Below are 57,671 nucleotides of genomic sequence, written 5' to 3'. Positions count from 1 at the left end.
CCAGCACGGTCTTGCCTGCCCGCTTCAATTCACTCAATAACGCAATAATGGCCTTCTCCGTCGCGGCATCGACGCCTGCGAACGGCTCGTCCATGAAATACAGATCCGCTTCCTGCACCAACGCGCGAGCCAGAAAGACCCGTTGCTGCTGGCCGCCGGACAATTGGCTAATCTGCCGTCTGGCGAAGTCGGCCATGCCTACCTTGTCGAGCGTGCTCATCGCCAACTCTTTTTCTTTGCGTCCGGGACGCTTGATCCAGCCCAGATGACCGTAACGGCCCATCATGACCACGTCGAGCGCATCCGTCGGGAAATCCCAATCCACCGATTCGCGCTGCGGAACGTAACCGACGCGGCTGCGCATCTTTTTATACGTGTCTCCGTAGATCGCTACCGCCCCCGAGATCGAAGGCACCAGACCCAGTACGGCTTTGAGCAGCGTTGATTTTCCTGCACCGTTCGGTCCGATCAACGCGACCAGTTTGCCCTCGGGAAGCGTAAAGCTCACGTCTTCGACCACCGCTTTGCGCTGATAAGCTACGGTAATGCCCGATACGGTGAGAGGTGCAGCCGCTGTAGTTTCCTTTTTCATCGTCGTTCCTCCTTGTCTCGATCCGCTGAAGTTTTATTTCAATGCTTCCGCAATCGTATCCGTATTATGTCGAATCATGCCGATATACGTGCCCTCGTCCGTACCCGGCTCGCCCATCGCGTCCGAGAATAGCTCGCCGCCGATCGTCACGTCGTGTCCCTGCTGTGCTGCTCCAGCCACGATCGCCTGCATGGAGCGTGCGGGGAGACTCGATTCGACGAACACGGCTTTGATATTGCGTTCAACCAGATAGTCGCGCAGCGCGCTAACGTCTCGGGCTCCGAACTCGGCTGCCGTACTGATGCCTTGCAACCCTACGACTTCGACTTCATAAGCCTTGCCAAAGTAACCGAAAGCATCATGAGCCGTTACCAGCACCCGCCCTTCCGCCGGAATCTCCAACATGCGCTCACGCACGTAAGCATCCAGTTCTTTTAGCTCGTTCAAATAACGTTCGCCCTGCTTCCGATAAGCCTCGGCGTTGGCCGGATCTTTCTCGATCAGGGTATCGCGAACCGTTTCCGCCGCAATGGTCCACAGATCGACGTTGAACCAGACATGCGGATCGAACTCGCCTGTCTCCTCCGAGCCGATCAGTCGATCTCTCGGCATGTCGTCGGTTACGGCAACAACAGTCTTCTGCGCAGCCATTTTGACAAGAACCCGCTCCATATTGCCTTCCAGATGCAGTCCTCCGTAAAAGACGACCGCCGCTCGGTCCAGCTTGCGGATATCGCCTTGCGATGCTTTGAACAAATGCGGGTCTACGCCGGGTCCCATCAGCGTCGTGACTTCAACATGCTCGCCGCCGATCTCTCTGGCCGCATCTCCGATCATGCCCGTTGTGGCCGTGACCAGCAGCTTGCCGTCCTCGCTGACGCCCTGGGCGCTTCCGTTACCCGAGCAGCCGGCCAATACAAGCACCAGCATCACGCAAAGCAGTCCCCACAAGCTACCTGTTTTGTTTGCACGTGCGTTCATGCGATCCTCCTCCCTGATCAATCACCAATTTTTCTCTGTAAATTTTTCCATACGCTAAATTGTTTTATTCATGACTTTTTATTTGTCTTTACTAACAATGTTTCCTTAGGGCAAATTTTAAAATAAAAAAAGGGAAAACGCAAGTCTGCTCCGACATGAATGCTAAAAACATAAAAAAGCCCGCTTTCCCAAAGGAAGCAGGCTGCATATCAAGCTTTTACTCGCCGTCCGTCGTCGCTTCGCCTTCCGCCGCGTTTTCTTCCGCTTTCGGCGTGCCGTCCAGACCGTAAACTTTGTCATACGAGTCAAAAATGGCTCTGGCGATCGGCGCCGCGCTTTCGGAACCGAAACCGCCTTCCGGCACCATGACGGCGACAGCCAGTTTCGGATTTTCGCGAGGCGCGTAAGCGATAAAGACGCCATTGTCGAAAAAGTTCGGCGCGGTGCCTTGCGTGGACGTACCGGTTTTACGGGCGAAATCGTAAGCGAAATCGCCAAAGGAATCGTCGACTTTCGTATTCATGCCTCTTTTGATCGCGTTCCAATATTCTTCGGGCAGGTCGACTTTGTTGATAACGGTCCTAGTCGTCTCTTCAACGGTTTCCCCTGTTGCAGGATCGGTAATTTTGCTGACGAGGCGCGGCTGAACGCGCGAACCATGATTCGCTAGCATGGCCGTATACTGAGCCAACTGAATAGCGGTGTATTTTCCTTTTTGACCAAACGATGCATAAACCATTCGGGAAAGCGTGCTGCTACCGTCGGCATCATTGAAGTAATCTCCCGCTCCAACCCATTCTCCCGGCAAATCTACTCCAGTTCTGACACCTAATCCAAATTCTTTCATATGCTTGTCCCATACGTTCAAAGATTCTATTCCGTCACGGTTATATAACGGTTCGCCGATTTTCTTGACCATAAATGTATTCGAAGAACGCTCAATCGCGGTAACGGGATTTAAAAAACCGTACGGATGGCTGCCCGCGTTACGAATTTTATCGTCGCCTTTCCCATATTCGGCGATTCCCGTATCTTCGTATCCGGTGTTAAGCGTGATCAATCCCTCTTGAAGTCCGACCAATACGCTCAGCGGTTTTATGGTAGAACCAAGATATACAACGGATTCCGCATTTTTGCCTGTATTGCTTGTCGGTTTAGAGCGGATCGCCCCGTTGAGATAATAGTATTCGACCGCTTTGGAGTCAGTTTCGCTGATCGAGCCTGTTCGATATACATTAGCGTCGAAATCCGGCATGTTGGCCATCGCGACGACTTTGCCGGTATCGATCTCCATCGCAACCGCCGAAGCCGAAATGGCCTTCGGAAGCTTCGCTAACTGTTTGCTCATTGCGTCTTCCGTATCCATTTGCACCGTTTTGTTGATCGTGCTCCAAATATCGTTGCCTTTGACCGGAGGAACTACTTCTTCCACGCCTTGCGCCGTATTCTGCGCGGAAACGCCTATCTTTCGATACCCGTTTTTGCCGCGAAGTTGCTCTTGGTATTGCTGTTCCAACCCGTAGTAACCTACATTCTCGCTTTCGGTATACATCAACCCCTGATCTTTCTGTGTGCTCAAACCGGCTTTGATATCTTTGTAAAAATCGATGCCGAAGTCCGGGTCCAGCACGGAGCCGAAACGCTTAACGTAACCGACGGTTTGTACCGCAACGGTATCGGAATCGTAACGCCGGGAAGTTTCTTCTACGACATCGAAAGTCAGAATCCCTTTATATTTATTTTTGTTTTCTTTGAAATACGCAATTTCATCTTCACTGAGATCGGTTTTGGCAAGCCTCTGTGAATACCCGAAATTTTTCTCGTTTTTCACATCAAGTTGCTTAACCTTGATCCATTCTTCAAATGTCGGATTTTGTACGGTTGACTTACCTTTTTCATCAAAAGTGACCAAAATCTCTTTCAATACTTCATCGAGCTTTGGCCTATTTTTCAAACCTTCGCCCTTGCTGAAATCTTGTTCGAGCGTGATATACAGAGATTGAGTCGGTTCCGAATAAGCAAGCTTTGCTCCGTCCGCCGAGAAAATGGTCCCCCGCACCGGCTTCATCGGGATATCCTGAGTCGCACGCTCTTCGGCTTCCGCCTGGATCTTCGGTGCTTCCACGAACTGCAAAGCCGCAGTCCGTATAATGATAACCGCAAACACAACAAACACCACGAAAAAGAACAGGCTCATTCGCACGCCGAAGCTTCTGCGCTTGCGGTGATCGTCCCGTTCTTCTTTGGATAAAATCTTCATCTTTGCCTCCTCGATTAACCTTGAACGGAAAAAACGCCCTTAGAAAGAGCGTTTTTCCGCCGGTTCCGAATTTGATTCCTTCGTATCGGTTTTGGGTTGTCGTTACTTTTTAAACGCGCTGTTCGGAAACTCCGTTACGCACTACGATTAAGGATTTTGCCCGGCTTCCGCTTCGGTGCCTTCGATCGGCGTTCCGTCTTCGTTCAACTGCTGCTGCGTCTTTTTAGGCACGCCATCCAAGCCGTATTCGTAATCGTACGCGTCGAAGATTTTGCGCGCGATCGGCGCCGCGCTTTGCGAACCGAATCCGCCTTCCGGCACGACGACCGCGACGGCGAGTTTCGGGTTTTCGCGCGGAGCGAAAGCAATAAATACGCCGTTATCAATATCCGTTCCACGAATATGTTGAGTGGAAGTACCTGTTTTACGGGCAAAATCATAAGGGAAATCATCGAAAGTACCTTCTAACGTAGTATCCATGCCTTTTTGAATCAAATCCCAATACTCGTCCGAATACTCCGCCGTATTCAATACTTCGCGTTTCGCTTTATAAACCTCTTCGCCTTTGGAATTCGTGATTTTATCAACTATATGCGGTTGGAGTCGATCTCCGCGATTAGCTAACATCGCTGTATATTGGGCTAATTGCAACGTTGTATATTTGCCTTGCTGGCCGAAAGAAGAGTAAGCCATGCGCGTTAGCAAACTTTCTTTGGTGTTTGTATAGTCCATCGTCCCTGCTTGTTCGCCTGGCAGATCGACTTTAGTGAGAACGCCGAGTCCGAACTCTTTCATGTGTTCATCCCAAATATTAATAACGCCGGAACCGTATTTATTTAACAAAAGCTTTCCGACCTTATCAATCATGAATGTATTGGAAGATTCTTTAATGGCCGTTCGTGGATTAATTTCGCCCAAATAATGACCGCCTGCATTTTTGATGCCTTTTTTATCCCATTCGTTGAGATACGTTATTCCCCTATCAAAATAATAAGTAGATGGACTAAACAAGCCTTCTTTCAAACCGATCAGAACGGAAAGGGGCTTGATCGTCGATCCCATGTAAACAACGGATTCCGCTTTATTTCGTTGATCGTCAGGAGCTTTAGCCCGAATCGTACCGTTAATATACAGATTCTCGATCTGATTATAATTATCCGCCGAGATACTGCCCGTATTGTAGTAATTGGCATCGAAATCCGGCATGCTTGCCATAGCTACTACATTACCCGTATCGACTTCCATAGCTACCGCAAATCCGGTCGACACGTAAGGATGTGTAGAACGAAGCGTCTGGATTTGATTCGAGATCGCTTTTTCCGTTTCGGTTTGAACATATTTGTTAATGCTCATCCAAACGTCGTTGCCTTTTTCCGGCGGTACGATTTCTTCGGTTCCGCCTTCTTTGGCCATACTTTGCGGAGTGATTTCGATCCGTTTGTATCCGTTTTTGCCTCGAAGCTCTTCTTGATACTCCTGTTCCAGACCATAATAACCAACGATTTCATCTTCCAAATATTGAACAGTCGGATCGGGAGAAGTCGTTTGATTTTTATAGATCGTTTGATAGAAAGGGAAATTTTTATTTTCTCGAACCGATTTGAACTTGGATAAATATCCTACCGTTTGGACGGCTACAGAATCGGTGTCGTACTCCCGATTCGTTTCCTCCACAACCTCAAGCGTCAGGATGCCTTTGAATTCATTTTTATGCTCTTTGAAATAAGCGACTTCCGCTTCGTTCAAATCCATTTTGATCTTGCGCGGCATATAGCCGTAATGCTTGATATTTTCCAAATCCAGCCGATCGCGGCCCAGCATCTCTTCCAGCGTCGGCTGTTCTCCGCCCGGATTCAGCTCCTGGAATTTGGCGAGCAGCTCGTTAACGACTTTTTTGAGCTCGGGACGGTTTTGCAAACCTTTTTCGTCGCTGTTCGAGTAATTTTTCAGCGGCGTCGCGTACAGCGTCTGCGTGGACGTCGAATACGCGATCGGCACTTTATCCGCCGAATAAATCGTTCCCCGCACCGGCTGCATCGGAATATCCCGCGTCACGCGGCTGACCGCTTCTTCCTTCAGTTCCGGTCCTTCGACGAACTGAAGCATCGCGGTCCGTACAATGATGACGGAGAAAATAGCAAATACACTGAAGAAAAATAAATTAAGCCGGATTCCGAAGCTTCGCTGACGGCGCATTTCGTTTTCTTTTTCTTTGTCCTGGACTTTCATGGGCGCCTCCTCTTGATGTTCCTAAAGCCTGATGAGAGCATGCCTATAACACGCTCTGCTTGATATGGGTATCGGCAAAATCCTCGCGGTCGAACCAGTCTCCTCCGGACGCCCACGTCGGATCGAGTTCGATCCAGCGGTCTTCTCCGGCGTTGTATACCTCGTTCCATGCGTGAGGCCCGTAACCTCCTTGTCCGTCTGCGCCCAATCCGGTCACGACACGGACTTGCAGCCCGACGGATCGAGCCATTACTGCGTACAGACGCGCATAGTCAATGCACACACCCAGCCCCGTATCATAGGTGTCACGCGGCGTTTGTTCTTTCCAGATACCTTTATTCTCATAATTATCGACTTTGTCGTAATCGTATTGAATCCGGCTTCCGACCCAATCGTACAGCTTCTTGGCTTGGTCCATATCGCTGCCCGATCCTGCGACCTTAACCGCTGTCTGAGCGATGTCGGCTGGAATATTCCGGTCGATCGCATCGTACTTTTGCCGAAGAATGCCGTCCAATTCCGCCGTTGCGGATGCCGTGAGCACCGGAAGCTTCTGCGTTATCCATTCGCCAGCCGCCGGCTGAAATACCTTTTGCGCCGTATATCGATAAGCCGGTGACGTCTCTGCATACCGGCTGAGCGGACTTCCCGGCCATACGGAGGAAACGGTAAACAGCAGCGCCAGCAGCAGCAAGCTTCTCCATGCTCCGGCGATCAGACCCAGTCCGGCTCCGCCCAGTCGGTCCGCGAATGCCCCGCTTTTCCGGCGTTTGCCTTTTTTCTTGGGAGCCGCTTTCGTCGGTATGCGCCATCTGCCCAACAACGATAACGCCAACAAGCAAATCGGATAAATAAGCAGGAACAACAGCGCGATGCGTAGCAATGCGAAGTCCGTAATAAATCCCAGCAACGCATATCCGGCTGATTTCCATTGCGGAAGTTCGCCGGAAGGCATGGCGAGCAGTGTGCGATCCGCCCAATCCCGCGCATAGGGCGAGAGCCAACCGGCCAACAGCAATGCGGCCAAAATGCCCAATACGCGAAGCAATAGGCGGCTGAACATCGAACCTAGTCCGGCTGCCGTCCGGCGCGTTCCCAGAAAGGCTCCCCGAAGCACGGACAATAGCAGCACCGCCAGTAACACCAGAGTTATCACGTCCACGCTCGGCATTTTTCCACCTCCCGAATATTGGACGTCCCTGCTGCCAAAATTCCCTGCTGTTCAGGCATCTTTTTCTCCATCTTACTTACTTCGGGCCTGCGCGGCGCGAATGAGCGCGTTCACTTGCTCCCCGCGCTCCCATTCGCCAAGCGATACGCCGCGATACGTCACTTCGACGCTCGTGGCATTCGGCTTGCCTTCAAGCTTCAGACTTGTCGTCTGAACCACGAAAGAACCGTCTTCGCCTCGTTTGAATGTGGCCTCGGCAGATTCTTCTTTCAACATTTTCAGTGCTTCGCCTTGAAGCTTTGCCACCGCTTCGTCTTTCACACTGGTTACCGTATTCTGAATTTGATCAAGCGATACGCCACTGTACACGATCAGCGCTACAACAATGACGATCGCGATCGCCCATTTTATCATCGTTTTGACTACGTTGATAACCAGTAGCACCGCTACCAGCGCAATCAGAAGAATCAGCCAGTTTTGCCTGACGAATTCGATCCACACTTCCGTATTCAACAGGACAGTTCCTCCGTTCTCCACGTTCGTTTGCATGCAGGCTGCGCCCCTCTTTTTCGGCAAGCTGCACGCTTTTCAATTATACAGGATAAAAAGGCCCTCTGTCAGCTTTCGCCGTTTTGTCACGACCTCTTTTGCAATCTCTTCCCGACATCGCTACACTTAGTTAAAAACCCCGTTACGGATCTCAGGAGGCGAACTGCGTATGTCGATCACCGTGATCGTGGAAGGCAAGAATGATCGGAGCAAGCTGCGTCGGCTTTTGGACGATGAGGTTCAAATCCTTTGTACGTTCGGCACGCCGAATTCCGCAAGGCTGGAGTCTTTATATAAGGAAGCGAAAGACGACGAGGTTTATCTTTTTTTGGATAACGACTCATCGGGGCGGAAAATCCGTGCGTTGCTGTCCGACCTTTTCCCGGATGCGGATCATCTCTATACAAGACGCGGTTACGCGGGTGTCGAAGGTACGCCGGACGAATACGCCGTGCAGCAGCTTGAAAAGACGGATTTGCAAGAGTTCATTCTGTATCCCGAGGAAATGCTGCGCTCCCAGCCCGAAGAAGAAAAAGAACGTCGGCGCGCCGCTCTGGACGGACGCGGGAAGCGCTCGTAATAAATCGGTGTCCGCACTTTCGGTTCATCGCCCGGCGTTGCCGCATCCACACGAATAAAGCCGTCGCCCGTCCCCAAAAAGAGACGAACAACGGCTCACTCGATACCTTGACTCAATGTGCGGTATCGATAATCATCAACAAGAACGTAACCATCATATAATAGATCGAATACATGAACACTTTTTTGCCCCAGGCATCCGGATCTTGACCTTTCGCCAGTCCTTTGACCGCGAAGAACAACCACAGTACCGTGATCGCGATCGAAGCTACGGTGAAGATCATGCCGACGTAGCCGTAAGCGTACATCAGAATCGGCACGGGCAGCAGCAACACGATGTAAGGCAGCATCTGCCATTGCGTGCGGCGAATGCCTTTGACGACCGGGAGGATCGGGAAGCCTGCTGCGCGATATTCTTCGACGCGGCGAATACCGAGTGCCCAGAAGTGCGGCGGCTGCCACAGGAACATCCAGAGGAACAGCAGAACGGCGCCCATATCGATCGTATTCGTCACGGCCACGTAACCGATCACCGGCGGCATCGCACCGGAAATTCCGCCGAGCGACGTGCTCCAAGTTGAGGTACGTTTCAGCCACATCGTGTAAAGCACGACGTAAGCGAACATACCGATGGCTCCGCAAATTCCGGTCAGGACTCCACAAAATGCAAACAGAATAGCCAGGCCAAGCACACCCAGCACAATCCCGTACGTCAGAACGACATTCGGGGCAATCTTGCCTGTCGGCAGCGCCCGGTTCTTCGTACGCTCCATCTTGGTATCCATCTCGCGGTCGAGATAGTTGTTAAATACGCCCGATGCGCCGACAATCAGCATCGTTCCTGCCAGTGTGAAGAGAAGATTCAACCAGTCGATGTTCCATTGCGAAGCCAACCAGAAGCCGGCCAGCGTCACAAACAGATTCGAGCGTAGAATGCCCGGCTTTGCAAGCGTCAAAAAGTCTCTCCAGGTCACCCGCGTCTCTACGGATTCCGATACGGGAGAGGCTTCCGAGGCTACATAGTTCAGTGGTTTGCTCACGTGCTTACTGCCTCCTTTTGCGTTCCGATCCGCACTTTTCTATTCATGCGGCATATTGGGGTAGTTACGATAAAAACTAAAATCGACTTCAAATAAGCCGAGAAAAGGTATCGCTATGAAATTTATCATATCAAAGGCCTTTCCGATTGCCAACGATTCCATAAACAAGTTCGATAATTTGACAATTTCATGAGTTTTTCATGGCTTTCACAAAAAAAGATGTGGAATTTTTTCGGAAAACGGGTACAGCTCAAAGGAAGAAATTTTGGATTTTTGTTAACCAAATAAGGTATACTAAAAAGAAAAACGGAGGTTATCCGATGAATAAAGGTCTTGCCCTATGGTTTGCGGTATCTTCGATGGCCCTGGTTACGCTGAGCGCGATCCTGATTAATGAAAGCGCCTGGCTGGCATTGGGTGTCGGTCTTGTTGCCGTGCTGAATATCGGTTGGGGCTTTGTCACCAAAGTGCGTATCCAGCGCAAAACAGGCAATGTGCCGCCGAATTCCGCCCATTGATTTGAAAGCGATCCCAACCGCATAACCTGTGAGTATGAAAAAAGCAGCTTCGCCCTTACTATCGGCAAAGCTGCTTTTTATCGTGATTACGACCTAGGCAAAAACCCCATCCGATCGCGCACGCCTTTCATGGTTTCTTCCGCGACCGCTTCCGCACGTTCTGCGCCTTTAGCCAGAATGCGTGCGATTTCGCCGGATTCGCGGATTTGGTGGTAACGCTGCTGCAAAGGTTCCAACACGGAAACCACCGCTTCTCCCAATTCCTTTTTGAACGCACCGTACATTTTGCCTTCAAAATGAGCTTGGACTTGATCCAGCGTCATTCCCGTGCATTCCGCGTAGATGCCCATCAGATTGCTGACTTCCGGTTTTTCGGCCGGATCGTAACGAACCTCGCCGCCCGAATCGGTCGTTGCGCGGTTCAGCTTTTTACGAATCACGTCCGGCGGATCGAGCAAAGCGATGTAGCTGCCTGCATTCGCATTGCTCTTGCTCATTTTTTTCGAAGCGTCATCCAATCCCATGACCCGAGCGCCGACTTTAGGGATATACGGCTCCGGCACGGTAAAGAAGTCGCCGTAACGAGCGTTGAAGCGTCCGGCCAGATCGCGAGTCAGCTCCAAATGCTGCTTCTGGTCTTCGCCGACCGGTACAAGATCCGCCTGATACAGCAGAATATCGGCCGCCATCAGCGAAGGATATACGAACAAGCCGGCTCCAACCGAACTTTTGCCATCCGACTTGTCCTTGAACTGAGTCATACGTTCCAATTCGCCCATCCCGGTCAGCGTCGTCATCAACCAGCCCAATTCGGCATGCTGACGCACATGGGACTGCATGAAGATATTCGACTTTTCCGGATCGATGCCTGCCGCCGCATACAGCGTCGCTACCGATTCCGATTGCTCGCGCAGTGCCGCAGGATCTTGGGGAACCGTAATGGCATGCAGATCAACCACCGAGAAAAAACACTCATAATCATGCTGAAGCGCAACGAAGTTTTTAATCGCGCCGATATAGTTACCGATTGTCAATTGACCGCTTGGCTGAATGCCTGATAGTACTTTTTTCATAACGTTACATGCCTCCAATTGTTGTTTACTCCTGGTCATAAAAGCCGAAAAACGCAAAAAGGCCCCGTCCGCAAGGGACGTGAGCCGTGGTGCCACCCTTATTTATCGGTAGAATTCATGCCTGCAACCGATCTTCACTGCTCCGATAACGGGAAGCGAGCCCGGCCAGCCTATTTTGGAGGTTCGATCCCCATTTCAGCATGGCACTCCGAGGTCCATTCGACAGATGCGTCTTCACTGGCTTGCATCGACCGCCAGCTTTCTGTAGAACACTGCACCCGTTTACTTGTCCTCATCATAGCGTTTCGCCGGGCGTACGCCCGATGCTATTTGTTCCCCATCATACAAGTCGCGTAAAGTTTTTGTCAATCTATCCGACGTGTACAGGCTTGCTGCCGATGCGCATCCAGCTCCCTTTCCGGATACGCATCTTTCTCCATAAACGCTTGTTAAGAAAGCTCAGAACGAACTTCCTTGTAAGCAGGCTTTGGATAGCGAATCATGCTGCTGGCCATATTGTAGTTCGACTCGAACTGGGCATCCACCATAATTGCGGCTTTGCGGATAGCAAAATCATAATTGATCTCGCCGTGCGTCCAGCTTTTCTTGTAATTGAGCGACTCGATCGCCATATTGCGGAAGGTACGAATCTGTTGTTCATTCAATCCATGCTCCGGACCTTCGACATGACCGTCACGTCCCGCAAGCGGCGTATGACGAATGCCAAATTTACCTACGACATTATTACGGATCTGGATGAACAACGTACCTGCTTCAAGCCCGGACAACTCTTCGCTCAATTCCTTGAATACGATATCAAGCTGTCTGGGAAGCGAATATTCATTAACGACAAACATGCTAGTCCCCCTCATAAGTAACACCTGAATACGTGCAGTGTTTAGCCTTTTATACCGGTATGTAGCGCTTAAGTCTCATTATAAATGGATGAATTGCCACCTTCAATACAGTCCTAAAGAATTGGTCAAATATGACTATTTAAATGCAAATAACCACCAATTTTAAGTCATAAACAAACAAAAGACGAGCAGATTCGACTTCTGCTCGCCTTTTTTCGAGTTTTAATTTTTAACTGTCCAAAAGATATGCCAAGATTTTCAAATTAATTTCTTTCACTTTTCAGTATTCTATTTTTTGATTATCCAACTTTCGATGCGGTCATATCCAGGAAAGATCGGACGTCGGCCACGCTCATATCTACCGCAGCCTGCCAAAAGTCCGGTTTTGTCAGATCAACGCCCAAGTGCTTCGACGCCAATTCCTCGACAGTCATACGGCCGGTATCGAGCAGCAGCGCATCGTACTTGTCGGCAAAGCTTTGTCCTTCGCGTTGCGCTTGCGCATAGATCCCTGCACTGAACAGATAACCGAATGTATAAGGGAAATTGTAGAACGGAACTCCCGTATTGTAAAAATGAAGCTTGGATGCCCAGAAGTGCGGATGATAATCGTCCAGCGCGCCGCAGAATGCTTCTTCTTGCGCTTCGACCATCAGCTCGCTCAAATCTTGAGGCGTCAGCAGACCGGAACGGCGTTTCTCATAGAAACGGGTCTCGAACAGGAAGCGTGCATGAATGTTCATGAAAAAGGCTACGCTGCGCTGAATCTTGTCTTCGAGCAGCACGATCCGCTCTTCCTCTGTCGCCGCCTTTTTCACCAACGAATCGGCAACGATCATCTCGGCAAACGTAGAAGCGGTCTCCGCCACATTCATCGCATAGCGCTGACTGAAGGTCGGCAGCTCATCCATAACGTGCTGATGGTATCCGTGTCCCAGCTCATGCGCCAGCGTGGAAACATTGGACGCCGTGCCGCTATAGGTCATGAAAATACGGGTTTGTTTGGTCAGCGGAAGCGCCGTGCAGAATCCACCCGGACGCTTGCCCGCGCGGTCTTCCGCTTCGATCCAATGGTTGTCGAACGCGCGTTGGGCAAAATCGGCCATGCGCGGGCTAAAGCTGCGGAACTGCTCTACGATCAGATCGGCGGCATCATCGTACTGGATCTTCGATTCCGACTCGCCAATCGGCGCGTCGACGTCGTGCCAGCCCAACTTTTCCGTGCCGAGCAGTTGGGCTTTGCGATTCAAATACTCGACAAAAACAGACTTGTTATTCGTGATGACCTGCCACATGGTGGAAAGCGTCTGATCGGACATCCGATTGATTTCCAGCGGCTCGCGCAGCACATTGTCCCATCCGCGCTTTTCATACAAAGACAACCGGAAGCCGGCCAGATGGTTCAGCGTATCCGCGCAGTAATCTTCTACGTCCGTCCAGGCTTGTTCCCAATTGCGCCCCATCTCTTCGCGCTGCTTCGGGTCGGACGAACCCAGCTTGTTCGCGGCTTGGGCCGCCGACAGCAGCCGGGTCTCGCCGTTTTCTTCGAACTTCACGCGGACGTGGCGAACGATCGTATTATAAAAACTGCTCCATCCCTGGTATCCGTCGACCGACAGCGAAAGAGCCAGACTTTCCAGCTCCGGCATCATTTTGTCGCGTGCCTGGGAACGGCTTTCGCTGAGGTTAAACGAAATCGGAGCGACAGCGTCGCGCGCCATCCAAGCTTCCCACACCGCGTTTTCCGTATTTTGCAAAACGCTGTCGAAGGTCGCGACGACGCTTTGCCAACGCGCGCGGATCGAGCCTACGCGTGCCGACAATTGGCCTGCCTTCTGGTCATTCTGATCCTGCGCGCTCAAACAGGATACAAACGCCCCGGCTTGGCGGAAGCGGGCCGAAGCACTTTGAACGTTTTCGAAAACAGGGTCAAAAGCTTCGGTCTGCTCCACGCTCGTAGGCGGGTTCAAACTTCCGATCTGCGCAGCCAACGTATCGACGTCTGCCGCCAGTTTTTTCAGAAAAGCGTCAAACTCGTTCGAAGACGATCCTCCCGGAAAAATAGTTTCCAAATCCCAGGTTTGTCTCAAGCGGTTGCTCATTTTTATTCGCACCTTTCGTCTTGAAAATGATGGAGAAGCAAAACAGTCCGACACGTTCCGTTCATGCGCCTTGCCGCTTGGACCAAGCCGCTATATGGTGTTTGACAAGGCCGCATGGTACAGTATAACTATAGCGAAAACGTCTCATGAAGCCAAATCTGACACGGGAGGGAACACGTAATGAGACCTCTGCAAATCTCGCCGGACACGGCGATCAAGCTTTCCAAACAATTAAATGTTCCGATCGAACATTTGATGCATATGCCGCAGCATATTCTGATGCAACGACTCGCCGAGCTGGCGAAACAGGAAGCGGCCGAGGCGGCGAACGCAAAGCCTGAAAACAACGCCGAAGGGAATACGTAATCCATGATTCCTTTTGAAAAAGCTTTGCCGTACGACCGCATGATGGGTGATTTGACGGTTCCAACATGCCCGTTTTGCGGCGCGGAGAACGTTCTGCTGCCGATCAAGCCTTCGGAGATTCCGGATATTCAGACAGGGAAAAAGCGGCTGACGGTTTTTCCTTGTTGTCATGGTCGGTTGACGGTGCTGGACTGCGACGACGATTATTTGATGACGGACACGGTTGTGAAGTAGCCGTTTTGCTTTCGCCCGGGGTGGAAGTCTGGAGCGTGGGGAGGGAGAAGGCTCCTAGGGCGTGTCTTCAAACCTCGATGGAAGCAGATTTTGCCGAATTTTCGTTCTCAACAAGGAACTTTTCCGAAGGCGTGCCGGGGCACGTCAAGGGAAAGTGACGTAGGAGAGGGCGAAAAGGCGGCAAAAGATGCACATTGGCAGGTTTGAAGACACGCCCTAGAGAAATTCGGTTTAAAACGCTGTCTCACCCGGAAAAGTCGATTGGATATTAGAGTGGAATTTTTCCGGGTTCAAAGGCGTTTTTCACTGAATTTCTCTCTCCGCCTTCTCCCTACCAGCTACGTTGGATTTTCAAAGGGCGAACAAACACGAGGCTTGACGCCCGTGTTTAGGGATTTGGAAAAGATGAAGAACAAAACGAAGACCTTTGAAGCCACGTGCGCTTCGAAGGTCTTTTGAGTTTACGATAATTGAGAAATTGAACGAGAGCGGGGGGAGCGTGAGCCAATTTGGGATCGGAAAGCTGTTACGTTGACAATTAGGCAGTGTAGCAACGGAATTGGGGAGTTAGATCAAGCTACGTTGACGATTAGGCAATGTACAGAGACGAAGTTGTAAAAAATAGAATGAAATACGATCGTACATTGCTTTTTAGTCAATGTAGGCTCGCGTCATTCGAATATTCGGTTTGCACATTGACTAAAAGGCAATGAAGCACGCAATAAGCTTTTTTGTCGTTTTCACTCCTACGCTTGTTACCTTGTTACCGCAAAGCTACTGCATCCCGGAAAAACGATCCCAAATACGCCTTATTCCGCTCCAACATCTCATCCAGCATCTTCTCCGCATCGTTAACCGACGGAACCAACGGGTGATGCGCCAAAGCGGTTAACGCAAGCTCGCGGCTTCCGGTTACGGCGGCCTGGATGGCGAGCTGTTCATACGTTTTCACGGCATGGATCAAGCCTTTGGCGGCTTCGGGAACGGTCTGCACCGGAACCGGAATCGGGCCGTTGGCAAGCACTTTGCAGTTGACTTCGATGCAGGCGTCGTCCGGCAAGAAATCAAGAATGCCGTTGTTGGCGACGTTCAGCGTCTGGATATCGCCTTTGTCGTTGTACAGCGAGTTCATCAGCTTCACGGCGGCTTCGGAATAATAAGCGCCGCCGCGCTGTTCGAGCTGCTTCGGCTTTTCGGCCAGGTTGACGTCTTCGTACAGCTCGAACAACTCGTCCTCCAGACGTTGCACCGTTTCCGCGCGCGTCTCTCCTTTTGCCGCCGCTTCCTGCTGTTCGGACAGAAGCTCGCGGTGCAGGTAAAAGTATTTCAGATAATACGACGGAATGGCCTTCAACGTACGCAGCAGCGCGCCGTTCCATTCGTACTGCGGAACGTTTTTCGCGGAGTAGCCGTCCCGGTTATCCAGCAGTTCTTCCAGCTTCGATAGTCCGTCGATTTCGATCCGGCTGATGTAATGCAGATGGTTGAGTCCGGCGAATTCGCAATAGATACGCTCGGCCGGAACCTCGTACAGTTTCGACAACCATTTGTACGCGGCGATCGGGGAATTGCACAGGCCGATCGTTTTGATCCGCGAGTGCTTGTTGATCGCCTCTGTCACCATCCCCGCGGGATTGGTAAAGTTGAGCAGCCAGGCGTCCGGGCACAGCTCCTCCATATCCTTCGCCACGTCCAGCAGCACCGGAATGGTACGGAGCGCTTTCATCATGCCGCCCGGCCCGGTCGTTTCCTGCCCGATCATGCCGTACTTAAGCGGAATGCTCTCGTCCCAGCCGCGTGCTTCCAGCATGCCGACCCGCATCTGCGTGGACACGAAATCCGCCCCCGCCAGTGCCGAGCGTCGATCCAGCGTCAACTTGACCTCGATCGGCAATCCGGATTTCGCGACCATACGCTGGGCCAACTTGCCGACCGTGGTCAGTTTGCGCAATCCCGGCTGTATATCGACCAGCACGATCTCTGTCACGGGAAATGTCGCATAGTTTAAAAGGAATCCTTCGATCAGCTCCGGCGTATACGACGAACCGCCTCCGATGACCGCAATCTTCAGCTTTTTGCTCATGATACGCTCGCCGCCTTTACGCTTAATTGGTTATGGATTCGACTGTAGACTTCTTCATCTACGCCTTCCCCCTGGCTCATCGCCATAAACAACGCTCCCGCGACAGGCTCCAACGTCAGAACCGCCAATTCGCAGCCCGGCGCCAGCTCCCGGATTTGCGCGTCCAGATGCGGCAAAATATACCGGCTGTCCCCGCGCGCCAAAATGCTTCCGGCCATCACCAGGTCAAAATGATCGCTTTCCATCCCCAGCTTGCGAATCACCGCACCCGCCGCCTTCCCCAGCTCTTGGCCCTGCCTGGCCAAGATCGCCTGCGCCGTCTCGTCCTGCTCGGCCACTTCGAACAACAGTCTCGCCAGATCTCTCGGAATACGCCGTCCGTGGTCGAGATAATGATGGAACATCTCTTCTTCCGATCCCATCGCCAGCATGCTCAACGCAGGTGCCGACAGCAGCGTGGACGGTTCGCGCCCTTCCCAAGCGCGGATCACCGAGCGGAAAACTTCGACAGCCAGATCCGATCCGCCGCCGAAATCTCCAAACGCATAGCCGAAGCCGCCGACTTGAAGCTCCTCTCCCTGCCGATTAATGCCGTAACAGTTGGTGCCCGATCCGCAGATCACGACCACGCCGTGAGCGCTTCTCGTGCCGGCCCGCAACCCGATCACCGTATCGCAAACAATCTCATGTTCGCCCATGTCCAGCGCCGCGATCATGGGCCGCAAAATCCGAAAGTCCGCTTCACGATCCGCTCCCGCAAGTCCGAACACGGATCGAACCACCTGCTTTTTGCCGATCCCGGCTTGCTGCAAAGCTTCGTCTACCGCGGCTTGAATATTGCGCTGCGCAAGCTCGACGCCGAGCTGATGGTTGCCGCAGCCACAGGTTGCCCGTCCCGCGATGCGGCCCGTCTCGTCGCAGATGACGACCAAGGTTTTGCTGCCTCCTCCGTCAACGCCCAAATAATAGTTCAAAAGGTTGCTCCTCTCCGATTCGCCGCGTTTACCTCCCCAGCTTTTCGAGATTTTCTTTCCACTTCTGCGTTTTGTACTCCAGCAATTGCGCGTACCCGACCTGCTGGGCGTCCTTTTCCGCCTGATCCAGAATCGCCAATACTTCGTCTTCGCTGCCTGCGTTCAGAATCGCTTGCGCTTTGGCTTTCTCGTAGATCTCTCCGACGCTCTGCTCGATGATGCCTTCGTTCGTATCGCCGGCCGGGTTCAGATTGACGAATTCCGTCGTATCATACTGCGTTTTCCACGTGATCTCCGACTGCCATTTGGTTTCCCAGCTTTTTTTGTCCTCCGGCAGCGTCGATTCGAACTTCATTTTGGAATTGTCCACGTACACGGTATTGCCGACCCATTGCAGATTGACCGTGGAATTCATCAATTCGTCGCGTCCTTTGGTATCGGCGGTAAAAGCTTCCGTGAACTTGGGCGCTTCCTCTTCGTCCACGCCGTCCCAATACAGTCCTTCCGGTCCCCACATGCTGATTCGCTGGCCTTCCGGACCGGTAAGCCAATCGAGGAACGCGAACACGGCTTCCGGGTCTTTCGCCGATTTGGTGATCACGCTAACGTTCCAGCCCAGTTGATTGTACGTGCCGGGGAAAATCTTGTTTTTGTCCAGACCTTCTTTATGCACCGGCCAGACCATGATATAGCCCGCTTCCGGGTCTTCCGCGCTCAGAATCGAGTTGCCGATCGCGCCGAATTCGGTCGGACTCGATGCCACGTAGACCGCCGCTTTGCCCGTGACGATCTTCTGTTCCACCTGTTCGAGCGGCTGGGTAAACGCATCCTGGCTCATTAGCTTCTCGCGGTACAGCCGGTTGGCGTACACCAGCGTCTCGCGGAACACGCCGTCCGTGAACACGGAGGTGAGCGTATCGCCCGACGGGATCGCCTTCATGCTGAGCGAGCTATACTGATAAGGACGGTTTTCCGCAAAAGCCGACGTCATGATATCCACGCCCGCCGCGGATTGCCCGACTTCGAGCGGCACGACATCCGGGTACTTGGCTTTGACCTGCGTCAGATAGTCGTACAGATCGTCGGTCGTTTCAAGAGATGGCGCGCCGAGTTCGTTGTAGATTTTTTTGTTGACCAGATAGCCCGCGTTGCCGTTCGGCTGCGTCGTATACCAGTTCGGGAACTGATACAGTTTGCCGTCTTCGGCACGTAGCATGTCGATCGTTTCCTGCCCGGCCCACTTTTTCAGATTCGGATATTTATCCAAATAGTCGTCGAACGGCACGAGCGCCCCGGCTTTCCGCAGCGATTCCACGTCGGCTCCGCGTTCGGTCCAGATCACGTCCGGCAGCTCGCCCGATACGATCATCGTGCTCAGCTTTTGCTTGGCGTTGCCACCTGAACTGATTGGCACGACGTTGACCTTTTTGTTGTCTTTGATCCATTCCGATGCTTTGTCTTCGCCCCAGTTCGGCATTGTGTACCAGTCGTAATGGCCGTAAAAAGAAAACTCCAACGGCTGCTCGCCCAGCACGTAAGCCGCTCCCGACGCTTCGGTCGTACCGCCCTCCCCACCTTTGCTTTCGCCCGAAGCGCTTGAGCCTCCTCCGCCCGTACATCCCGTCAAAGCCAACGTCAACGCCAGCAGCGCCGAACCCCATCCGAACGCTTTTTTCCCATTTCTCATTATTTTGCCCCCTTCGTCGCTTTGTCTATTCCTTGAGCGAACCGACCAGCACGCCTTTCACGAAATATTTTTGCAGAAAAGGATACACGCATAAAATAGGAATCGTCGCGACCATCATCGTTGCCATCGACAGCGACTTGGTAGTCACGGCTTTCATCCGCCCCATCCGACCTTGCGCCGCCGAATCCATCTGGGCCATCTGCTCGCTCATGATATTGGAATTGAGGATCTGCTGAAGCTTGGTCTGGATCGGAAGCAGGTCGGCGTTGCTGATATAGATGCTCGGCGTGAACCAGTCGTTCCAGTGATAGACGGCGGTAAAAAGAGACAGCGTCGCGATCACCGGACCCGACAGCGGCAGCACGATACGAAGCAGCACGCCCCAATTGGAGCACCCGTCGATCTTGGCCGATTCTTCCAATCCTGCCGGCATGCCTTTGAAAAAGGTCCGGAAAATAATCATGTTCCACACGCTGATGAGCCCCGGAATGACCATGACCCAAAAACTGTTGAACAGGTCGAGCGAACGGATCAGCAGGAACGTCGGAATCAATCCGCCGCTGAAATACATGGTGATGATGCAAAAGACCATATAGCCTTTTCGCCCGATCAGCTCGGACTTGCTCATGCCGTAAGCGAATATCGCGGTCGCGCCGATCGACAGCAGCGTGCCGATGACCGTTCGCAGCACCGAGATGACGAAGCCGTTGATAAGACGGCTGTCCTCGAACACCACAGCGTAATTTTCGAGCGTGAACGACCGGGGCCAAAACGTGATGCCGCCGCGCATCGTGTCCGTCCCGTTGTTGAACGAGATGACGGCCGCGTTCCAGAACGGGTAGAACGAGACAAAAGCCATGATCGCGAGCAGCGCGTAAATGACGATAAGCAGTGCGCGGTCACCCGCCGATTGTTTCATGGGAGTGGGCCTCCTTTCGGATTGAACGGCTTATGATCTACCAAAGGCTGTTGCCCGACTTACGCGCCGCGTAGTTTGCTCCTACCAACAGCAGCACGCCGAGCAGGGACTTGAACAATCCGGCCGCTGTCGCGTACGAGTAGCGGTTGTTTTGAATACCGGTTCGGTACACATAGGTATCGAGTACGTCGCCTACGTCGCGCAGCACGGGGTTGGAGCCGAGCAGCAGGATATCCTCGAAGCCGGCGCTGAGCAGGTTGCCGATCGCCAGAATCAGGAACACGATAACGACAGGCATGATCGCGGGCAGCGTGATCGAAAAGATTTGACGCAGCTTGCCCGCCCCGTCCATCGCCGCCGCTTCGTGCATATGCGGATCGACGCCCGCGATTGCCGCAAGGTAGACGATAGAGGCGAAGCCGATTTCTTTCCACACGCCCGTCGTCACCAGAATCGTCCAAAAGTATTGCGGCAAAGATAGGAAATTGATCGGTTCTTCGATCAGATTCAGGTTTTGCAGCAGCATGTTGACACTCCCGTTTTCCGTGGACAGCATCGACATCACGAAGCCCGACACGATGACCCACGACAGAAAGTGCGGCAGATAGCTGATCGTTTGCACGACCTTTTTGAACGCCCGGTTCCTGACTTCGTTCAGCAGCAGCGCCAAAATAATCGGAGCCGGGAATCCGATCAGCAGCTTCAGCAGACTGATCACGACCGTGTTGCGAATGACTGTCCAGAACTCCGGCGCGTTGAAAAACATCTCGAAGTGCTTGAAACCCACCCACGGACTGCCTGCAAAGCCTTCGAACAAGCTGTAATCCTGGAATGCCATCAGTACCCCGTACATCGGAATGTAGCTGAATACGAAGATGAACAGCAGCGGCGGCAGCACCATGAGTTGAAGATCCCATTGCCGACCGAAACGTTTGGGCAGCGACGGCTTGGCTTTGTTTTTTTCGATGGATACGCGGTGGCTGGTATTCTGCATATGAACCTCCTTTCCGATACGCTTTTGTACGTTTTTCGAACAAGGTGTGAGTAGGAGTCACTTTTCAAGTTACTTTTCCTGACTCAATCTTACTCAGACGAATGCTCTTCTACTCCGCCAAAACGATCATAAACCGGTACTATCTTACTGCCGCAGGCATGAGCTTTACTTCGGATATGCCGGGGCTCGGTTCCGATATGTCTTTTAAACAGCCGATTGAAGTTCGACAGCGTGCGGAATCCGCATTCCATGGCGATATCGACAATTTTGAGATCGGATGTTTCCAGAAGCTGATACGCATGTTCCAAACGAATCTGAATCAGATACATGAGAGGCGACACGCCGACCGTACGCCGAAAAATATCGCTGAAGCGCGAAGGACTCAAATACGCCAGCGCCGCCAATTCCTCCAATGTCCACGCATGCGAGTAACGCTCCTCCATCTCCCGGATCACGCGGCGCATTTTCTCAAGTTGGGCATGGGACACGCTCCCTATATTTTGCTGAATATTCTCCTGGCGAAAATGACGGTTGACCTGTACGAAAAATTGCAGCATATACGCGTAAACGACGGAAACATAGGAAGGACGCGCCGCTTCATGCTCCTCTTGAATAGCCAAAAGCAGTTCGCGCAGAGCGGGGAGATGAGGGTTATCTCGGTCGAGGATATGTGTAAAATACACGCCCATTTCTTTGAAGGCACTTAACACATCCGGGTCGGAGCGTTGATTGCCGATAAACCAGGCCGCATCAAAAGTGATCACCTGCATAACCAATCCTTCCCGTTCATAAGCACAATGCAGCGCGGCAGAATCGATCAGCACAATGTCTCCCGGCTGAAAATCGTACGTGATCCCGTTGATAATATAGTAGCCCGTGCCTGCCTTGATCATATTGATCTCCAACGCGTCGTGCGCATGCAGCCTCTGATACTGCGTCGTCACGCCGATCGTGTCCGAAAGGTGAATCGGATATTCCCTTGAAAACACCACTTTTTCTTTTGCCTTATCCTCGCTTCCGATCCCGGTCATTGAAATCCCCCGTTTCGTTGTTTGCTGATTATTCCTGTATTTTCAACAAAACTTGCTGTATCTTACTGATTCATTCTGAAAAAACCTTTTTCGAAGATATACAGCACTATCTTAGGTTGGCGAAGGTTATGCGTCAATATAAGTTACATGGATAGCAGAAGGTTTTCGAAAAAAGAAAAAGACGTGCATTTGTATAAACAGCGCACGTCTTGGATTTCGTATGAAGAAAATAGAAACGCAATCAAGCATAACTTCCAAAAGAGAAAAACACATCAAGAAAGTACCGAACGCTATAGATCGTTATGATTATGAAGCGAAAATGCAAACCGTCATGTACATATCGAAATCCCGTTGAAATTCAGAAACGTGATTTCTAATACTCCAACGCTTTAATGTCTAAAATCCTCAATCGACTTTCAGCCTCTAACGGATCGTATATCCTTTAGCCGCTCCATATATCAATTTCCAGCTCAAAAATGGCTCAAAATATGTTCTAAGCGTCACCTCGATCCGTTAAAACCTGAAACGATAAGCCATATCCCCGGACGCAGCAATCTATCTCTATCCTAACGGTCACCGTGTCCCACTAACCACAACCACCCAATAAGGCAGAGCCCGCCCTCACTATAAACATAGACAACAAAAAAAGCCGACAACATTCACGCCGACCTTGCCCTTCCACGTTTCTCTCCCCCATAAGAAGGAGAAGCAGCAGTCTTGCTCTTAGCTTTGAAGCCCCGCACGCGATGAAACCGGAGCGGAGGGGTGGTGAGAGCCGAAGACCGTGGAGCGGAAGCGGAACATCGCCTTTGTCCCCCGGCTTCCCGCCTTCCTACTCTAATCAAAAGGAAGCCGGGGGACAACAGCTAAGCGCAAGAAGAATTCTTGCGGCTACGTAAGCATATGCTAGAAGGCCTCACCACCCCGCAGCGCCTCACCATCCCCCCCGCCGCCGAAAGTCAAAACCTAAGACTGCTGCATCTCCGACGGCAACTCCATTTTGCGCGCCAACATCTCCTCGCGCAGCGTCGCCCACTGCTCCCGAGATGCCCGAATCATCCCCGCATCCATAATGCGCTGATCATGAATAACACGCGAGAACCAGCGAACGGCTTCATTAAATTCCCCTAACCGACGGCACAGCTCCCCGATCAGATACATCAGCCGCGCATCGTTCGGTCCCGCAGCTTCTGTCTCATACACGCGCACATACGAATCGCGCGCAAAGCCGATAAACCGCACTTCCTGCTCTTCGTTGCCCGCGTAACGGTACAGCCACGCGATATGATGCAGCAAGCTCGCGATGATCCGTTCCTTGTCCCGAATCACCTGGGCACAGATCAGCGCCAATTTATACGTCTCCAACGCCGATTCCAACGTGCGTTTGCCTTCGTAATCTTTCTTTTTCGCCGTCGCTCCGACCTTGTCTTCGAACAGCTTGCGTTGATCGGCCGTCAGCTTGGCCGCCGAATTTTCGGTGAAAGCAAAGCCGCAATGCGGGCAAACACGAACGACGTAAAAATCCGGGTTTTCATTTTTATAATAGGCGCAAAAGTCCGTATCGCGCCGGATCGTCTGTTTGAAACTCGGCCGCACGCGGCTCGTTTGAAACGTCTGTTCGCAGCACACGCAAGCGGTCGTAATTTGAAACAGCGGATCGATTTCCATAATCGTAAGCCCTTCTTTCTACATTCAGGAGTGGGACGGGGCGGCAGAAACAGCAGGCGCCGTGCGCCGATTTTCATTTGGAACGACTCGTCGCACCGATGCGGGCGGCGCTTCATTTTCCCGATTAAGGGGTATTGACGAAATGATACGCCGGGCCTTTCAACCGGGCTATCACGAATTCGCGCAGCTCGTCTTCCACGCCGTTTTCCTGTAGCGAAGCGTTCATGCAAGCCAACCAGGCATCTGCACGCTCATTCGTCACCGGAAAACGCATATGCCTCGCCCGCATCATCGGATGGCCGTGCTGCTCGGAAAACAGCGGCGGGCCGCCGAAAAATTGGGTCAGGAACTGATGTTGCTTTTCCATGACAGGTCCCATATCTTCAGGGAACAACGGAGCCAGAAGCGGCTCGCGCACGACGTTCCCGTAAAAAGTCTCAATGATGTTGCGCAGTCCGTCCGATTCGCCGAGCTGCTGATAGATGGTCAGTCCGGAATCCATGCTCATTACCCGCTTCCCCTTTTCCTTCGTGGTGGCAATCTGTATACCTTTGTATTATAGCAAACCACGAGCCGTTTCAGACCCTTCTTTATACGCAGTTTGCAAGGAAAAACAAAAAAGCGTCAGGTGGGTCACCGACGCTTCGTTGCGACCGTACGTCCGTCCCCCGGAACCCACGGTCTTGTTTTCCAAACCGAATCTTAATACCCGCTCCATTCCTCTTCCCCCGGATGGTCGAGAGAAATGCGGATCACGTAGACAAAAGCACATACCATAATAGCCGTTACGATACTCATGTGACCACTCCGTCCGTATCAAATTTAAGGACAAATGTCGATATCGAAAACATGTCATCCGCCAAAAGACCGAGATAAGCAGTTAAAAGTTTGGTTTTTTTATTCTATCACAGATCATCGAAAAATAAAGCCATTTTGCAACCGCTTTCCCTAAGATTAAGGATAAAACTTACAAAAAAAAGTTTTGTGCGCCCTCTTACCCCCGGCATGTTAAAATGAACGGGAAAAGGCATCGGCAGCATATGCCGACCGTAAGGTAAAACTCCGAGCAAAGGAGCGTTCATTCGTTGAAATATTATGTACTGGACCGCGGCGACCAACTGTCGATCGACCTCAGCCAACAATTTCATAAACTCGCAGCCGAAAAAGGGTTCGAGATGGATTCCGAATCGCCGGAGATCGTGATCTCGATCGGCGGCGACGGAACCATGCTGCATGCGTTCCACTCGTTCATCGACCGGATTCCGGAGATCGCGTTCGTCGGCGTCCATACCGGCCATCTCGGATTTTACGCCGACTGGAAAGCCGAAGATTTGCCCAAACTCATCGAATTCATGTCGGGCGCCGGCGAAGGCGGACTGGGTCCGAAGATCGTCAAGTATCCGCTGCTGGAGCTGGAGATCGAGCGCAAATCCGGCACCTCGATCCACACCGTGCTAAACGAATTCGCGATCAAAGGCGCCGAAGCGACGATGGTCGTGCAGATCGATATCAACGACGAAGTATTCGAAATGTTCCGGGGCGACGGCATTTGCGTATCCACTCCCTCGGGCAGCACCGCTTACAACCGGGGTCTCGGCGGCGCGATCATGCACCCGACGCTCGAAGCTTTGCAAATCGCGGAGATCGCTTCGATCAACAATCGGGTCTTCCGTACGCTAGGCTCGCCTCTCGTGCTCCCGAAGCATCATCATTGCGACATTTATTCGCGCAAAGAGCAGCGTCTGATCCTTACGATGGACCACCGTTATCTGACGATCGACGATCTGGTGTCGGTCCGATGCCGCGTATCGAGCCAAAAAATCAGCTTCGCCCGTTACCGTCCGTTCCCGTTCTGGAATCGGGTACGTGAAGCGTTCTTGGGGTAGAGGGGGAAGCGAGAAGACTGCGAGAAAAATTGCCGGCATACGCTTCCGAAGTGCATTTCTTCGAAATGCTTCACAATTCGCTGTTTCGCTTGGAAAAGTCGATTGGAATTTTTAGTTGAAGTTTTCCAAGCTCAAAGGCGTCTTGAACCGAATTTTCTCTCCGTCTTCTCGCTTCCAGTTATGTTGGATTTTTTTGACACATAAAGAAGCGGCCCCTTCGGGAGCCGCTTCTTTATGTGTCTTTTACTGCTGCTGTTACACAGCCGTGCACGCCTGCCGCCTATACAAAACGGCTTCTTTTGCCTGCTTGGCACTGCGTGATTTCGTATTGCTCGTTATCCAATATTACTCCGTGCGCTGATTTGCTGCGGGATTAGCCGCTGCTTGCTGTGCCTGTTGCGGCTGGGCGGAAGCGGATTGTTCGCGATTCGAACGTTCCCCGCCGCTTTGACGATGTCCGGAACGATGTTCTCCATTCGGACGGTTTTCCGTATTTGGGCGTCCTTCCCCGTTTGAGCTTTTTTCTGCGCCCGAACGGTTGTCTGTAGCTGCTCGTTGCTCCCCGCCTCGATCTTCGCGCTTGCGGTTACGCGGATGATGCTCGCCGCCGGAAGCTCTCGACTTCTCCTTATCGCGTTCACGATTCTGACTGTCACGGTTGGGACGCTCTCCTCGATTGGAGTGCTTCTTGCCCGATTGTCCCTGCGGTTTTTCTTTTGTTTCGTTCTCGCTTGCCTCTTGGGTACGCTCGCCGCGCGGATGCTTGGCATCCCGATCGCCGCCGCGTCCCCGATGTTCCTTGCGGTCTTTTGCTGCCGGATGATCGCCTTTTTCTTTGGCCGCATCCTTGTCTTTATCCTTGTTCTTATGCGTTACGCGATATTCGCGAACCGGCTCCTTGATCTCGCCGAGATCTTGGTACTGCGCCGCTTCCTCCGGATCTTTGACGTCCTTCATGTCCTTCACCTTGCGAAGAACGAAGTAGGCGCAGCCGAAGTTGCAATGCTCCGTAATATAGTCGGTCGTAAAAGAAAATTGGGATTCTTTCGCGATCTTGGACTGCCCATCGTGGTACATGCCCTTCAGCCGCAGCTGATTATAGCCCCAATCTCCGATGATGTAATCGTAACGCTCCAAAATCTCGCTATAGCGGCCGCGGAACGCTTCCGCATTCCAGCCGTTTCTGTGGTCAATCATGACTTCGTAGACTTTACCGCCGATTTGAAACAACAATTTCCCCTCCCTGCCGAAACACGCGCTGTTCAAATTCTCTATATGGTTCATCAAGAGAAGCTACACTCATTATAACGGTGCATGGAAAAAAAACCAATAAGGACTTCTCCGCAAACGCCTGTACGGCGCGCTTTTCTCACGGTCCGACCCGGCTGCGGTACTGTCTCGGAGACACCCCGGTGATTCTTTTAAACACACGGGAAAAATAAAACATGTCCTTATACCCTAACCGTTCCCCGATTTCTTTGACGCTCATGTCGGTATTAAGCAAAATATTGCGCGCTTCCGCTGTCCGCAAACGATGCACGAATTCATTAAACGGATACCCGGTGTAATCATGCACGATCCGCCGCAGCGTCGATACCGAGATATGATGCCGAGCCGCTATTCCCTCCACCGTCGGAGGCAAATGCAGTAGCGTCTGAATATCTTCGATAATGTCTTGCGCCAAGCGTTCTTTTCGACCCGCTTCTGCTCCGTCTTCGCCCGACACCAACTCGTATAAAAAGCTTTCCAAGCTCAGCGCCGCACGATCCAGATTATCCGGGGTGCCGCTGTCGATCAGCCTAAGCATATTTTCCATCCGTTGCAGCAGCATTTCGTTCATCCGCCATTCATGTACCCGCTTTGCGTCAGGCAGCCAATGATTGCGCCATTCCTCGATCCGCGTGCCGGAAGCCGTAAAGTAATACTCGTCCCACTGTTCGCCAGTATTCGGCCCGTAATTGAAAACAGCACCCGGATACAGGAAAAACCAAGAACCGGCGCGCACCGTTTGAATATCTCCGCCATCCACCTGATATTGCCCGCTTCCGCCACTGATCAACACGATCGCCCAATAACGAAACGTCGCCTGCTCCCTGAACATCGTTCTTCCCGGCAGATGTCCCGCATTCATGATCGTGGCCGATTTGATACGCAGGCGAGCCGGATCGACCGAAGGAGCAAGTACGCGAATGGGACTCCGGCTGATCGTATAGTCCATATACTGTGACATCCTGAACATTCTCTCCTTTTATACCCTGTGCTAAATTAGACGTATTATCGAACTTGTCTCTGAACAAATATAACATATTGTCTTCGGAAGCTAGGGCGTGTCTTCAAACCTCGACGGTAAAAGATTCACGTTGGCAGGTTTGAAGACACGCCCTAAGGAAAGGATGAATCAGATTATGGAAAAAGTACACATTGGATTGATCGGTTGCGGCTCCATCTCCGACTCTCATCTTCAAGCTTACGCGGCCAATCCGCAGGTCAAACTGGTCGCCGTATGCGATCTGAACCCGGAACGTGCCCGCCAAACGGCCGCCAAGTACGAAGTTCCCGGCATCTATGACGACTACAAAGAACTGCTCGCCGATCCGAACGTCCATGCCGTCAGCATCTGTACATGGAATAACTCGCACGCCGAAATCAGCATCGCCGCTTTGCGCGCCGGTAAGCATGTGCTGTGCGAAAAGCCTTTATGCAAAACCGTCGAAGAAGCGCTTGCCGTGCAGCAAGCCGTCGAAGAAACCGGACGTATCCTGCAAGTCGGTTACGTCCGTCGTCACGCTGCCAATATCGAAGTGCTGAAGCGTTTCATCGACGCGGGCGATCTGGGCGAGTTGTATTATGCCAAAGCCAGCCTGATCCGCCGTCTCGGCAATCCGGGCGGGTGGTTTGCGGATAGCGAACGTTCGGGCGGCGGCCCGCTGATCGATATCGGCGTCCACGTGATCGACTTGTGCTGGTACTTGATGGGCAAACCCAAAGTCGTTTCCGTCAGCGGCAATACGTACCGCAAACTCGGCAACCGTTCTCATATCGAGAACTACGCGTATTATCAGGCCGCCGACTTTGATCCTTCCGTCAATACCGTCGAAGATATGGCGAACGCGCTGATCCGGTTTGAAAACGGAGCTTCGCTCGCGGTGGACGTCAGCTTCTCCCTCCATGCGCGCAAAGAATCGGCTCAAATCGCCGTTTTCGGCGAACGCGGCGGCGCGGAGATCGAACCGGCGCTCGCCATCGCAACCGAGCGTCATAACACGATCCTCAACGTGGACCCGCAGCTCACCACGCCGGGCTTCGACTTCGTTGACAGCTTCAAACGCGAAATCAATCATTTTGTACAACTCTGCCGGGGCGAAGCCGAGAATCTGTGTCCGGTCGAAGACGGCGTCGAGATGATTCGGATACTGAACGCGATCTACCAATCCGCAGCCGAAGGCCGCGAGATTCGTTTAGACCAATAAAGGAGGAATCCCCATGACAACCAACCTGCAACTGACCAACAAAATCGGTGTCATCGTCGACAGCTTCGGGATCGGCGTCACGGAAGGTCTCAAAAAAGCGAAAGAAGTCGGCGCGGACGGCGTGCAAATCTATGCCGTATCCGGCGAGATGGACCCCGACGTGCTAATCGGCTCCAAACGCCGCGAGCTGCGCAGCCTGATCGACGGCCTCGGCCTGGAAATCTCCGCGCTTTGCGGCGACCTGGCCGGCCACGGCTTCCAGGACGCTTCGGTGAACCGGGAGAAGATCGAAAAGTCCAAACGCATTCTGGATCTGGCGCTCGAACTCGGAACCAACGTGGTCACGACCCATATCGGCATCGTACCGGAAGACCGCAATGGCCCGATCTACGCCGCCATGCACCAAGCCTGCGAAGAATTGAGCCGTTACGCGAGCAGCCTGAACGCCTTTTTCGCGATCGAGACGGGCCCGGAACCTGCCGCCCATCTGAAAAGCTTCCTCGACACGCTCGGCACCAACGGCGTATCCGTCAACTTCGATCCCGCCAACATGGTCATGGTGACGGGCGACGATCCGGTACAAGGCGTGCATCTGCTCAAAGATTATATCGTGCATACGCACGTGAAAGACGGACGCCGCCTGCGCATCGTCGATCCGAAGCAGGTCTACGGGTATCTGGGCTATGAAAAAATGGACCATTCGGCGATCGCCGATATGGCGTCGGGCGGCGCGGAAGCCGACTTTATCGAGTTGCCTCCGGGCGAAGGCGACGTGGACTTCGACGCTTATTTCAAAGCTCTGCAAGACATCGGCTACACCGGTTATCTGACGATCGAACGCGAAGTCGGACATGATCCGGCAGCGGATATCGCGGGAGCGGTTCGTTTTATCCAACGCTATCGCGGCTAAATTTTCAACCAGAAAGGAGCACGTTGATTGATGAAACTCGGCATCAGTTCATACAGCCTGTATCAGGCCATGCACCAGGGAAGAATGACGATTGAGGAGGCGCTCGACTGGACAGCCGAACTCGGCGCGGCGCATATCGAGATCGTACCGGGGCTAGGATTCGACTTTTTCGAAGATCCAGATTTGGAAAAGCGTCTGGTCGAACGCGCGGCAAAGCTTTCGCTTACGTTATCGAACTACGCGATCGGCGCCAATTTTATTACCGACAACGAGGAGAATTACGAAGCGGAGATCGAACGCGTCATTTCCGAAGTCGATCGCGCGGCGCGTCTCGGCGTCAAACGGATGCGGCATGACGTAGCGTCGCGCGAGGACACTTCCATTTTGCGTTTCAACGAGGATTTGGAAAAAATCGCTGCCGCCTGCCGCCGGATTGCCGACCACGCAGCAGGTTACGGGATCATCACAAGCGTCGAAAATCATGGCTACTACGTCCAGGCCAGCGACCGCGTGCAGACGCTGGTTCATGCCGTCAATCGCCCGAATTTCAAAACAACGCTCGATGTCGGCAATTTTGTCTGCGTGGACGAAAACCCGCTCACCGCCGTTGCCAACAATCTGCCTTACGCCTCTATGGTGCATATCAAAGACTTCTATATCCGCCCGGCTCACCGCAACCCCGGCGAAGGCTGGTTCCGCAGCGCCGGCGGCAGTTACCTGCGCGGCGCGATTGCTGGACAAGGCGATCTGGATCTGGTCGAGATCATCGGCCTGGTCAAATCCTCCGGCTACGACGGCTTCCTTTCGATCGAATACGAAGGGATGGAAGACTGCCTGACGGGGACGCGGATTGCTTTTGAAAATGTACGGCGGATTTGGGAAGAAGCTTAACTTTCACATGTCGAACAATATTTATTTAAAAAGTATACAAAAAGGATTGGGAACGAAAATCCCAATCCTCAGGCTGTCGATAAAGTCCGATATATATCGGACCTTCTCGGCATTTTTTCTTTGTCATTTTTTGATTGATGCAGAGTTTTACGCGATGACCAGGTAAAAAATGCGAGGCGCGAGGAAAACCAAGTCCAGCACGAAAAGCTCGAACCTGGACACTTTACGATCGGTACTTTGCAAATAAGTGCGAATATACACTTAATTTCTTTGAATTATCTCATTTCGAGAAAATAAATGCGAATAGTCACTTAATGACTCCTTATACCGATCTTTTACGCGATCGCTCTTCAAATAAGTGTACATACGCACTTATTTGAAGACTCGGGAGCAAATACAGCGAAATAAGTGTATTTGAGCACTTATTTCGATACTTGATCGCTGACGATCCTTCACTGCATTGCTCTTTCCGCCTTCTGTCTTCCAGCTACGGTAGAGTTTCTCAACACCTTGAGGATAAGGGTAAATCCTTTTGCGTGCATCAGATTCATATAACCTTTCGGCTTAACCCAACCGCTGCCGCACTGCCTCGAACAACAACACCGAAGCCGCCATCGCCACGTTCAGTGACTCCGCCTGCCCCGGCATCGGGATAATAATCGACTCGTCCACGAAAGCTTCGACCTCCGGCGATACGCCGCTGCCTTCGCTGCCGAACACGAACCAGGTCGCACCGCGGTAATCCGCCTCGTAGCAGTTTTGCCGCGCCTGAAGGCTTGTGCTGACGACCTTCGCCGACGCTGCTCTCGCTTGCGGCAGCAATTCCGTCAGATCCCCTTCCACGATCGGCAAATGAAACAGCGACCCCATCGTCGAGCGCACCGTTTTCGGGTTATAGATATCCGCACTCCCGCGCCCGATCAGCACGCCAGCCGCTCCCGCCGCGTCCGCCGCCCGGATGATCGTCCCCACATTCCCGGGGTCCTGCACGCCATCCAGTACCGCGACAAGCGCATTCTCCACACGCAAAATATCCCCGATCTTGGCCGCCGACTTCCGCACCACCGCAAACACCGGCTGCGGCGTCCGCGCTTCCGTACACTTCGCCACGATCGCCGCCGACACCGCAACCCATTCGATTTGCCCCGTTGCCTGCGCATCTTCCTTCAGCTCAGCAGGCACGCCGAGCGCCGCGTCGTAAGCCACGCACTCCACATCGGCCTCCGACCTCAACGCTTCCTGCACCAGATGCACGCCTTCGACCGTATATTTCCCTTGCCGATCCCGGTGCTTTTTCTCCAACAAACTCGCCCATTCCTTGACCCGAGCATTCGCCGTCGATTCAATCTGCGTATGTCCCATTCCTTCCACCCTCCGCTTCTTCAAATCATATCTTCCAAAAGATAAAGGCACCGCCGAAGCGATACCTTTATCTGCTTGATGCTTTATATGTCCTAAGCCTTAGCTTGTCGATCTTTACGTTATCTTTTATTGCGTATTCTTTTTATTTCTTATTTTTTATTTCTACACCCCTACCCGGTGAAAAAATTCCTGTCTCCGAGAAGCTTCCAGCGGAGGGAGAAATTCAGTGAGAAACGCCTTTGAACCCGGAAATTGAGAATTGGCGTACACGCCAATTCCCAATTTCCGGGTGAGACAGCGGCTCGAACGAATTTCTCCCGCAGCGCCCCAAAGCTTCTCCCCCGAACAGGATTTCCCTTATCCGTGCTTCTCGAACGCGATTTCGAGGCGAACAAGATCGTCCCGCTCGCCCACGATCACCAACACATCGCCTTCCCACAATCGCCCATGCGGATCGGGAGAAATATTCATCTTGCTGCCCCGGCGCACGGCGATCACGTTACAGCCGTACTTTTGTCGCAGGTTCAGCTCGATCAGATTTCGCCCGACCATTTTCGCAGGGACCAGCATTTCAAAAATACTATAATCGCCCGACAGCTCGATATAATCCAGAATGTTCGGCGACGTCAGATTGTGCGCGACGCGCGTACCCATATCCCGTTCGGGGAAAACGACCTTGTCCGCGCCGATCTTGCTCAGCACTTTGCCATGCAGCTCGTTTTGCGCTTTGGCGATGATCGTCGGTACGTTCATTTCTTTCAAAATCAACGTAGTCAGGATGCTTGCTTGAATATCCTGCCCGATCGCCACGACCACCACGTCGAAGTTGCGAATGCCGAGCGCTTGCAGCGCTTCGTCATCCGTCGTGTCGGCCGATACCGCGTGCGTCACGATATTCGAAATCTCTTGCGTCCGCTCCTCGCTCGCGTCGATCGCCAACACGTCAAAGCCCATTTGGCTAAGCGTTTTGGCGATACTCGAACCGAAGCGGCCCATGCCGATGATCGCGTACTGCTTTTTCCCCTTACCCATTCTTGGTCAGGCCTCCTTGAAAATCAGGGTGCCATCTCCAGGAATTGAGCATCCGGGTTTTTGTCGATGGCTGTGCGCATCGCGTATTCGTTCTCGAACAGCGCGACGTAGTTGCCCTTCTTGTCCTTTACCAACGTCGAGTTGATACGGAATTTCGAAGGATCGATCTCCGGGGCGACGATCCAACGAGCGAACTGGAACGTTTGGCGCTGAAGCTGTACATCCACGCCATACTCGTTTTTCATCCGGTATTCGAAGACCTCGAATTGCAGTTGTCCCACTACGCCGAGAATCGTATCGTCGAAGCTGACCGTACGGAAGACCTGAATGGTACCTTCCTCCGTCAACTGATCGATGCCTTTCTGGTACTGCTTGTGCTTGAGCGCGTTTTTGGCCGTGACTTTAGCGAAAATTTCCGGGGAGAACGTCGGCAGTTCTTCGAACTCGAAGTTCTGACCTTCCACGAGCGAATCGCCAATCCGGAAAATGCCTGGATCGAACAAACCGATAATGTCGCCCGCATAAGCCGTTTCGACGATATCGCGGTCTTGAGCCAGGAACTGCTGCGGCTGCGCCAGTTTGATGTCTTTGCCCACGCGCACATGCTTGACGCTCATGCCGCGCTCGAACTTGCCGGACACGATGCGCAGGAACGCGATGCGGTCGCGGTGCGCCGGGTTCATGTTGGCTTGAATCTTGAACACGTAGCCGCTGAACTTCTCGCGTGTCGGTTCGATCTCGCCTTCCGTGCTTTTGCGCGGTGCCGGTTTCGGCGCAAGCTCCAGGAAGTTTTCCAGGAACGTTTGCAGGCCGAAGTTGTTGATCGCGCTGCCGAAGAACAGAGGAGTCAGCTCGCCGCGTTTGACCTTTTCGTAATCGAATTGATCGCCCGCTACGTCCAGCAGTTCCAGTTCTTCCGCCAGTTGGTTCGCGTGATACTCGCCCGCCATCTCGGAGATGATCGGATCGCGATAGTCTTCGACTTTTTGCACCTTGATCTGCGAATGGTCGTCGCCCTGGAACAGCTCGACCTGATTTTTCATCCGGTCGTAGATGCCGTTCAGCTCGCGTCCCATGCCGATCGGCCAGTTCATCGGAACGGCGCGAATCCCCAGTACCTGTTCGAGTTCTTCCATCAGATCGAACGGGCTGCGGCCTTCGCGGTCGAGTTTGTTGATAAAAGTAAAGATCGGAATGCCGCGTTGCGCGCAGACTTGGAACAGCTTGATCGTCTGGGCTTCGACACCCTTCGCGACGTCGATCAGCATGACCGCGCTATCGGCCGCTGTCAGCGTCCGGTATGTGTCTTCACTGAAGTCTTGGTGACCCGGAGTATCCAAAATGTTGATGCGGTGCCCGTTGTAATCGAATTGCATCACCGACGATGTAACCGAGATGCCCCGCTGTTTCTCGATCTCCATCCAGTCGCTCGTTGCGTGCTTGCTGGCTTTGCGGGCTTTGACCGTTCCGGCCAGACGAATAGCGCCGCCGAAGAGCAGCAGCTTCTCCGTCAGCGTGGTTTTCCCGGCATCCGGGTGAGATATAATGGCAAAAGTTCTGCGTTTCTCGACTTCCTCGCGCAAAACTTTGTCTTGGGTTTGGCTCATGTTCACGTTCCCTTCTGTATCGTACGTATTCATCCCTATATTGTACCATAATTAGCGTCGTGGCAAGGGAAGAATTATACCGCGAAATCGACAAAAAACCGCTGCATAACCGGAATCCCGGCTGTGCAGCGGCTTGCTTATTCTTATCGTTGTCTTGGGATCAGTTGCTCGAAGCCGCTACCCAAATGACATTGTCTTCTTCTTGTCCGTTAACCGGCCACCAGTGGAATCCATCGCGCGCAAGCAGTTCGTGCGCGGCGTCCGGTCCCCAGCTTCCTGCCGGATACGAGCTGACATCGGAAGGATTTTCTTTCCAAGCCGCGTCGATCTTGTCCACGAAGGCCCAAGCCGAAGCCACTTCGTCCCAACGCGTGAAGTACGTGGAATCGCCCTTCGCCGCATCATGGATCAGGCGCTCGTAAGCTTCCGGCGAGTTGATACCCACCAGGCAGCTTTGACAGAACTCCATCGCCACTTGAGCGATTTCCGATTCCGAACCCGGTTTTTTCGCGTTGATCTTGAAGTAGATGCCTTCCATCGGATTGACGCGGATGACCAGCAGGTTCGGCTGGAGATCATGCTTTTGTCCGAGGTAAATGTTGCCCGGCATTTTTTTGAATTCGATCACGACTTCGGTCGTTTTCACCGGCAGGCGCTTGCCTGTGCGAATATAGAACGGCACGCCGGCCCAGCGGAAGTTATCCACGGATACGCGAGCCGCGAAGAACGTCTCGGTGTTCGAATTCGGATCGACCTTGTCTTCTTCGCGATAGCCCGGAAGGTCTTTGCCGTTGCTTTGTCCGGCGGTGTATTGACCGCGCACGACGTTGGCTCTGACTTCGTCGGAGTCGGCGAAATGGTGCAGCGAACGCAGCACTTTCACCTTCTCGTCGCGAATATCTTCAGCCAGCAGACGGCTAGGCGGTTCCATAGCGATCATGGTGAGCAGTTGGAGAATATGGTTTTGACCCATATCGCGCAGCGCGCCCGCATGGTCATAATAGCCGCCGCGCTCTTCAACGCCGACCGTCTCGCCCAACGTGATTTGCACGTTCGCGATATATTTGTTGTTCCAGAGCGATTCGAAGAACATGTTCGAGAAACGAATCGTCTCGATGTTCTGCACCATTTCTTTGCCGAGATAGTGGTCGATCCGGTAAATCTCGTCTTCCTGGAATACATGGCCCAATTCTTCGTTCAGCTTCTCGGCCGATTTCAGATCGTAGCCGAACGGCTTCTCGATGACGAGACGGTGCCAGCCTTCGCTATCCAGCATGCCGCCTTCGCGCAGATTGAGCGAAACGCTGCCGAACAGTTCCGGCGCAAGCGCCAGATAGAAAAGACGGTTGCCGGGAATCGAGAATTTGGACTCGATCGCTTCCGTCTGTTCTTTGAGTTCTTGGAATCCCGCTACGTTGTTGATGTCGAGGGATTTATATTCGAAGTGTTCCGCGAACTTGTTCCACTTCTCCTGGTCGGAAGATTTGTACCGTCCGAATTCTTGAATCGAGCGGAATACGTCGTCGCGGAATTCATCATTCGTGCGAGGGCGTCTAGCCACTCCGACTACTGCAAAGTCCTCCGCCAATTTGCCTTCCCGGTACAAGCTGAAAATGGCCGGGAACAACTTACGACGGGCCAGGTCTCCGGTAGCCCCGAAGATGAAAAAGACCGCGCCCGGTGCTTTCAATGCTTCAAGATTTTGATTGTCCGTCATAGCTCCCCATTCTTCCTGTATTAGTATAGTAACGAATTGTTATGCCTGACTCTTAATTCTCCGCGTTAGTGCGGAAAAAGAAAGATGTGATGTCATTCTATCATATCTCTCAAATTGATGCTATCGTATTGATTATCATTTATGTTGATCTAAGATGAAGGTTTCATTAATATTTGCGTACACCAAAAAGGTACACAAAAAGGCCGGCTAAATCAAGCCGACCTCGATAAAAATTCGGAGATAGCGGTTTCAATTCCCCAGCGTCACTTCGCCGTATACCCGTGTGTCCGCCCAGTACGGAAGATTTTTGTCCACCCAACTCAAATACGTATCGCGTCGCCCATCCCCGTTGGAATCATCATTCGCGCTGGCATTAAATCCAATCACATCGCCCGCCTGCGGAGTAAGCGCCGTGTAAGGAACCGCAAACTCTGCCGTATAGCCGCCTTCGCGCTGAATAACGGCTTTCGTTACGTTCGATAGGTTAAATCCCCGTACAGCCGAAGAGAGTGCTCCGTCGTAGCCGACACGCAACTGATAATCCCCTACGGTTCGCGTACCGTTTTTCGCATTCAATTCATCCACCCAGACCTCAACCGAATCATTATGCTCGTCCGCGGCCAGCGCATTCGGCGTGGTGTCCGTCATTTCGAACAAATAATAAAGCGCAGTATCGTCCCAGGCGATACGAACCGTCCCGGTCGTGCCGTTCGTATCCACGTTGAGCGCAAGCGGCGTTGCGTTACTCCAGACATCGTCCACTATGCCGTCGATACGAGGCGTCCCTCTTGCCGCCGCATAATCGTCTTCTTCCCCGCCTGCTGGCGGCGCCGAATTCGGCACATCGCTAAACACCTGCGCCTGGGACTGGTTATAGAACGGGAAGCCTCCTTCTTCTTGGACCGCGTTTCCCGAAAAATTCAACTGCCCGATCACCGTTTTCAAAATATGCACACCGTGGTTAGCCGGATGGATAATCTCGTTGCGGGCAAAAAAAGCCTGAATGCTCGCCGACCCGAGAATCAGAATCCCGCTATCCGCCGAATCGGTAATCGTATTTTGCTCGAAAGTCGCGTTCACGATACTCGGTTCTTTATAGGTCGCCTGTACTCGTATCCCGCCTTTTTCCGGAATGGAAGGATCGAGGCTGTCACGCAAAATCGTGTTACGCACGACTTGAAGATTGCGTACCTCATATGTCTGGTAGCTGCCTTCCGACGCAATGAACACGCCCGCGCCGCCCGTATCCGCAATGCTATTTCGCTCGATAGCAATGTTCGTGCCACCCGACACCGTAATGCCGCGTGCATGGCCGCCCGCTACGTCGTTATTCGCAATCTTCACGTTGTTGACCCAAGTCCCGTTTTTCTCGTAAGAAACGACCGCGATCATATCGTCTCCCGTATCCCGCACTCTATTTTCTTCTATCCGAATGTTCGCGGACCCGCCTGTGATATGAATGCCGTCAGCCAGTGTATCCCGAATATCGTTGCGGACAATTGCTCCATTGATGCCGTATCCGATAATGCCCGCCGATGAACCGCCCGCAATAAACGTATCCGCAATCGTAAAGTCCGCCGCTCCGGGCATGATATGCACGCGTGCCGAGACCGAAGTCGATAGACGCACGGATACGGGAACTGTCGTAAACTTCACCCGGCTCAACCCGCTTCCGTTCCCGGCCAACTGAACGGCTTGCCGCTGCGGGTTTGTGCTATGCAGCACAGAGGCCTCGCCTTCCCCCACCAAATCGACCCCATCCAAAACAATGACATCGTCATAGAAAAAAGTTCCCGGCGGCACATACACATTTCGGTTCGAAGCTTTGGCAGCCGTTACAGCTTGGCGAATGGCATTCCAATCATCGATCCCGTCATCCGGTACGGCACCGTAATCGGCAATCGATACGACCTGGCTTGAAGCCTGGACCGTCGAAGAAGGCAGCGAAGCTACAGCAGGTAAAGCCATAACGGAAGCGGTCAGCAAATACGCAAGCTTTTTCATGATGAACATGACCCAATCTCCCCTTTCGAATCTTAATGGTTAAGCGCTTACAAATTATAATCCGCTATGCTTGTTCTTCGATCAAAATGACATAATATGTTATCCGTAAAAATTTGAAAGGCTCGGGCCTATCGTTTTGCAAAAAAGAACAGACGCGAAAAAGCCGCATCGAAGTCCTGCTCCGCGCGGCTTAAGTAAAGCGTATCTTTATTGTGCCAATCCGTTTTTATAGGCGTAAATAGCGGCTTGCGTCCGGTCTTCCACTTGCAGCTTGGACAGAAGGTTCGTTACGTGGAACTTGACCGTCTTGATGCCGATGATCAGTTCGTCCGCGATCTCCTGGTTCGACTTGCCCTGCGCGACAAAACGAAGCACTTCCATTTCCCGTTCGGTCAGGTCTTCATGCAAAGCGCGTTCAGGCGGCGGGGTGCGGAAGCGATCCATCATTTTGGCGGCGACCTGCGATTCAAGCACGGACTGTCCGCGGACGGCTGCGCGAATCGCGTCGGCCACCTCATTTGCCCGCGACGTTTTCAACAGATAGCTGAACGCTCCGGCTTCGATAACCGGATACATTTTCTCGTCGTCCAAATAGCTTGTCAGCACGATTACTTTGCAGTCCGGGCAATTTTTCAACACTTCGCGGGTGGCTTCGATTCCGTCCATCCCGTCCATGACCAGATCCATCAGCACGACGTCGGGATTGTACTGTTGCGCCATCCGTACGCCTTCTTCGCCGCTGCTCGCTTCGCCAACGACCTCTATGCCGTCTTCCGTATCGAGTACGGCAGCCAGACCGATGCGGACCATCTCGTGGTCGTCGACGAGCAGCACGGTAACCTGTTGTTCCATTTCCATGGCTATTCCTCGCTCCCTCTTTGTCCTCCGTCTACCAACGGCACGTTCAGTTCGATACGCGTTCCTTTGCCGGGTGCGGTGATATAACGAATAGAGCCGCCGATCTCGCTGACCCGTTCCTGCATCAGCGACAATCCGTAAGAAGCCTGCTTCTTCTCGTCCAGCTCGAAGCCTACGCCGTTATCCTTCAAAGACATGCGCAACGCGTCGCTTCGACGCACGATCATGATTTCCATCTTGTCGGCTTTCGAGTGGCGCAGCGTATTCGACAAGGCTTCCTGTACGATACGGAAAAGATGATTTTCGATCCCTTTGACCAGTTCGAGTCCGGCGTCCATATCGAGCGTAATTTCCATCGGAACTTTCGCTTGGATCTCGCGCACCAGTTCGCTCAACCCTTGATACAACGGCTTGCCTTCCAGATAAACGGGGCGAAGATGCAGCAGCAGCGCCCGCATTTCCGACTGGGCAACCGACGCCATCTCCTCGATCAGCTCCACCTGACGCCTAGCACGGGCCAAATCTTTTTCGAACGTGCGTCCGACCGCCGTCGCCGTCATCGAGATCGCGAACAACTGCTGCGACACCGCATCGTGCAGTTCGCGCGCAAGACGCTGCCGTTCTTCCACGATCGCCGATACCCGCGCCTGTTCCGCCAATTGAGCGTTATGCGTCGAGAGACGCTGAAGCGAGCTAACCTGCTCTTCCCACTTTTTGCCGACACGATCGAGCTGTTCGGCCAGGCCGTCCAACTCGCCGCCGGCCGGCCAAGCCGTGCGCACGGGATTTCCTTTTTCCCATAACAGCAATGTATCTTGAATCCGGTCGAACTGTATTTTGCTTTGCATGGCGCGATACAGTCCGTATAACGCCCCGACAGCGATACAAACGCTGAGCACGGTCAAACCCGCACGGATCTTGAGCGGCCACGTGTCGGGTATATTCAACAGCCCGTACGAGTATAGGACATAGATCGCCGACAGCAATACGATCAGCGATAGAAGCATCCCCGAACCGATTCCCTGCACGATCGTATTTGACTTTCGCACTTTCTTCGGCTCATTCGCCATGCTTGTTCACCGTCTCCCTGTTCGCCAAAATGCCTGGTAGCTTGTCAACGTTAAAGGTAGGTTTACGCCTGGCTGAAACGCACCTAAAGCGTGTGCGTTTCAGCCGAACGTAAACCTCTGATTAAGAGTTGACAAGCTACTAATTAATCCGAATATTCACGTCGCCCGCCGCGTAAGCCATGACCACACGGACTTTCTGCTCGCTGTAGGCATAGCCCGGCGAACGCCAGACGAACTTGTTCAACATGCCGCTATGCGCTTTGCCTTCGAAGCTCACCTTGCCATAGCCTACGAAGACATCCAACTCCACTCCGTATTCCTCCGGAAAAGTCAGGTCGGCATCACAGATCACGCCTTGCAAATGGATCACCGTGTCCGGCTCGGTCGGCAGCGCCAACGAGAAATCGCAATTTACGTCGCCAAACAAGTTCCATAGACTGATCGGTTCGGGTACCCAAGGCTCGCGTTCCCGATTCAGTTGCGAGACAAATTCCTGCCGTCTTACATATTCGCGGCCGCTATGCAGTTCTCTGGCTCGGGCGTAAAAAACGCCGACCGAGATCAGAATGCCGCCGAGTACGAGAATGATATGATCGAGCAATAAAAGTCCGGCTCCTACAGCGAGACACTTATAGCCAAACGAGACACGATTGGCCCTCATCGTATAAATACCGTAACACAGCACGAGGAGAGCCACCATCGAGAGCGGGGTAACCCATTTGCCAAGCAACATGATTGAGCCTACGCCAATCAATACGATAGCCCACGTTTTTTTTCGAGTTTTCATGTCACCCCTCCTCCTGCTGTATTCCCAAGCGTAGGAAAAGCCATAACGGTACGCATTCGTACCGCATGGCTTCACGTTTGCCTATATTTCACTTTATTCTAGCACAACTCGGGCCGGCTGTGTGGCTATTACGGCCACTCTTGCCATTCTTACTGCTCATCGCCTTTTGTCAGGGAAGGAGCGCTTTGGCCGCCGTTCAGTTTGTTCTTCAGCGCGTTCAGCTGCTCGTCAACCTGAAGTTGCTTTTGTGCATCGACCGGGCTGATGTATGCGGACGTACGGTTCAGGCCGCCACCGCCGTAAGGAGTGCGCAATACGTCCGCTTCGGCTTCCATCTGCATAATTTTTTCTTCCATCCGGCGGAAGCCCGACGAAGAGCTGCCTTTGTCGATCGCGTAGACCGGGTTGACCTGAGCCATTTGCTTTTTGGCTTTGGCCATTTGGGCGCGGGCAACCAGCTCGTTGCGCTTGTTGCGCATTTGGTAGAACTCATCTTTCATCTCATGCAGTTGACGCATCAGATCGGAGACTTGGACTTCGGCTTGGCCGTGCAAGTCTTGATACTCCGTGATTCTTTGATCGAAGTAGATCTTCTCTTCGAGCAGCTTGCGTGCCGCTTCTTCCTGATTATTCGTCAGGGCAGCCGTTGCTTGCGATTCGCGTTGGTCAGACATGCGGAACGCTTCTTCGAGACGCTGCTTCATACGGCGCTCGTTCGCCATTTGCTTCGCGACCGTCACTTCGGCCTGGTGAATCTCTTCTTCCATGTCACGCAGGTATTGATTCAACATCACTACCGGATCTTCAACCTTATCCAACATTTCGTTTACCGATGCCTTCGTCATATCGCGCAGTCTTTTGAATACTCCCATTTTATAAATCCCCTTTCTCATTCTCGTTTTCGTATTTGGAAAGCTTGTTTTTCAATTCTTCGACTTCTTTTTTGAGGGCTTTCTTCTCGATATCTTCCATCATGGCGTCGATCCCGGAATCCGGCATGTCACGCTTTTTGAGATCGGCGCGAGCCGGTTGCGGACGGTTCGGAGGAAACGGACGTTCAAACTCCCGTTCCTGGCCCAGCGGTCTCGGCGAACGCGGGTCATGAGGTCCGTTGAAACGCGAACCGTGAGGCTCGCGATCATAGGCGCTATCCGGACGATACGGGTCGCGATAAGGATCGCGGCCGTACGCGTCGGGTCCGTACGGGTAGTACGGTGGCGTCGGGTCCTTCGGGATCACGAGCGAAGCGATAAAGTAGATGGGCAGCATCGCTCCGCTGGTCAGCGGGATGGCGACAAGGAACAGAATACGGAGCAGCGTAGGATGTACGCCGAATTCATGTGCAATTCCGCCGCAGAGTCCGGTAAGCATTCGGTCCTGGGTCGAGCGGTACAGTCTGTGCATCCTCGCTTACTCCTTTCCTTCGCTCCGCTTCAGTTTTTCCTTCAGACGGGCCATTTCCTCTTCAAGCAGATTGCCGACTTCGCCAATCTGTCTAGAGGCCTCCTGACCCAGCTTTCGGATATCGCGCAGGCTATAAGTTTCGTATTCGATCGAGGACATTTGATCGTCCAGTCGGTCGAACATTTTCGGTACGTCCGAGTTGTAACCGCCGGTGCGACGGTTCAGGCGCTGTTGCAACCGTAGCGTTTCCATCCGGGCGTAGTAATATTGACGTTTGTTGTAAACGGTCTGGTACTCGTTTCTAAGTACATTGAGCTGCTCGCCCAATTCTTTGAGCGTGTCTTGGCTTTGCTCCCACAGTTCCAGATACTGACGTTCTTTTTCCTCGTACAGCATCTTTTCTTGTAAGGCCAGTTTTGCAATCGATTCCTCGTCTGCCTTGAGTGCCAGTACCGCTTGCTCCTCGCGCTTCTCGCGCATGGATGTGGCATGGTCGACCTGCTGGCGGAGCTGCTTGCTGTGGTGTGCGCATTGATCGTACAAGCGCTGTACCTCGCCGATCTCCTGCCGGGTCTCCACCAGAAACTGATCGATGATCCGTACCGGGTCTTGGCTTTCTTCAAGCTTATCGTTAAGAGTGGCCAGCGTAATGTCTCTCATTCTTTTGAACATGCTCATTCGGCGTTTCTCCCTCCTCCGCATGGTTTGCGTTGACACAACATTTTTCCGGGAACCTCTGTCCGATGCGCCTCGGAACTTAACCTCCGAAGCCGCGTCGGCGATTGCTTTCGCTACGTTTGCCGGCGATCCAGATAATGCCTGCCGCGATCAGTGCGATCCCGAGCAGCGGTCCGATCAGCCAAGACAACTTCGACAACAGCATCATGCCTCCGACGATCATCAACAGCCAGCCCAGAAACGTTTTGCCTGTCTTGACCCCGTAATAACCGAGAGCGAAGATGGCGGCCGCGAACAACAATCCTACAAAACTTCCGAACTTTCCGAACAGAATCAGCGTTCCCAGTACCACAAGTACGATAGCCGGGATATTAAGTTTCATGCTTCTCATTAACTTTTCACCGCCTTTCCTGAATCAATTTCCTTATGCCTTTATTCTAGCGGTCCCCGCCTTTTCGCAACACGGCCTGCAGGCGGTTTTTGAACCTAGACCTGAGGCGGGGGACGATCTGGACTCCGGTACTTGGACCGCGCTCGATAGGAGGGTTGTGTGCGAATCGGATCCGGTCATGGTACAGGAGCGTATAGAAAGTCGGAATCGGGTAAAAGGCAGGGGATACCTTTGTGCGAAGCGTCGTTGTATAGTCGGCGTACAGTCGATATATTAAGGAATAGCTCCATCGTGCACGGGATTTAAAAAGGTTACAAAGCTGTTCGGTTCGGAAATAGGCCGTTTCATGTTACTATTTATTGAACGTATGCCGATGGAAATAACTGTATGACTTTAATCCCTTCTAAAATTGTAGGTGAATTCATGAATCGCACGAAAGCTGTATTGGAACGACTGCAAATCCTGCGATTGTTCGCATTCCTTTATCGGATGAAGATCGTTCGGCTACTGATTCCAGTCGCTGTGATCGCTTTTGTCTATTTTCAAAGTGAAGGCGAACTTCGCAAACTCAATTTCTCCCGGATCCTGTTCGATATTCGATCCATGCCATCCTGGGACATTGTACAAATCTTGGCGCTCTCGCTTGTGGCTGTCTCTGTCATGAGCACTTACGATTTCCTGATTTGCCGGCATTTTCGGCTAAGCGTAACCAAGTGGGCAGCATTCCGCTACGGTTGGATCTCCAATACCTTCAATAACTTCCTGGGCTTTGCCGGCTTTACCGGTGCGGGCGTTCGTGCCTTGCTATACCGCAACAGCGGCGTTACGCTAGGGCAGATCACGCCGGCTATCGTATTTTTATCTCCGACGATGGTGACGGGACTGTCTGTGCTGGCATGGGCGGGGATTGTCGGCATACTGCCGATCGGTTCTATGGTGACCGAGCATCGTTGGTTGATCTACGCCGTATGGGGCATGGCGCTCTATCTGCCCATCTTCCTGGTGATGCAACGCTCCAAGCTGTTCGCTAAGTATTTCCACAAAGAAGGCCAGGGCACGCGGCTACCGTGGAGTATCATCGGCAGCTCGGTCATGGCTTCCGTGTTGGAATGGTTCTTCGCGGGTCTAACCTTCTGGTTGATTTGCTCTAAATTCCTGCATGGTATGCCGCTTGGCCAAGCGCTTGCCATCTATAGCGTAGCCGCTATTGCCGGTATCGTAAGCTTTGCGCCGGGCGGAATCGGAGCCTTCGACATCACGGCTTTGCTCGGATTGCAATTAGCCGGAGTCAAGCCGGAGACCGCGTTGGCGACCATCGTGCTGTTCCGCGTGTTTTACTTCATTATTCCGTGGCTAATCGCGCTGGTCATGACCGCTTTCGAACTTCTTCCGGGTCGCCGTAAAGCGATTCGAAAAGAAACGGCAGCCGGCGAGTCCGGATCGGATGGCGTGCCAGATGCTCATGGAAAAGCCGATCCTGAAGAACTCGGTCGGCACAATGCAGGCGTAGCCGCTTACTGGCAGCGCTTCTGGAATTGGCCTGGGCAGTTTGGGTTTCTGAGCGATATGGGGATCTGGGCACTCGGTAAACTGGTACTCGTCTGCGGTCTGATTCTGCTATTATCCGCAGCGACGCCCGGACTGCTGGATCGCGTACACTTCATGGCTCGATTCCTGTCGACGCCGATCATGAAGCTGTCGCAGCAAATCTCGGTCGTGATCGGCTTTATGCTGATTATCCTGTCGAGCGGGATTTCGCTTCGTTTGCGCCGCGCGCATCGGCTGACGTCGCTTCTGCTCGTCGCTGGTGCGATCTTTACCTTCTTCAAGGCATTCGACTACGAAGAAGCGTTGGTACTGTTGACGGTAGCGCTGTTGCTGTGGATCTCCCGCGCCCGTTTCTACCGTTCCGGCGCTACCTTATCCCGTAAACGAATTTGGATCTGGTTCGGATTTACTTTGGTCCTAGCCGGGCTCTACTATCTGATCGGAACGTCCTCCCGTCCGCGCTTCCTGCATAATCTTCCGCCCGGCTTCCGTCCGGAATGGATCATGCAGCCGAGCGAATACGGCGCAATGGCGATCAGCGGGATCATCGGCGCATGGATTCTGTTCTCGATCCTGGTGCTCCTTCGTCCAAAACGCCAGGACACCGATCTTCCGTGCGGAGATGAGTTGAAGCGTCTGGATGACTTTTTACAAAAAGAAGAAGGCAACCTGCTTACCCATATGCTGTACCTTGGCGATAAACAGTTCTACTGGGCCCAGGATGGAAAAGTGTTGATTCCGTATTCCCGTTCGCGCGACAAACTTGTTGTTCTCGGCGATCCGCTCGGACCGAAAAAGCTGGTCGGCGACGCCATTGAGGAATTCCAGGCCTTCTCGGATCGGTATGCACTGGCCGTCGTGTTCTATCAAGCTTCGCCGGATTACTTGTCCATCTACCACGAAAAAGGCTACCGTTTCTTCAAACTCGGCGAGGAAGCCTTGATCAACCTGGAAACCTTCACGTTCTCGGGCAAAAAGATGACGGCTTTCCGTACCGCAAAAAACCGCTTCGAGCGGGACGGCTACGTTTTCTCCGTCGAGTCTTCTTCTTATGATTCCGCATTGATCGAAGAATTACGCGGAATTTCAGAGATTTGGCTAGGCGACCGCAAAGAAAAAGGGTATTCGCTCGGCTGGTTTGACGAAGCCTATATCCAACGTTCGCCGCTTGCGCTGCTTCGCGATCCCGAAGGGCGAATCGTCGCTTTTGCAACGCTGGCTCCGGCTTATGACGGAGGGCGCACCATTTCCGTCGATCTGATGCGTCATTTGCCGGATACGCCGAACGGAACGATGGACCTGCTCTTCGCACGCCTGATCGAGTGGGCTCAGGAACAAGGCTACAAGACGTTCAATCTTGGCATGGCCCCACTCTCCAGCGTAGGCAAAAGCCGTAGCTCGCTACGGGAAGAAAAGCTGGCCAATCTGGTCTTCCGTTACGGGGGTCACTTTTATGGATTTGAAGGACTGCGCCGTTACAAGGAAAAGTTTTTCCCGGAATGGCAGTCCCGCTACCTGGCTTATCCGGCCTCCGTCTCGCTTCCGGTTCTGCTCGTCGATCTCGTCGTACTGGTGTCCCGCAAGCCAAAAAGTCGCGACCACAATCTGGGTACGTTGGAGATCGGAGAGTCGTTGCCTGTAGGCGGAAGCCAATCCGAAAACAAGTCAGCTCCTTCAGCCAACCGCGAAGGCACCGACTGACAGCTTTCAGGCTCTGAATAACACGGTATCAAAAAACGACTTCAATCCCTTATGGGTCTGAAGTCGTTTTTTCATATAGCCTTTCTTGTTGCCTTCAACCCGCCTCTTTTACAAAAAAAGCTTGCGATCGGCTGAGATTTCGCACCTCGACTCAAGCCACTCCCCGCTTTTCGGGTTATCCTGTCGGCACGACACTTGCTTTGCTGCGCGATGCCTCGTAAATGCCGTGAACAAGACTTAGCGCGCGGCTGCCTTCTTCCGCATCGATCCAGAAAGGTCGGCCTTCTCGCACATGCCGGTAAAAGTCGCGGATCAACAACCCATTGCTGACGCCCCAATACGATTTCGCTCCTGTCGCAGTCTGCGAAGGCCGGCATAGCTCAGTCTCTTCGCCGCCTTGCAGCAAGAACACGCAATCCCGGCGCTGGAGCAGCGTGGCGCGTTCGAATATCAATTCCAGTTCGACCGGACTGTTGGTCAGATACGCGTTGGTCCCGTAGAACAACGCGCGCACGCCGCCGGAAAAGTCGATACAGGCGTGCGCCGTGTCTTCGACCTCGATCACGTCGCCCAACACATCCGTCGTCACGCTGCCCGCGATGCGCTCGACCTCGCCGCCGGCGAACCATTGAAGCAGATCCAGCGTATGAATCGTCTGGTTGATCAGCAGTCCTCCGCCTTCCGTTTCCCAACGGCCGCGCCAAGCGTTGTCCGTGTAATAAGCCGGCGGCCTGGACCAGGTGACCATCCCTTTCAGGCAAAGCAGCCGACCCCATCGACCGGATCGAATCTGCTCATGGATGAGCCTGGAACTTTCGTTATACCGGTTTTGGAACACGACGCCGAGTTGAGCGCTGCTTTTGGCCGCGGCGGCCCGAACCGATTTCGCTGCTTCCGGCGTATGCGCCACGGGTTTCTCGGTCAGCACATGCTTGCCTGCCGCGAGCAATTCTTCGATCATCGGCGCATGCAGGTGATGCGGCGTGCAAACGTGGACGACCTGAATATCCGGGCGCCGCAGAATCGCCCGATAATCGGTTCCTGCTTCGCAGCCGTAAACTTCCGCTTCCTGACGAGCTTTCGCCGCGTCGCGATCCACGACGAGACGCAATTCCGCGTCTTCCATCTCGTGTAAGACCCGCGCATGTTGAGCGAAGATCGTGCCGCAGCCTATGACGGCCGCTCCTATTTTGTCCATAATCCGCACCTTCCGTCCTGATCTTGAGCTTCGCCCCGGAGGGTTGAAGCTTAAAGCCCCCGCCCTTCCGCCGCAGGCTTGCGCAGCGTGTCCGGCGTCGCGTTCAGCGCCTGTTCTTGCGCTTCCAGGCATAGCCGTGCCGCCATGAAGGCATGCGCCTGCGTCATCGCATGTTCCGTGCGATGCAGGCAATCCAGGATCAGTTGCCCGAAGAACGGGCAGCCGACCTTGCCGGATACCTGCTCGTAATGCTCGCCTTCCCGGTCGACCCAGAACACATGGTCGCCGGAATCGGATCTTGCCACATCCGTATACTTGCGCAGTTCGATATACCCTTCCGTGCCCAGGATCACGGTCCGGCCGTCGCCCCAGGTGCCGAGTCCGGCGGGCGTCAGCCAATCGACGCGGAAGTACTGCGTCGCTCCGTTGTCCCCGACGAGCGTCGCGTCGCCGAAATCTTCCAGTTCGGGGTATTCCGGGCTGTTGTAATTGCCCACTTTGCTGTGCAGCACCTTTGCGCTTTCGCAGCCTGCATAATGCAGGAACTGCTCGATCTGGTGGCTGCCGATATCGCACAGAATGCCGCCGTAATCGTCGCGGCGGAAAAACCAGTCCGGCCTCCCCGCCGCATTCAGCCGATGCGGCCCCGTGCCCATAACCTGCACGACGCGGCCGATCGCGCCCTGGCGGATCAACTGATCCGCGTATACCGCGCTCTCGACATGCAGCCGCTCGCTGTAATAGACCATGTACTTGCGGCCCGTGCGCGCCGCGCACGCTTCCGCTTCGTCGAGCTGCGCCAGCGTCGTGAACGGCGCTTTATCCGTAAAGTAGTCTTTGCCGCTTTCCATCACTTTCATGCCGAGCGGTCCGCGCTTGGCCGGAATCGCCGCCGAAGCGACCAGCCGGACTTCCGGGTCGGCCAGTATTTCTTCCAGTGAGCCCGCGACCTTCGCGCCGGGAAACATCGAAACGAACGTCTCTACTTTCGCTTCGTCGGGATCGTATACCCATTTGACCGTTCCGCCCGCTTCCGTCAATCCGTTGCACATCCCGTGAATATGCCCGTGATCCAACGCCGCCGCCGCGAATATGAACTCGCCCGATCCCACGACCGGCTTCGCTTCGTGCTTCGGCGCATAATTCATTCCGTCGCTTCGTCCCATTCCGCTATCCATCCTTCCGTTTGCCGTTTCGCAATTCCGCGTGCTCCGATCTTTGCTTCCGTCCGGACTTGCCTTGCAAAGCTCTACAGCGTCTTCTCCCGTTGCAGCAGCCCATGCAGATAGTCGAGGCTCATCTTGGCACTCTCGAACGGATCACGGCGGCACACGTCCTGCTCCACCACGTACCATTCCACATCCGTCGCCCGGCAGGCTTCGATAATCGCCGGAATATTCATATTGCCATGACCCACTTCCGCGAAAACGGCTTGGCCGTCCACGATCTCCATGTCTTTCAGGTGCACGACCTGCATCCGGCCTTTGACCTTGTGCGCCCATTGCGCCGGATCGCCGCCGCCCGCCTGCACCCAATACATGTCCAGTTCGAAACCAAATGCCTTCGGATCGCTTTCTTCCAGCAGAATATCCATTGCCGTACGCCCGTCGTATTTTTCGAATTCCAATTGGTGGTTATGGTAAACGAATTGCAGATCCTGCTGCTTCAGCTTGCGTCCGATCTCCGAAGCTTCCTGCGCGAATGTCCGATACCCATCGGCACTGCCTCGAAAACGATCCGGCGCCATGCCCAGTCCCACATACTTGCAGTCCCACAGTTTATGCTGCTCGATTACCGCGTCCAGGTCGCCCGTCAGCCGATCGTACGGAATATGCGTCGCGCAGATTTGCAGATCGTTTTGAATCGCCAATTCTTTGACCTTGCGCGGCTGGATCGGCCCGATCCCCGATACCTGCACCGCGTCATACCCCATCTTTTTCAACTTGGAAAACGTATCCGCCAACCCTTGCTCACTCTGCGCCTGCTCCCGAAACGTATACATCTGCGCCGCGATCGTCGATCTTTTCATCTACTCTCCGCCTTTCCGTTTGAGTTTTACGTATCGTTCAACTATTCGCCTGCTCCGTCAATGCGTTCCCGATACGTTAAGCGTCGCTTCCGCACCCGTCTTTTTCACGAACGTCGACTGCTCGATCCGCTCATTCAGCTTTTCCAAATACGCTTCTTCGTCGATCGGAAGCTCTACCCAACCGTCTGTCCAGCTCGACAAATGCATCGCGTTCGATAACGTCAATCCGTGAATGCCTTCTTCGCCCGGCGCGATCAGCGGCTCCCGATGCAAAATGGCGTTCGTAAAGTTACGCAAAATGCCTTCGTGCTGCCCGCCGCTGCCGCCTTCGACCGGAATCTCGCATTTCCAGCATTCCGGCTGTCCGAATCCTCCCTTATACGTCGCGTTGAATTCCGGTTCCGGCGTGCGCAATCTCCAAAACGTCAATTTATCGTCTTCGACCACGATTTTCCCGTTGTCGCCCGAAATCTCGAACCGGTTCGTTCCCGGAGCCTCGCCGACCGTCGTCACGAACAGCCCCGTCGCTCCGTTCTCGTACTCCACGTAAGCGGTCACGTCGTCTTCCACCTCGATGTTGCGCGTTTTCCCGAAGCTGCAAAAAGCACGCACCCGCTTCGGCATCATGCCCGTCGTCCACTGCCACAAATCAAGCTGATGCGGGTCTTGGTTCAGCAGTACGCCTCCGCCTTCGCCTTCCCAGGTCGCGCGCCAGCCGCCGGAGTCGTAATAGCTCTGCGAGCGGTACCAGTTGGTAATGATCCAATTGGTGCGCCGGATCTCGCCCAGCTCGCCGGATTGGATCAAATCGCGCAGTTTGCGGTATAGCGGATTCGTGCGTTGATTGTACATGATCCCGAAAACCAGGCCCGATTCCGCCGCTTTGGCTGCGGCTTCGTTCATCTGCCGCACGGCTTTCGTATACACGCCCGCCGGCTTTTCGATCAGCACATGCAGTCCGTATTGAAACGCTTCCATAGCCAAAGTCGGATGGTCGTAATGCGGCGTCGCGATCAGCACGGCGTCGACTTCTCCCGAACGCATCAACTCTTTGGGATCGGCGTAACGCTTTACCTGCTTCGGCAGCGCCGCCGACGCCCAATCCAGACGCTCCCGACGCACATCGCTAACCGCCGTCAGTGTCGCGCCCGCGATGTTACCGATCAGGCTTTTCGCGTGCGAACTCCCCATATTGCCGATACCGATGATACCGAAACGTACTTTTTTCCCTGTATTCGTCTCCATTGTATCCCTCCGTCGCTTGCGGGCTTCGATCATGCGCCCGGGCTTCATACATGTAGAGAATACCTCACCTCAAGGTCAAAAGACATGAATAGGATTAAGAACTTTTTGTTTAAAACTAAGGTGTTTTCGTCAAGTGGGTGTATACTGCGAATAGAGAAGATTTATGAAAAGCGAGGATTGAATATGCCAAAAAAACGTGCGAACGTTCACCGTCCCGACCTGCCTCATATCCAGTCTTCCCCTGCGCACGGTACCGAACCCTTTTTCCAACTCGATACCGCGGACCGTCTAATGGAAAACCTGACCGTTCACGTTTCCCATGCTTTTTACCGCGCCGGGTATTACGGTTGGAACGCGCCCGAGGAAAAGCCGTCGTTCAACCGCCTGTATTACGTGACGGAAGGCGAAGGCGCGGTGACGCTGGACGGTGTTCGTTACGAACCTCGTGCCGGTCAACTGTTTATTATGCCGGCCGGGGCTGTGCAAACGCGTTTTACGCCGCCCGAGCATCCGTATTCCCGCTATTTCTGCCATTTCGACGCCCGAATCGGCGACTGGCCGCTGTTCCAAGCCGGTTCGGCTTTTCAGGTCGCGGATGTCACGGAACCCCGAAAGATCGAAGAGTTGTTTCTTGAGATGATCGAACAATCCGAGCGTCCCGGTCCTTTTGCCGCACTGCGCATCAAAGCCTGCCTGCTTCAACTTCTGGCCTACTGCCTGGAAAAAGGCGAACATACCGGTTTTATGGACCGATTCATGCAGGGTAGCGAACGGGAAAAGCTGGCCCGCGTGCTGCAATACGTTGATGATCGCCTGGCCGAAACACTGGAGATCGAAACGCTCGCCGAACTGGTACACCTGCACCCCAACTATTTCATTTCTTATTTTAAAAAACAGATGGGCATGACTCCGATGAACTATGTCCAGCAAAAACGTATCCAATTGGCCCGCAGACTGCTGACGTCGACCGATACCGGGATTTCTTCGATCGCGGAACGCGTCGGCATGGACGCCGCCCACTTTTCCCGCACTTTCAAAAAAGCGACCGGCGTTTCTCCCAGCTCTTACCGCAACAGCACGAGATAACTCAAAACAGGCAGCGATCCGGCGCCTTTTTCGACCCTCCTTGATATGTTCGTCTCCATGCCAAAAACCCGCAAACCCCAGATTAAAGCAAGACAAGCTACCAGGTCGCGGGTTCTTTTTATAATCGTATACGGTCTTGACGCTCTACATCTCGATCTACACGCCGGAATACGCGGAAAAAGCTCCGTCCACCGGGATAATGACGCCGTTCACGAATCCCGATGCTTCCTCGCTTACCAAATACAGCAGCGTACCGACAAGCTCACTGGCTTCGCCAAAGCGTCCCATAGGCGTGCTATTCAGAATTTTCGTCGAGCGCTCTGTCAACGTACCGTCCTCGTTTTTGAGCAGCTTTTCGTTTTGCGCCGTTAGGAAAAAGCCGGGAGCGATCGCGTTGACCCGTATACCTGCTTTTGAAAAATATACCGATAACCACTGGGTGAAGTTGCTGACCGCCGCTTTGGCTCCGCTATAAGCCGGAATCTTGGTCAGCGGCGTGTACGCGTTCATCGAAGAAATATTGACGATGGTCGAGCCCACGCGTCCAACCATATCGGCGGCGAACTCCTGACAAGGCAGCAGCGTACCGAGAAAATTGACGTCCAGCACGAATTTTAACCCTTCCGTGTCCAGATCGAAAAAGTTTCTCAGAGCGTCGGCGCTTTGATCCCCAGACTCCGCAGGCATCCAGTATTCCTCGGTCGTCGTCGCCTGAGGATGGTTGCCTCCGGCTCCGTTAATCAGAATGTCGCAAGGGCCCAGTTCGCTCAGTATACGCTCGTGTGCCTGTTTCAGCGCCGCTTTGTCCAGCACGTCTGCGGCTACTCCGATTGCCCGTCCGCCGCGCGCAACGACTTCCGCTGCTTTAGCCTCCGCTTCATTCTGGTTCCGGCTCAATACGGCTACGGAAGCCCCGCACTCGGCCAACGCGTCTACGAAGCCGGAACAAAGTACCCCGGTCCCTCCGGTAACGACAGCTACTTTTCCGTTCAAATCGATATTAAAAGGCAGCTTGGCCACAAATACCCCTCCTTTGCCCGTGTTGACGATTAGATCGTTTCGCTCGAACGAAAGTTTACTGAAAACCCATTAGCTCGATTGTGCGGATGCTTTGGCTTTTTTCGTCGCTTCCGCAAGTCCGTTGATATAGACCGCACCCAGTGCCCGGTCATACAATCCATACCCCGCACGACCGGTCTCGCCCCAGATCATACGCCCGTGATCGGAACGGAAAGGACCGTCGAAGCCATAATCGGTATAAGCTTTGATGATCTCGTAAAAGTCCAATGAGCCCCACTCCGACAAATGCCCAGATTCGCGGAACGACTTTTCCCCGGTAATCTTCACGTTACGCAGATGGGCAAAATGCACCCGATCCCGTACGCCGCCGAAGTAACGCACCATCTCGACGAAATCGTTGTTCGGATCGCAGCCAAGCGAACCCGAGCACAACGTCAATCCGTGATAGGGCGAGTCGTTCAGGTTCAGGAAACGTTCCAGATTTTCTTTATTCGTAATAATACGCGGTAGACCGAAGATCGGCCATGGCGGATCATCCGGATGAATCCCCATCTTAATCTCGTTCTCGGCCGCAACCGGAATGACGCGTTCGATAAAGTAGGCCAGATTGTCCCACAACTGCTCTTCGCCGACCTGCTCATACTGCTCCAGAATATGACCCAACCCGCCTTCGCCGTAAGAAGTGTCCCAGCCGGGCAAAGCCAATTCGCCGAGCTTCGGGTCCATGCGGCGGATAATCTCTTCTTCGTAGATCAGCGTGGTCGAACCGTCCGGAAGTTCGAACTCCAGATCGGACCGCGTCCAGTCGAATACCGGCATAAAGTTATAGCAGACCACCGGAATCCCGGCTTGTCCCAGATTACGCAGCGTTTGCGCATAATTCTCGATATATCGATCGCGCGTCGGTAGTCCCAATTTGATATCTTCATGCACGGGAACGCTTTCAATTACGGACAGCTTGAGCCCTACGCTTTCTACTCGCTTCTTCAAAGCCTGGATCTTGTCCAACGGCCATACTTCCCCGACAGGCACATCGTAAATAGCGCTAACGATTCCTTTCATGCCCGGAATCTGCGCGATATATTCCAGCTTGACCGGATCATCCTCGCCATACCAACGAAATGTCATTTCCATTTGGCTTCGCTCCTTTATTTGAATGTTCATACTGGCATACTAGCATGCCAGTATGGAGCGTGCAAGATCTGTGTACTCCATAGGTCTTTTGCGGATCGAATAATCAACTCGTTTTGGGTTTCGATGGCCTGCTCCTTCAAAATGAACGGTGTACGCTTCTGCGAAAGCAGGGTTCGAAAGTCGGTTGGCGGCGAGATCGCGGATTACCGGATCATAACGGATCTCGCTGAAAAAAGGAGAGTCTATATTGACCAGGGCATCGATATTCTGACGTTGGCGGCTTAACCCGACACTTGCCGCACCTCCCATCGAATGTCCGAACGTCCCTACTTCTTTTTCTTGCTCAGAGCTAATACACTGGTTAAACTTATAGCTTTTTCCAGCGCTCCATAGGCTCGATAATATGACGATGTAGCGCTAGTTCCACTTCTGCTACTCTTCGCTCGGCGATCAGCTCAATGAGGTTTACATGCTGCTCGATAGCTTCAGTAAAATCGTGTTCCATCTCAAACTTCAATCTCATTCGGTTGTAATGCGTACTCAAACGAGTAACGGAGTCCCAAACGTGCTTTTTGCCGCAACTTCGGAATAATAAGCCATGAAATTCATTATCCAGTTCGTGAAACTGCGAAGCTACGTTTTGACGCTGCTGGAGGTTTTCCTGCTTCTCCACATTATAACGAAGCGCCAGTAAATCTTCTGCCGAGAAAAGGTTACAGGCGAGCAGCAGCACCTCTTTCTCCAAAGAAAAACGCATAAATACGGCCTCTTCGATCAGTTGAGGATCGATCTTGGAGATATACGTGCCGACCTGGGGAATCACGTCGACCAAATATTCTTCTTTTAGCCTGGACATGACTTCACGTACCGGAGTACGGGAGAGCTGCAATGCTTCAGCCAGATCTATTTCGCTGATTGCTTTTCCCGGTTCCAATGTTAAATTCATGATATTTTGCCGAATTACTCGGTAAGCATAATCTTTCCCGTTCTCGCCCGGCAGCCTGTTCGCACCGCTTAACATTCCGAATCCACCTTCCTGTCCTATCTTTCATCTCATTTGCCTATTTTTGCACAAATAAAAACGGCTTTGCAAGATCACTGTTAAAGTAATCTTACAAAGCCGTTTTCTCCATACCGGTGAAAGGACTCGAACCTTCACGGGTCTCCCCACTCGATTTTGAGTCGAGCGCGTCTGCCATTCCGCCACACCGGCACATCCAAAGTAAATATGGCGCGCCCTAAGAGATTCGAACTCCTGGCCTTTTGATTCGTAGTCAAACGCTCTATCCAGCTGAGCTAAGGGCGCAAGGTATTTCGTTGAACCAAGAAAATAAACTGGAGGCGCCACCCAGATTCGAACTGGGGGTAGAGCTTTTGCAGAGCTGTGCCTTACCACTTGGCTATGGCGCCGAAATGAAAATGGAGCGGACGACGGGAATCGAACCCGCGACCCTCGCCTTGGCAAGGCGATGCTCTACCGCTGAGCCACGTCCGCTTAAAAACTTGAAGTTATATGGCTGGGGGTATAGGATTTGAACCTATGCGTGACGGAGTCAAAGTCCGTTGCCTTACCGCTTGGCTAACCCCCAAAAAATAAAGGGCGATCGACGGGAATTGAACCCGCGAATGTCGGAGTCACAGTCCGATGCGTTAACCCCTTCGCCACGACCGCCATGTTACAAAATGAATCTTTGGGTTAAATATGAATTTCTATGGCAGGGGCAGCAGGAATTGAACCCACACTAACGGTTTTGGAGACCGCTGTTCTACCTTTAAACTATGCCCCTATAACTGGTGGAGGCTGATGGATTCGAACCACCGAACTCAGAGAGAACAGATTTACAGTCTGCTGCGTTTGGCCACTTCGCTAAGCCTCCACAGTCAAAAAATGGTGCCGGCGAGAGGACTTGAACCCCCAACCTACTGATTACAAGTCAGTTGCTCTACCAATTGAGCTACACCGGCTTATTAATTGATTGTGAAAAGATATGAAGTTTTTGATGGTGGCTCGGGACGGAATCGAACCGCCGACACAAGGATTTTCAGTCCTTTGCTCTACCGACTGAGCTACCGAGCCTAGCAGTTTTTCCTCAGAGCCCCAATCAAGAGCACTTGCAGAAGAATAAAATGGCGGAACCGACGGGATTTGAACCCGCGATCTCCTGCGTGACAGGCAGGCATGTTAACCCCTACACCACGGTTCCAAGCCATAAGATGAAACAATTGCGGGGGCAGGATTTGAACCTGCGACCTTCGGGTTATGAGCCCGACGAGCTACCGAGCTGCTCCACCCCGCGTCAGAGTGTAAAACAATATGGTGGAGGCTGAGGGGATCGAACCCCCGACCCTCTGCTTGTAAGGCAGATGCTCTCCCAGCTGAGCTAAGCCTCCATTTCACATACGCTTACCATTATACCAGGTTAGCAGCCTTATGTCAAATGTTTTTTCATGATTTTTTCTTCTTTAGAAGAAGAATGACCCGTAGGGGATTCGAACCCCTGTTACCTCCGTGAAAGGGAGGTGTCTTAACCCCTTGACCAACGGGCCATGCTACAAAACTTTTATGGCGGAGAGAGAGGGATTCGAACCCTCGAGACGCTTTAGACGCCTACACGATTTCCAATCGTGCTCCTTCGGCCACTCGGACACCTCTCCATATGGCTCCCCGAACAGGACTCGAACCTGTGACAACTCGATTAACAGTCGAGTGCTCTACCAACTGAGCTATCAGGGAAT

Annotated in this window: 48 protein-coding genes, 16 tRNA genes, 1 pseudogene and 1 other annotated feature (1 of these 66 running past the window's edge); of the genes and pseudogenes, 10 read left to right on the top strand and 55 right to left on the bottom strand. The window is 53.1% G+C overall.

The window, feature by feature from the left end; translation table 11 throughout:
• The 6 genes from WKI47_RS07560 to WKI47_RS07535 form a co-directional block, all read right to left on the bottom strand.
• Positions 1-592 carry the 5' portion of a metal ABC transporter ATP-binding protein gene (locus WKI47_RS07560; RefSeq protein ID WP_340226546.1) on the bottom strand. 182 nt of this gene lie to the left of the window's left edge, so only the first 592 of its 774 coding nucleotides appear in the window; its start codon is at positions 590-592; its stop codon lies off the left edge, out of view.
• A gap of 33 nt (positions 593-625) precedes the next feature.
• Positions 626-1,573 carry a metal ABC transporter solute-binding protein, Zn/Mn family gene (locus WKI47_RS07555; protein WP_340226545.1) on the bottom strand — a complete coding sequence of 316 codons (948 nt, stop codon included), beginning with the start codon at positions 1,571-1,573 and terminating at the stop codon, positions 626-628.
• 217 nt (positions 1,574-1,790) lie between these two features.
• Positions 1,791-3,833: a peptidoglycan D,D-transpeptidase FtsI family protein gene (locus WKI47_RS07550; RefSeq protein ID WP_340226544.1), complete on the bottom strand. Its 2,043-nt coding sequence runs from the start codon at positions 3,831-3,833 to the stop codon at positions 1,791-1,793.
• Positions 3,834-3,980: 147 nt separating this feature from the next.
• On the bottom strand, positions 3,981-6,062 hold the full coding sequence (locus WKI47_RS07545; RefSeq protein ID WP_340226543.1) for a peptidoglycan D,D-transpeptidase FtsI family protein: 2,082 nt from the start codon (positions 6,060-6,062) through the stop codon (positions 3,981-3,983).
• Positions 6,063-6,105: 43 nt separating this feature from the next.
• Complete coding sequence (locus WKI47_RS07540) at positions 6,106-7,233, bottom strand: transglutaminase-like domain-containing protein (protein ID WP_340226542.1); 1,128 nt, start codon at positions 7,231-7,233, stop codon at positions 6,106-6,108.
• 72 nt (positions 7,234-7,305) lie between these two features.
• Positions 7,306-7,782 carry an ATPase gene (locus WKI47_RS07535; RefSeq protein WP_340226541.1) on the bottom strand — a complete coding sequence of 159 codons (477 nt, stop codon included), beginning with the start codon at positions 7,780-7,782 and terminating at the stop codon, positions 7,306-7,308.
• 169 nt (positions 7,783-7,951) lie between these two features.
• Here WKI47_RS07535 and WKI47_RS07530 point away from each other — a divergent pair.
• Positions 7,952-8,281: pseudogene (locus WKI47_RS07530) on the top strand (toprim domain-containing protein); the annotation flags it as partial.
• Positions 8,282-8,474: 193 nt separating this feature from the next.
• Here WKI47_RS07530 and cyoE read toward each other — a convergent pair.
• On the bottom strand, positions 8,475-9,401 hold the full coding sequence (gene cyoE / locus WKI47_RS07525; RefSeq protein ID WP_425355443.1) for a heme o synthase: 927 nt from the start codon (positions 9,399-9,401) through the stop codon (positions 8,475-8,477).
• Between the two features lie 320 nt (positions 9,402-9,721).
• Here cyoE and WKI47_RS07520 point away from each other — a divergent pair, with 320 nt between their 5' ends.
• The gene (locus WKI47_RS07520; protein ID WP_340226540.1) at positions 9,722-9,919 is read left to right on the top strand and encodes a hypothetical protein; all 198 of its coding nucleotides are present in this window, start codon (positions 9,722-9,724) and stop codon (positions 9,917-9,919) included.
• 86 nt (positions 9,920-10,005) lie between these two features.
• Here WKI47_RS07520 and trpS read toward each other — a convergent pair whose 3' ends face one another.
• The 3 genes from trpS to WKI47_RS07505 all read right to left on the bottom strand — a co-directional run bounded on the left by trpS (position 10,006) and on the right by WKI47_RS07505 (position 13,951).
• Positions 10,006-10,992: a tryptophan--tRNA ligase gene (trpS, locus tag WKI47_RS07515; RefSeq protein ID WP_340226539.1), complete on the bottom strand. Its 987-nt coding sequence runs from the start codon at positions 10,990-10,992 to the stop codon at positions 10,006-10,008.
• Between the two features lie 70 nt (positions 10,993-11,062).
• Positions 11,063-11,300 (bottom strand) — a binding site (T-box leader).
• Between the two features lie 141 nt (positions 11,301-11,441).
• Positions 11,442-11,849: an O-methyltransferase gene (locus WKI47_RS07510; protein ID WP_340226538.1), complete on the bottom strand. Its 408-nt coding sequence runs from the start codon at positions 11,847-11,849 to the stop codon at positions 11,442-11,444.
• A 299-nt stretch (positions 11,850-12,148) separates the two neighbouring features.
• Positions 12,149-13,951, bottom strand: coding sequence for a M3 family oligoendopeptidase (locus tag WKI47_RS07505; RefSeq protein WP_340226537.1), 1,803 nt, complete (start codon positions 13,949-13,951; stop codon positions 12,149-12,151).
• Between the two features lie 180 nt (positions 13,952-14,131).
• Here WKI47_RS07505 and WKI47_RS07500 point away from each other — a divergent pair, with 180 nt between their 5' ends.
• On the top strand, positions 14,132-14,317 hold the full coding sequence (locus WKI47_RS07500; protein WP_340226536.1) for a YycC family protein: 186 nt from the start codon (positions 14,132-14,134) through the stop codon (positions 14,315-14,317).
• 3 nt (positions 14,318-14,320) lie between these two features.
• Positions 14,321-14,551 carry a hypothetical protein gene (locus tag WKI47_RS07495; RefSeq protein WP_340226535.1) on the top strand — a complete coding sequence of 77 codons (231 nt, stop codon included), beginning with the start codon at positions 14,321-14,323 and terminating at the stop codon, positions 14,549-14,551.
• 763 nt (positions 14,552-15,314) lie between these two features.
• On the opposite strand, the gene WKI47_RS07490 is transcribed toward WKI47_RS07495, so the two are convergent.
• The 8 genes from WKI47_RS07490 to WKI47_RS07455 form a co-directional block, all read right to left on the bottom strand.
• Positions 15,315-16,634, bottom strand: coding sequence for a 6-phospho-beta-glucosidase (locus WKI47_RS07490; protein WP_340226534.1), 1,320 nt, complete (start codon positions 16,632-16,634; stop codon positions 15,315-15,317).
• Entirely contained in the window at positions 16,631-17,608 is a 978-nt protein-coding gene (locus WKI47_RS07485; protein WP_340226533.1) for an N-acetylglucosamine kinase, read from the bottom strand. The genes WKI47_RS07490 and WKI47_RS07485 overlap by 4 nt, the downstream gene beginning before the upstream one ends.
• 28 nt (positions 17,609-17,636) lie before the next feature.
• On the bottom strand, positions 17,637-19,295 hold the full coding sequence (locus WKI47_RS07480) for an extracellular solute-binding protein (protein ID WP_340226532.1): 1,659 nt from the start codon (positions 19,293-19,295) through the stop codon (positions 17,637-17,639).
• Between the two features lie 25 nt (positions 19,296-19,320).
• Complete coding sequence (locus WKI47_RS07475; protein WP_340226531.1) at positions 19,321-20,214, bottom strand: carbohydrate ABC transporter permease; 894 nt, start codon at positions 20,212-20,214, stop codon at positions 19,321-19,323.
• Between the two features lie 37 nt (positions 20,215-20,251).
• The gene (locus tag WKI47_RS07470) at positions 20,252-21,115 is read right to left on the bottom strand and encodes an ABC transporter permease (RefSeq protein WP_425355446.1); all 864 of its coding nucleotides are present in this window, start codon (positions 21,113-21,115) and stop codon (positions 20,252-20,254) included.
• Positions 21,116-21,297: 182 nt separating this feature from the next.
• The gene (locus WKI47_RS07465; protein ID WP_340226529.1) at positions 21,298-22,239 is read right to left on the bottom strand and encodes an AraC family transcriptional regulator; all 942 of its coding nucleotides are present in this window, start codon (positions 22,237-22,239) and stop codon (positions 21,298-21,300) included.
• Positions 22,240-23,205: 966 nt separating this feature from the next.
• Complete coding sequence (locus WKI47_RS07460) at positions 23,206-23,907, bottom strand: DUF2225 domain-containing protein (RefSeq protein WP_340226528.1); 702 nt, start codon at positions 23,905-23,907, stop codon at positions 23,206-23,208.
• A 124-nt stretch (positions 23,908-24,031) separates the two neighbouring features.
• Complete coding sequence (locus WKI47_RS07455; RefSeq protein ID WP_340226710.1) at positions 24,032-24,409, bottom strand: globin; 378 nt, start codon at positions 24,407-24,409, stop codon at positions 24,032-24,034.
• A gap of 583 nt (positions 24,410-24,992) precedes the next feature.
• On the opposite strand from WKI47_RS07455, the gene WKI47_RS07450 reads away from it, so the two are divergent.
• Complete coding sequence (locus tag WKI47_RS07450) at positions 24,993-25,793, top strand: NAD kinase (RefSeq protein WP_037291271.1); 801 nt, start codon at positions 24,993-24,995, stop codon at positions 25,791-25,793.
• 345 nt (positions 25,794-26,138) lie between these two features.
• On the opposite strand, the gene WKI47_RS07445 is transcribed toward WKI47_RS07450, so the two are convergent.
• Both WKI47_RS07445 and WKI47_RS07440 read right to left on the bottom strand, forming a co-directional pair.
• Entirely contained in the window at positions 26,139-27,023 is an 885-nt protein-coding gene (locus WKI47_RS07445) for a YutD-like domain-containing protein (RefSeq protein WP_340226527.1), read from the bottom strand.
• A 139-nt stretch (positions 27,024-27,162) separates the two neighbouring features.
• Positions 27,163-28,023 carry an AraC family transcriptional regulator gene (locus tag WKI47_RS07440; RefSeq protein WP_340226526.1) on the bottom strand — a complete coding sequence of 287 codons (861 nt, stop codon included), beginning with the start codon at positions 28,021-28,023 and terminating at the stop codon, positions 27,163-27,165.
• A gap of 175 nt (positions 28,024-28,198) precedes the next feature.
• Between WKI47_RS07440 and WKI47_RS07435 the strand changes: the two genes are divergently transcribed.
• The 3 genes from WKI47_RS07435 to WKI47_RS07425 are packed head-to-tail and all read left to right on the top strand — an operon-like array spanning position 28,199 to position 31,064.
• Positions 28,199-29,263: a Gfo/Idh/MocA family oxidoreductase gene (locus WKI47_RS07435; protein ID WP_340226525.1), complete on the top strand. Its 1,065-nt coding sequence runs from the start codon at positions 28,199-28,201 to the stop codon at positions 29,261-29,263.
• A 13-nt stretch (positions 29,264-29,276) separates the two neighbouring features.
• Complete coding sequence (locus WKI47_RS07430; RefSeq protein ID WP_340226524.1) at positions 29,277-30,173, top strand: sugar phosphate isomerase/epimerase family protein; 897 nt, start codon at positions 29,277-29,279, stop codon at positions 30,171-30,173.
• 30 nt (positions 30,174-30,203) lie between these two features.
• Positions 30,204-31,064, top strand: a complete 861-nt coding sequence (locus tag WKI47_RS07425) for a sugar phosphate isomerase/epimerase family protein (RefSeq protein WP_340226523.1) — start codon at positions 30,204-30,206, stop codon at positions 31,062-31,064.
• Positions 31,065-31,628: 564 nt separating this feature from the next.
• On the opposite strand, the gene WKI47_RS07420 is transcribed toward WKI47_RS07425, so the two are convergent.
• From WKI47_RS07420 to WKI47_RS07365, 12 genes are all read right to left on the bottom strand, one after another.
• Positions 31,629-32,426, bottom strand: a complete 798-nt coding sequence (locus tag WKI47_RS07420; RefSeq protein WP_340226522.1) for an RNA methyltransferase — start codon at positions 32,424-32,426, stop codon at positions 31,629-31,631.
• Positions 32,427-32,783: 357 nt separating this feature from the next.
• A complete protein-coding gene (locus WKI47_RS07415) occupies positions 32,784-33,458 on the bottom strand; it encodes a TrkA family potassium uptake protein (protein ID WP_340226521.1) in 675 nt (224 codons plus the stop codon).
• A gap of 23 nt (positions 33,459-33,481) precedes the next feature.
• Complete coding sequence (locus tag WKI47_RS07410; RefSeq protein ID WP_037291285.1) at positions 33,482-35,065, bottom strand: peptide chain release factor 3; 1,584 nt, start codon at positions 35,063-35,065, stop codon at positions 33,482-33,484.
• A 160-nt stretch (positions 35,066-35,225) separates the two neighbouring features.
• Positions 35,226-36,782, bottom strand: a complete 1,557-nt coding sequence (gene zwf, locus WKI47_RS07405; protein ID WP_340226520.1) for a glucose-6-phosphate dehydrogenase — start codon at positions 36,780-36,782, stop codon at positions 35,226-35,228.
• 249 nt (positions 36,783-37,031) lie between these two features.
• The gene (locus WKI47_RS07400) at positions 37,032-38,795 is read right to left on the bottom strand and encodes a sugar-binding protein (protein ID WP_340226519.1); all 1,764 of its coding nucleotides are present in this window, start codon (positions 38,793-38,795) and stop codon (positions 37,032-37,034) included.
• Positions 38,796-38,993: 198 nt separating this feature from the next.
• Complete coding sequence (locus tag WKI47_RS07395) at positions 38,994-39,638, bottom strand: response regulator (RefSeq protein WP_425355445.1); 645 nt, start codon at positions 39,636-39,638, stop codon at positions 38,994-38,996.
• An 8-nt stretch (positions 39,639-39,646) separates the two neighbouring features.
• Positions 39,647-40,714, bottom strand: coding sequence for a sensor histidine kinase (locus tag WKI47_RS07390; RefSeq protein ID WP_340226517.1), 1,068 nt, complete (start codon positions 40,712-40,714; stop codon positions 39,647-39,649).
• A 139-nt stretch (positions 40,715-40,853) separates the two neighbouring features.
• On the bottom strand, positions 40,854-41,501 hold the full coding sequence (gene liaF / locus WKI47_RS07385) for a cell wall-active antibiotics response protein LiaF (protein WP_340226516.1): 648 nt from the start codon (positions 41,499-41,501) through the stop codon (positions 40,854-40,856).
• Between the two features lie 149 nt (positions 41,502-41,650).
• Positions 41,651-42,373, bottom strand: coding sequence for a PspA/IM30 family protein (locus WKI47_RS07380; protein WP_037291299.1), 723 nt, complete (start codon positions 42,371-42,373; stop codon positions 41,651-41,653).
• 1 nt (position 42,374) lies between these two features.
• Complete coding sequence (locus WKI47_RS07375; protein ID WP_340226515.1) at positions 42,375-42,905, bottom strand: PspC domain-containing protein; 531 nt, start codon at positions 42,903-42,905, stop codon at positions 42,375-42,377.
• Positions 42,906-42,911: 6 nt separating this feature from the next.
• Positions 42,912-43,583 (bottom strand): PspA/IM30 family protein, encoded by a 672-nt coding sequence (locus WKI47_RS07370; RefSeq protein WP_340226514.1) that lies wholly within the window; start codon positions 43,581-43,583, stop codon positions 42,912-42,914.
• A 79-nt stretch (positions 43,584-43,662) separates the two neighbouring features.
• Positions 43,663-43,974, bottom strand: a complete 312-nt coding sequence (locus WKI47_RS07365; protein WP_340226513.1) for a hypothetical protein — start codon at positions 43,972-43,974, stop codon at positions 43,663-43,665.
• A 423-nt stretch (positions 43,975-44,397) separates the two neighbouring features.
• On the opposite strand from WKI47_RS07365, the gene mprF reads away from it, so the two are divergent.
• Positions 44,398-47,223: a bifunctional lysylphosphatidylglycerol flippase/synthetase MprF gene (gene mprF / locus WKI47_RS07360; protein WP_340226512.1), complete on the top strand. Its 2,826-nt coding sequence runs from the start codon at positions 44,398-44,400 to the stop codon at positions 47,221-47,223.
• A 175-nt stretch (positions 47,224-47,398) separates the two neighbouring features.
• Here mprF and WKI47_RS07355 read toward each other — a convergent pair whose 3' ends face one another.
• From WKI47_RS07355 to WKI47_RS07340, 4 genes are all read right to left on the bottom strand, one after another.
• Positions 47,399-48,421: a Gfo/Idh/MocA family oxidoreductase gene (locus WKI47_RS07355; protein ID WP_340226511.1), complete on the bottom strand. Its 1,023-nt coding sequence runs from the start codon at positions 48,419-48,421 to the stop codon at positions 47,399-47,401.
• A gap of 50 nt (positions 48,422-48,471) precedes the next feature.
• Entirely contained in the window at positions 48,472-49,587 is a 1,116-nt protein-coding gene (locus WKI47_RS07350; protein WP_340226510.1) for a Gfo/Idh/MocA family oxidoreductase, read from the bottom strand.
• Positions 49,588-49,670: 83 nt separating this feature from the next.
• Positions 49,671-50,450 (bottom strand): sugar phosphate isomerase/epimerase, encoded by a 780-nt coding sequence (locus WKI47_RS07345; protein WP_340226509.1) that lies wholly within the window; start codon positions 50,448-50,450, stop codon positions 49,671-49,673.
• A 57-nt stretch (positions 50,451-50,507) separates the two neighbouring features.
• Positions 50,508-51,695, bottom strand: coding sequence for a Gfo/Idh/MocA family oxidoreductase (locus WKI47_RS07340; RefSeq protein WP_340226508.1), 1,188 nt, complete (start codon positions 51,693-51,695; stop codon positions 50,508-50,510).
• Positions 51,696-51,878: 183 nt separating this feature from the next.
• Here WKI47_RS07340 and WKI47_RS07335 point away from each other — a divergent pair, with 183 nt between their 5' ends.
• A complete protein-coding gene (locus WKI47_RS07335; protein WP_340226507.1) occupies positions 51,879-52,781 on the top strand; it encodes an AraC family transcriptional regulator in 903 nt (300 codons plus the stop codon).
• Positions 52,782-52,937: 156 nt separating this feature from the next.
• On the opposite strand, the gene WKI47_RS07330 is transcribed toward WKI47_RS07335, so the two are convergent.
• From WKI47_RS07330 to WKI47_RS07240, 19 genes are all read right to left on the bottom strand, one after another.
• Positions 52,938-53,801: an SDR family oxidoreductase gene (locus tag WKI47_RS07330; RefSeq protein ID WP_340226506.1), complete on the bottom strand. Its 864-nt coding sequence runs from the start codon at positions 53,799-53,801 to the stop codon at positions 52,938-52,940.
• Positions 53,802-53,870: 69 nt separating this feature from the next.
• Positions 53,871-54,935 (bottom strand): mannonate dehydratase, encoded by a 1,065-nt coding sequence (locus tag WKI47_RS07325; RefSeq protein ID WP_340226505.1) that lies wholly within the window; start codon positions 54,933-54,935, stop codon positions 53,871-53,873.
• Positions 54,936-55,302: 367 nt separating this feature from the next.
• Positions 55,303-55,956 carry a GntR family transcriptional regulator gene (locus tag WKI47_RS07320; protein WP_340226504.1) on the bottom strand — a complete coding sequence of 218 codons (654 nt, stop codon included), beginning with the start codon at positions 55,954-55,956 and terminating at the stop codon, positions 55,303-55,305.
• A 111-nt stretch (positions 55,957-56,067) separates the two neighbouring features.
• A tRNA-Leu gene (locus WKI47_RS07315) sits at positions 56,068-56,148 on the bottom strand.
• A gap of 16 nt (positions 56,149-56,164) precedes the next feature.
• Positions 56,165-56,241: transfer RNA gene (locus tag WKI47_RS07310), tRNA-Arg, on the bottom strand.
• 30 nt (positions 56,242-56,271) lie between these two features.
• Positions 56,272-56,345: transfer RNA gene (locus tag WKI47_RS07305), tRNA-Cys, on the bottom strand.
• 10 nt (positions 56,346-56,355) lie between these two features.
• Positions 56,356-56,430 (bottom strand) — tRNA-Gly (locus WKI47_RS07300).
• A 19-nt stretch (positions 56,431-56,449) separates the two neighbouring features.
• Positions 56,450-56,524: transfer RNA gene (locus WKI47_RS07295), tRNA-Gln, on the bottom strand.
• A 10-nt stretch (positions 56,525-56,534) separates the two neighbouring features.
• Positions 56,535-56,607 (bottom strand) — tRNA-His (locus WKI47_RS07290).
• 41 nt (positions 56,608-56,648) lie between these two features.
• Positions 56,649-56,722 (bottom strand) — tRNA-Trp (locus WKI47_RS07285).
• Between the two features lie 5 nt (positions 56,723-56,727).
• Positions 56,728-56,812, bottom strand: a tRNA-Tyr gene (locus tag WKI47_RS07280).
• Positions 56,813-56,824: 12 nt separating this feature from the next.
• A tRNA-Thr gene (locus WKI47_RS07275) sits at positions 56,825-56,900 on the bottom strand.
• A 36-nt stretch (positions 56,901-56,936) separates the two neighbouring features.
• Positions 56,937-57,012, bottom strand: a tRNA-Phe gene (locus tag WKI47_RS07270).
• 51 nt (positions 57,013-57,063) lie between these two features.
• Positions 57,064-57,139, bottom strand: a tRNA-Asp gene (locus WKI47_RS07265).
• A gap of 19 nt (positions 57,140-57,158) precedes the next feature.
• A tRNA-Met gene (locus WKI47_RS07260) sits at positions 57,159-57,232 on the bottom strand.
• An 18-nt stretch (positions 57,233-57,250) separates the two neighbouring features.
• Positions 57,251-57,326 (bottom strand) — tRNA-Val (locus tag WKI47_RS07255).
• A gap of 84 nt (positions 57,327-57,410) precedes the next feature.
• Positions 57,411-57,482 (bottom strand) — tRNA-Glu (locus WKI47_RS07250).
• A 17-nt stretch (positions 57,483-57,499) separates the two neighbouring features.
• Positions 57,500-57,590, bottom strand: a tRNA-Ser gene (locus tag WKI47_RS07245).
• A 3-nt stretch (positions 57,591-57,593) separates the two neighbouring features.
• Positions 57,594-57,669: transfer RNA gene (locus WKI47_RS07240), tRNA-Asn, on the bottom strand.
• Positions 57,670-57,671 lie beyond the last annotated feature (2 nt).

Origin of the sequence: Saccharibacillus sacchari (genome assembly GCF_037722395.1) — a bacterium.
Classification (GTDB): Bacteria; Bacillota; Bacilli; order Paenibacillales; family Paenibacillaceae; genus Saccharibacillus; species Saccharibacillus sacchari_A.
The sequence above is the reverse complement of the archived record's forward strand: the minus strand, read 5'-3'. Positions and strand labels throughout refer to the sequence as shown.

Excerpts from the sequence above, each read along its gene's own strand:
- WKI47_RS07465 (WP_340226529.1), bottom strand. The coding sequence starts at position 22,239 with ATGACCGGGATCGGAAGCGAGGATAAGGCAAAAGAAAAAGTGGTGTTT.
- WKI47_RS07500 (WP_340226536.1), top strand. The coding sequence starts at position 14,132 with ATGAGACCTCTGCAAATCTCGCCGGACACGGCGATCAAGCTTTCCAAA.
- WKI47_RS07365 (WP_340226513.1), bottom strand. The coding sequence starts at position 43,974 with ATGAGAAGCATGAAACTTAATATCCCGGCTATCGTACTTGTGGTACTG.
- WKI47_RS07350 (WP_340226510.1), bottom strand. The coding sequence starts at position 49,587 with ATGGGACGAAGCGACGGAATGAATTATGCGCCGAAGCACGAAGCGAAG.
- WKI47_RS07430 (WP_340226524.1), top strand. The coding sequence starts at position 29,277 with ATGACAACCAACCTGCAACTGACCAACAAAATCGGTGTCATCGTCGAC.
- WKI47_RS07320 (WP_340226504.1), bottom strand. The coding sequence starts at position 55,956 with ATGTTAAGCGGTGCGAACAGGCTGCCGGGCGAGAACGGGAAAGATTAT.
- WKI47_RS07510 (WP_340226538.1), bottom strand. The coding sequence starts at position 11,849 with ATGTTTGTCGTTAATGAATATTCGCTTCCCAGACAGCTTGATATCGTA.
- mprF (WP_340226512.1), top strand. The coding sequence starts at position 44,398 with ATGAATCGCACGAAAGCTGTATTGGAACGACTGCAAATCCTGCGATTG.
- WKI47_RS07390 (WP_340226517.1), bottom strand. The coding sequence starts at position 40,714 with ATGGCGAATGAGCCGAAGAAAGTGCGAAAGTCAAATACGATCGTGCAG.
- WKI47_RS07335 (WP_340226507.1), top strand. The coding sequence starts at position 51,879 with ATGCCAAAAAAACGTGCGAACGTTCACCGTCCCGACCTGCCTCATATC.
- WKI47_RS07470 (WP_425355446.1), bottom strand. The coding sequence starts at position 21,115 with ATGGTGCTGCCGCCGCTGCTGTTCATCTTCGTATTCAGCTACATTCCG.
- WKI47_RS07410 (WP_037291285.1), bottom strand. The coding sequence starts at position 35,065 with ATGAGCCAAACCCAAGACAAAGTTTTGCGCGAGGAAGTCGAGAAACGC.
- WKI47_RS07555 (WP_340226545.1), bottom strand. The coding sequence starts at position 1,573 with ATGAACGCACGTGCAAACAAAACAGGTAGCTTGTGGGGACTGCTTTGC.
- WKI47_RS07455 (WP_340226710.1), bottom strand. The coding sequence starts at position 24,409 with ATGGATTCCGGACTGACCATCTATCAGCAGCTCGGCGAATCGGACGGA.
- WKI47_RS07490 (WP_340226534.1), bottom strand. The coding sequence starts at position 16,634 with ATGAGCAAAAAGCTGAAGATTGCGGTCATCGGAGGCGGTTCGTCGTAT.
- WKI47_RS07545 (WP_340226543.1), bottom strand. The coding sequence starts at position 6,062 with ATGAAAGTCCAGGACAAAGAAAAAGAAAACGAAATGCGCCGTCAGCGA.
- WKI47_RS07370 (WP_340226514.1), bottom strand. The coding sequence starts at position 43,583 with ATGAGCATGTTCAAAAGAATGAGAGACATTACGCTGGCCACTCTTAAC.
- WKI47_RS07425 (WP_340226523.1), top strand. The coding sequence starts at position 30,204 with ATGAAACTCGGCATCAGTTCATACAGCCTGTATCAGGCCATGCACCAG.
- zwf (WP_340226520.1), bottom strand. The coding sequence starts at position 36,782 with ATGACGGACAATCAAAATCTTGAAGCATTGAAAGCACCGGGCGCGGTC.
- WKI47_RS07395 (WP_425355445.1), bottom strand. The coding sequence starts at position 39,638 with ATGGAACAACAGGTTACCGTGCTGCTCGTCGACGACCACGAGATGGTC.
- liaF (WP_340226516.1), bottom strand. The coding sequence starts at position 41,501 with ATGAAAACTCGAAAAAAAACGTGGGCTATCGTATTGATTGGCGTAGGC.
- WKI47_RS07535 (WP_340226541.1), bottom strand. The coding sequence starts at position 7,782 with ATGCAAACGAACGTGGAGAACGGAGGAACTGTCCTGTTGAATACGGAA.
- WKI47_RS07380 (WP_037291299.1), bottom strand. The coding sequence starts at position 42,373 with ATGGGAGTATTCAAAAGACTGCGCGATATGACGAAGGCATCGGTAAAC.
- WKI47_RS07460 (WP_340226528.1), bottom strand. The coding sequence starts at position 23,907 with ATGGAAATCGATCCGCTGTTTCAAATTACGACCGCTTGCGTGTGCTGC.
- WKI47_RS07325 (WP_340226505.1), bottom strand. The coding sequence starts at position 54,935 with ATGGAAATGACATTTCGTTGGTATGGCGAGGATGATCCGGTCAAGCTG.
- WKI47_RS07475 (WP_340226531.1), bottom strand. The coding sequence starts at position 20,214 with ATGAAACAATCGGCGGGTGACCGCGCACTGCTTATCGTCATTTACGCG.
- WKI47_RS07495 (WP_340226535.1), top strand. The coding sequence starts at position 14,321 with ATGATTCCTTTTGAAAAAGCTTTGCCGTACGACCGCATGATGGGTGAT.
- WKI47_RS07345 (WP_340226509.1), bottom strand. The coding sequence starts at position 50,450 with ATGAAAAGATCGACGATCGCGGCGCAGATGTATACGTTTCGGGAGCAG.
- WKI47_RS07420 (WP_340226522.1), bottom strand. The coding sequence starts at position 32,426 with ATGGGACATACGCAGATTGAATCGACGGCGAATGCTCGGGTCAAGGAA.
- WKI47_RS07520 (WP_340226540.1), top strand. The coding sequence starts at position 9,722 with ATGAATAAAGGTCTTGCCCTATGGTTTGCGGTATCTTCGATGGCCCTG.
- WKI47_RS07355 (WP_340226511.1), bottom strand. The coding sequence starts at position 48,421 with ATGGACAAAATAGGAGCGGCCGTCATAGGCTGCGGCACGATCTTCGCT.
- WKI47_RS07415 (WP_340226521.1), bottom strand. The coding sequence starts at position 33,458 with ATGGGTAAGGGGAAAAAGCAGTACGCGATCATCGGCATGGGCCGCTTC.
- WKI47_RS07505 (WP_340226537.1), bottom strand. The coding sequence starts at position 13,951 with ATGAGCAACCGCTTGAGACAAACCTGGGATTTGGAAACTATTTTTCCG.
- WKI47_RS07375 (WP_340226515.1), bottom strand. The coding sequence starts at position 42,905 with ATGCACAGACTGTACCGCTCGACCCAGGACCGAATGCTTACCGGACTC.
- WKI47_RS07340 (WP_340226508.1), bottom strand. The coding sequence starts at position 51,695 with ATGGAGACGAATACAGGGAAAAAAGTACGTTTCGGTATCATCGGTATC.
- WKI47_RS07480 (WP_340226532.1), bottom strand. The coding sequence starts at position 19,295 with ATGAGAAATGGGAAAAAAGCGTTCGGATGGGGTTCGGCGCTGCTGGCG.
- WKI47_RS07550 (WP_340226544.1), bottom strand. The coding sequence starts at position 3,833 with ATGAAGATTTTATCCAAAGAAGAACGGGACGATCACCGCAAGCGCAGA.
- WKI47_RS07540 (WP_340226542.1), bottom strand. The coding sequence starts at position 7,233 with ATGCCGAGCGTGGACGTGATAACTCTGGTGTTACTGGCGGTGCTGCTA.
- WKI47_RS07400 (WP_340226519.1), bottom strand. The coding sequence starts at position 38,795 with ATGTTCATCATGAAAAAGCTTGCGTATTTGCTGACCGCTTCCGTTATG.
- trpS (WP_340226539.1), bottom strand. The coding sequence starts at position 10,992 with ATGAAAAAAGTACTATCAGGCATTCAGCCAAGCGGTCAATTGACAATC.
- WKI47_RS07440 (WP_340226526.1), bottom strand. The coding sequence starts at position 28,023 with ATGTCACAGTATATGGACTATACGATCAGCCGGAGTCCCATTCGCGTA.
- WKI47_RS07435 (WP_340226525.1), top strand. The coding sequence starts at position 28,199 with ATGGAAAAAGTACACATTGGATTGATCGGTTGCGGCTCCATCTCCGAC.